General features: G+C 68.0%; 51 protein-coding genes and 14 pseudogenes (1 of these 65 only partly in view). 35 read left to right on the top strand and 30 right to left on the bottom strand.

The genetic code is table 11. The features are described 5' to 3' along the window. The 3 genes and pseudogenes from gspF to ACFJI0_RS02035 form a co-directional block, all read left to right on the top strand. A pseudogene (gene gspF, locus ACFJI0_RS02045) lies at positions 1–756 on the top strand (type II secretion system inner membrane protein GspF) (it extends 475 nt beyond the left edge of the window). A 2-nt stretch (positions 757–758) separates the two neighbouring features. Then, entirely contained in the window at positions 759–1658 is a 900-nt protein-coding gene (locus tag ACFJI0_RS02040) for a 5'-nucleotidase (RefSeq protein WP_382323263.1), read from the top strand. Positions 1659–1745: 87 nt separating this feature from the next. Continuing rightward, a complete protein-coding gene (locus ACFJI0_RS02035; RefSeq protein WP_382323262.1) occupies positions 1746–3554 on the top strand; it encodes an ABC transporter ATP-binding protein/permease in 1809 nt (602 codons plus the stop codon). Here ACFJI0_RS02035 and queC read toward each other — a convergent pair whose 3' ends face one another. The 14 genes and pseudogenes from queC to flgB form a co-directional block, all read right to left on the bottom strand. Further along, complete coding sequence (queC, locus tag ACFJI0_RS02030; RefSeq protein ID WP_382323261.1) at positions 3555–4310, bottom strand: 7-cyano-7-deazaguanine synthase QueC; 756 nt, start codon at positions 4308–4310, stop codon at positions 3555–3557. It abuts the gene before it with no gap. 34 nt (positions 4311–4344) lie between these two features. Next, positions 4345–5544, bottom strand: a complete 1200-nt coding sequence (locus ACFJI0_RS02025) for an HDOD domain-containing protein (RefSeq protein ID WP_382161675.1) — start codon at positions 5542–5544, stop codon at positions 4345–4347. A gap of 19 nt (positions 5545–5563) precedes the next feature. Continuing rightward, positions 5564–6412 carry a hypothetical protein gene (locus tag ACFJI0_RS02020; protein ID WP_382323260.1) on the bottom strand — a complete coding sequence of 283 codons (849 nt, stop codon included), beginning with the start codon at positions 6410–6412 and terminating at the stop codon, positions 5564–5566. 52 nt (positions 6413–6464) lie between these two features. Then, positions 6465–6782: pseudogene (locus ACFJI0_RS02015) on the bottom strand (flagellin); the annotation flags it as partial. Between the two features lie 157 nt (positions 6783–6939). After that, positions 6940–8853 carry a flagellar hook-associated protein FlgK gene (gene flgK / locus ACFJI0_RS02010; RefSeq protein WP_382161680.1) on the bottom strand — a complete coding sequence of 638 codons (1914 nt, stop codon included), beginning with the start codon at positions 8851–8853 and terminating at the stop codon, positions 6940–6942. Between the two features lie 13 nt (positions 8854–8866). After that, positions 8867–9733 carry a flagellar assembly peptidoglycan hydrolase FlgJ gene (gene flgJ, locus ACFJI0_RS02005; protein ID WP_382323259.1) on the bottom strand — a complete coding sequence of 289 codons (867 nt, stop codon included), beginning with the start codon at positions 9731–9733 and terminating at the stop codon, positions 8867–8869. Further along, positions 9734–10823, bottom strand: a pseudogene (locus ACFJI0_RS02000) (flagellar basal body P-ring protein FlgI). Positions 10824–10905: 82 nt separating this feature from the next. Next, the gene (locus ACFJI0_RS01995; RefSeq protein ID WP_382323258.1) at positions 10906–11601 is read right to left on the bottom strand and encodes a flagellar basal body L-ring protein FlgH; all 696 of its coding nucleotides are present in this window, start codon (positions 11599–11601) and stop codon (positions 10906–10908) included. A gap of 9 nt (positions 11602–11610) precedes the next feature. After that, the gene (gene flgG, locus ACFJI0_RS01990) at positions 11611–12393 is read right to left on the bottom strand and encodes a flagellar basal-body rod protein FlgG (RefSeq protein WP_382323257.1); all 783 of its coding nucleotides are present in this window, start codon (positions 12391–12393) and stop codon (positions 11611–11613) included. A gap of 25 nt (positions 12394–12418) precedes the next feature. Further along, positions 12419–13157: pseudogene (flgF, locus tag ACFJI0_RS01985) on the bottom strand (flagellar basal-body rod protein FlgF). Between the two features lie 37 nt (positions 13158–13194). Then, complete coding sequence (gene flgE / locus ACFJI0_RS01980) at positions 13195–14409, bottom strand: flagellar hook protein FlgE (protein ID WP_382161698.1); 1215 nt, start codon at positions 14407–14409, stop codon at positions 13195–13197. 50 nt (positions 14410–14459) lie between these two features. Further along, entirely contained in the window at positions 14460–15122 is a 663-nt protein-coding gene (locus ACFJI0_RS01975) for a flagellar hook assembly protein FlgD (RefSeq protein WP_382323256.1), read from the bottom strand. Between the two features lie 26 nt (positions 15123–15148). Then, on the bottom strand, positions 15149–15553 hold the full coding sequence (gene flgC, locus ACFJI0_RS01970; protein WP_291112611.1) for a flagellar basal body rod protein FlgC: 405 nt from the start codon (positions 15551–15553) through the stop codon (positions 15149–15151). A gap of 17 nt (positions 15554–15570) precedes the next feature. Beyond that, a complete protein-coding gene (flgB, locus tag ACFJI0_RS01965; RefSeq protein ID WP_382323255.1) occupies positions 15571–15984 on the bottom strand; it encodes a flagellar basal body rod protein FlgB in 414 nt (137 codons plus the stop codon). A gap of 194 nt (positions 15985–16178) precedes the next feature. Between flgB and flgA the strand changes: the two genes are divergently transcribed. From flgA to ACFJI0_RS01930, 7 genes are all read left to right on the top strand, one after another. After that, entirely contained in the window at positions 16179–16910 is a 732-nt protein-coding gene (gene flgA, locus ACFJI0_RS01960; protein WP_382323254.1) for a flagellar basal body P-ring formation chaperone FlgA, read from the top strand. Between the two features lie 131 nt (positions 16911–17041). Next, on the top strand, positions 17042–17359 hold the full coding sequence (gene flgM, locus ACFJI0_RS01955; protein ID WP_382161714.1) for a flagellar biosynthesis anti-sigma factor FlgM: 318 nt from the start codon (positions 17042–17044) through the stop codon (positions 17357–17359). Positions 17360–17385: 26 nt separating this feature from the next. Then, positions 17386–17766 (top strand): hypothetical protein, encoded by a 381-nt coding sequence (locus tag ACFJI0_RS01950; protein ID WP_382161717.1) that lies wholly within the window; start codon positions 17386–17388, stop codon positions 17764–17766. Positions 17767–17944: 178 nt separating this feature from the next. Next, on the top strand, positions 17945–18139 hold the full coding sequence (locus tag ACFJI0_RS01945; RefSeq protein WP_382323253.1) for a hypothetical protein: 195 nt from the start codon (positions 17945–17947) through the stop codon (positions 18137–18139). Positions 18140–18167: 28 nt separating this feature from the next. Further along, positions 18168–18362 (top strand): hypothetical protein, encoded by a 195-nt coding sequence (locus tag ACFJI0_RS01940; protein WP_382323252.1) that lies wholly within the window; start codon positions 18168–18170, stop codon positions 18360–18362. A gap of 57 nt (positions 18363–18419) precedes the next feature. Then, the gene (locus ACFJI0_RS01935) at positions 18420–18818 is read left to right on the top strand and encodes a hypothetical protein (protein ID WP_382323251.1); all 399 of its coding nucleotides are present in this window, start codon (positions 18420–18422) and stop codon (positions 18816–18818) included. A 33-nt stretch (positions 18819–18851) separates the two neighbouring features. Further along, entirely contained in the window at positions 18852–19247 is a 396-nt protein-coding gene (locus ACFJI0_RS01930; protein WP_382323250.1) for a VOC family protein, read from the top strand. A gap of 16 nt (positions 19248–19263) precedes the next feature. On the opposite strand, the gene ACFJI0_RS01925 is transcribed toward ACFJI0_RS01930, so the two are convergent. The 3 genes from ACFJI0_RS01925 to ACFJI0_RS01915 are packed head-to-tail and all read right to left on the bottom strand — an operon-like array spanning position 19264 to position 20631. Next, on the bottom strand, positions 19264–19551 hold the full coding sequence (locus ACFJI0_RS01925; protein WP_382323249.1) for a putative quinol monooxygenase: 288 nt from the start codon (positions 19549–19551) through the stop codon (positions 19264–19266). A gap of 9 nt (positions 19552–19560) precedes the next feature. Further along, positions 19561–20199 (bottom strand): LysE family translocator, encoded by a 639-nt coding sequence (locus tag ACFJI0_RS01920; protein ID WP_291112628.1) that lies wholly within the window; start codon positions 20197–20199, stop codon positions 19561–19563. 60 nt (positions 20200–20259) lie between these two features. Then, on the bottom strand, positions 20260–20631 hold the full coding sequence (locus tag ACFJI0_RS01915) for an ankyrin repeat domain-containing protein (RefSeq protein ID WP_382161725.1): 372 nt from the start codon (positions 20629–20631) through the stop codon (positions 20260–20262). A gap of 111 nt (positions 20632–20742) precedes the next feature. Between ACFJI0_RS01915 and ACFJI0_RS01910 the strand changes: the two genes are divergently transcribed. Together ACFJI0_RS01910 and ACFJI0_RS01905 are read left to right on the top strand one after the other, a co-directional pair. Beyond that, on the top strand, positions 20743–21243 hold the full coding sequence (locus tag ACFJI0_RS01910; protein WP_382323248.1) for a DUF2059 domain-containing protein: 501 nt from the start codon (positions 20743–20745) through the stop codon (positions 21241–21243). 8 nt (positions 21244–21251) lie between these two features. Beyond that, positions 21252–21824, top strand: a complete 573-nt coding sequence (locus ACFJI0_RS01905; RefSeq protein WP_382323247.1) for a putative glycolipid-binding domain-containing protein — start codon at positions 21252–21254, stop codon at positions 21822–21824. A gap of 144 nt (positions 21825–21968) precedes the next feature. Here ACFJI0_RS01905 and ACFJI0_RS01900 read toward each other — a convergent pair whose 3' ends face one another. The 11 genes and pseudogenes from ACFJI0_RS01900 to flhD form a co-directional block, all read right to left on the bottom strand. Continuing rightward, on the bottom strand, positions 21969–22685 hold the full coding sequence (locus ACFJI0_RS01900) for an RNA polymerase sigma factor FliA (protein ID WP_291112634.1): 717 nt from the start codon (positions 22683–22685) through the stop codon (positions 21969–21971). A gap of 2 nt (positions 22686–22687) precedes the next feature. Further along, on the bottom strand, positions 22688–23485 hold the full coding sequence (locus ACFJI0_RS01895; protein WP_382323246.1) for a hypothetical protein: 798 nt from the start codon (positions 23483–23485) through the stop codon (positions 22688–22690). After that, positions 23478–25007, bottom strand: coding sequence for a flagellar biosynthesis protein FlhF (gene flhF / locus ACFJI0_RS01890; protein WP_382323245.1), 1530 nt, complete (start codon positions 25005–25007; stop codon positions 23478–23480). The genes ACFJI0_RS01895 and flhF overlap by 8 nt, the downstream gene beginning before the upstream one ends. Then, a pseudogene (gene flhA, locus ACFJI0_RS01885) lies at positions 25004–27080 on the bottom strand (flagellar biosynthesis protein FlhA). Before flhA ends, flhF begins: the two are co-directional and overlap by 4 nt. After that, a pseudogene (locus tag ACFJI0_RS01880) lies at positions 27077–28235 on the bottom strand (flagellar biosynthesis protein FlhB). The pseudogenes flhA and ACFJI0_RS01880 overlap by 4 nt, the downstream one beginning before the upstream one ends. A gap of 311 nt (positions 28236–28546) precedes the next feature. Continuing rightward, on the bottom strand, positions 28547–29173 hold the full coding sequence (locus tag ACFJI0_RS01875) for a protein phosphatase CheZ (protein ID WP_382161746.1): 627 nt from the start codon (positions 29171–29173) through the stop codon (positions 28547–28549). Between the two features lie 12 nt (positions 29174–29185). Continuing rightward, positions 29186–29572, bottom strand: coding sequence for a chemotaxis response regulator CheY (gene cheY / locus ACFJI0_RS01870; RefSeq protein WP_382161749.1), 387 nt, complete (start codon positions 29570–29572; stop codon positions 29186–29188). A gap of 47 nt (positions 29573–29619) precedes the next feature. Beyond that, complete coding sequence (motB, locus tag ACFJI0_RS01865) at positions 29620–30714, bottom strand: flagellar motor protein MotB (RefSeq protein WP_382323244.1); 1095 nt, start codon at positions 30712–30714, stop codon at positions 29620–29622. A 20-nt stretch (positions 30715–30734) separates the two neighbouring features. Next, positions 30735–31592 (bottom strand): flagellar motor stator protein MotA, encoded by an 858-nt coding sequence (motA, locus tag ACFJI0_RS01860; protein WP_382323243.1) that lies wholly within the window; start codon positions 31590–31592, stop codon positions 30735–30737. Between the two features lie 159 nt (positions 31593–31751). Beyond that, a pseudogene (flhC, locus tag ACFJI0_RS01855) lies at positions 31752–32289 on the bottom strand (flagellar transcriptional regulator FlhC). Between the two features lie 65 nt (positions 32290–32354). After that, positions 32355–32690, bottom strand: a complete 336-nt coding sequence (gene flhD, locus ACFJI0_RS01850) for a flagellar transcriptional regulator FlhD (RefSeq protein WP_297403347.1) — start codon at positions 32688–32690, stop codon at positions 32355–32357. Between the two features lie 546 nt (positions 32691–33236). Between flhD and ACFJI0_RS01845 the strand changes: the two genes are divergently transcribed. From ACFJI0_RS01845 to ACFJI0_RS01805, 9 genes and pseudogenes are all read left to right on the top strand, one after another. After that, positions 33237–34424, top strand: coding sequence for a flagellin (locus tag ACFJI0_RS01845; protein ID WP_382323242.1), 1188 nt, complete (start codon positions 33237–33239; stop codon positions 34422–34424). 46 nt (positions 34425–34470) lie between these two features. Next, a pseudogene (locus tag ACFJI0_RS01840) lies at positions 34471–35079 on the top strand (flagellar cap protein FliD N-terminal domain-containing protein); the annotation flags it as partial. A gap of 118 nt (positions 35080–35197) precedes the next feature. Continuing rightward, positions 35198–35998, top strand: a complete 801-nt coding sequence (fliD, locus tag ACFJI0_RS01835; RefSeq protein ID WP_382323241.1) for a flagellar filament capping protein FliD — start codon at positions 35198–35200, stop codon at positions 35996–35998. 203 nt (positions 35999–36201) lie between these two features. Then, positions 36202–37351: pseudogene (locus ACFJI0_RS01830) on the top strand (flagellin). A gap of 40 nt (positions 37352–37391) precedes the next feature. After that, a pseudogene (locus tag ACFJI0_RS01825) lies at positions 37392–38538 on the top strand (flagellin). A 228-nt stretch (positions 38539–38766) separates the two neighbouring features. After that, positions 38767–39939 (top strand): annotated as a pseudogene (locus ACFJI0_RS01820) (flagellin). Between the two features lie 80 nt (positions 39940–40019). Beyond that, positions 40020–41222 carry a flagellin gene (locus tag ACFJI0_RS01815; protein WP_382323240.1) on the top strand — a complete coding sequence of 401 codons (1203 nt, stop codon included), beginning with the start codon at positions 40020–40022 and terminating at the stop codon, positions 41220–41222. 131 nt (positions 41223–41353) lie between these two features. Beyond that, positions 41354–41764, top strand: coding sequence for a flagellar export chaperone FliS (gene fliS, locus ACFJI0_RS01810; protein ID WP_382161776.1), 411 nt, complete (start codon positions 41354–41356; stop codon positions 41762–41764). Between the two features lies 1 nt (position 41765). Continuing rightward, positions 41766–42068, top strand: a complete 303-nt coding sequence (locus ACFJI0_RS01805; RefSeq protein WP_382161778.1) for a flagellar protein FliT — start codon at positions 41766–41768, stop codon at positions 42066–42068. A 125-nt stretch (positions 42069–42193) separates the two neighbouring features. Here the strand turns inward: ACFJI0_RS01805 and fliE are convergent, their stop codons facing one another. Next, positions 42194–42508, bottom strand: a complete 315-nt coding sequence (gene fliE / locus ACFJI0_RS01800; protein ID WP_382161780.1) for a flagellar hook-basal body complex protein FliE — start codon at positions 42506–42508, stop codon at positions 42194–42196. A 183-nt stretch (positions 42509–42691) separates the two neighbouring features. Between fliE and fliF the strand changes: the two genes are divergently transcribed. The 6 genes from fliF to ACFJI0_RS01770 all read left to right on the top strand — a co-directional run bounded on the left by fliF (position 42692) and on the right by ACFJI0_RS01770 (position 49524). Continuing rightward, on the top strand, positions 42692–44392 hold the full coding sequence (gene fliF / locus ACFJI0_RS01795) for a flagellar basal-body MS-ring/collar protein FliF (protein WP_382161783.1): 1701 nt from the start codon (positions 42692–42694) through the stop codon (positions 44390–44392). Positions 44393–44553: 161 nt separating this feature from the next. Then, positions 44554–45552 carry a flagellar motor switch protein FliG gene (fliG, locus tag ACFJI0_RS01790; protein ID WP_291113495.1) on the top strand — a complete coding sequence of 333 codons (999 nt, stop codon included), beginning with the start codon at positions 44554–44556 and terminating at the stop codon, positions 45550–45552. 13 nt (positions 45553–45565) lie between these two features. After that, a complete protein-coding gene (locus ACFJI0_RS01785) occupies positions 45566–46270 on the top strand; it encodes a FliH/SctL family protein (RefSeq protein WP_382323239.1) in 705 nt (234 codons plus the stop codon). Then, positions 46263–47741 carry a flagellar protein export ATPase FliI gene (fliI, locus tag ACFJI0_RS01780; protein WP_382323238.1) on the top strand — a complete coding sequence of 493 codons (1479 nt, stop codon included), beginning with the start codon at positions 46263–46265 and terminating at the stop codon, positions 47739–47741. Before ACFJI0_RS01785 ends, fliI begins: the two co-directional genes overlap by 8 nt. Next, positions 47738–48202, top strand: coding sequence for a flagellar export protein FliJ (fliJ, locus tag ACFJI0_RS01775; RefSeq protein WP_382323237.1), 465 nt, complete (start codon positions 47738–47740; stop codon positions 48200–48202). Before fliI ends, fliJ begins: the two co-directional genes overlap by 4 nt. Positions 48203–49164: 962 nt before the next feature. Continuing rightward, the gene (locus ACFJI0_RS01770) at positions 49165–49524 is read left to right on the top strand and encodes a flagellar hook-length control protein FliK (RefSeq protein ID WP_382325881.1); all 360 of its coding nucleotides are present in this window, start codon (positions 49165–49167) and stop codon (positions 49522–49524) included. Between the two features lie 195 nt (positions 49525–49719). On the opposite strand, the gene ACFJI0_RS01765 is transcribed toward ACFJI0_RS01770, so the two are convergent. Next, positions 49720–49941, bottom strand: coding sequence for a hypothetical protein (locus ACFJI0_RS01765; RefSeq protein ID WP_382325921.1), 222 nt, complete (start codon positions 49939–49941; stop codon positions 49720–49722). Positions 49942–50004: 63 nt separating this feature from the next. Between ACFJI0_RS01765 and fliL the strand changes: the two are divergent. The 8 genes and pseudogenes from fliL to ACFJI0_RS01725 all read left to right on the top strand — a co-directional run. Next, positions 50005–50130: pseudogene (gene fliL / locus ACFJI0_RS01760) on the top strand (flagellar basal body-associated protein FliL); the annotation flags it as partial. 221 nt (positions 50131–50351) lie between these two features. Further along, on the top strand, positions 50352–51356 hold the full coding sequence (gene fliM, locus ACFJI0_RS01755; protein ID WP_382161801.1) for a flagellar motor switch protein FliM: 1005 nt from the start codon (positions 50352–50354) through the stop codon (positions 51354–51356). After that, positions 51346–51766: pseudogene (gene fliN / locus ACFJI0_RS01750) on the top strand (flagellar motor switch protein FliN). Before fliM ends, fliN begins: the two are co-directional and overlap by 11 nt. A gap of 145 nt (positions 51767–51911) precedes the next feature. Then, the gene (locus ACFJI0_RS01745) at positions 51912–52262 is read left to right on the top strand and encodes a FliO/MopB family protein (protein ID WP_382323236.1); all 351 of its coding nucleotides are present in this window, start codon (positions 51912–51914) and stop codon (positions 52260–52262) included. Next, positions 52249–53025, top strand: coding sequence for a flagellar type III secretion system pore protein FliP (gene fliP, locus ACFJI0_RS01740; protein WP_382323235.1), 777 nt, complete (start codon positions 52249–52251; stop codon positions 53023–53025). Before ACFJI0_RS01745 ends, fliP begins: the two co-directional genes overlap by 14 nt. 9 nt (positions 53026–53034) lie before the next feature. Further along, on the top strand, positions 53035–53304 hold the full coding sequence (fliQ, locus tag ACFJI0_RS01735; RefSeq protein ID WP_382323234.1) for a flagellar biosynthesis protein FliQ: 270 nt from the start codon (positions 53035–53037) through the stop codon (positions 53302–53304). A 19-nt stretch (positions 53305–53323) separates the two neighbouring features. Next, complete coding sequence (gene fliR / locus ACFJI0_RS01730) at positions 53324–54091, top strand: flagellar biosynthetic protein FliR (RefSeq protein ID WP_291113517.1); 768 nt, start codon at positions 53324–53326, stop codon at positions 54089–54091. A gap of 135 nt (positions 54092–54226) precedes the next feature. After that, a pseudogene (locus ACFJI0_RS01725) lies at positions 54227–55408 on the top strand (methyl-accepting chemotaxis protein); the annotation flags it as partial. Positions 55409–55447: the final 39 nt, after the last annotated feature.

Raw genomic sequence — 55447 nt, 5'->3', positions numbered from 1 at the left:
ACGACCTGGAGGCGCGCGAAGCCCTCAAGAACAAGATCGTCGCGGCCTCGCTCTACCCGGCCATCGTCACGCTGGTGGCGATCGTGATCGTGGTGTTCCTCGTCTCCTACGTGGTGCCGCAGGTTGCGCAACGTGTTCGCCGGCAGCAAGCGCGCCCTGCCCTTCCTCACCGTGGTCATGCTCGGCCTGAGCGACTTCGTGCGTTCCTACGGCTGGTTCATGCTGGCCCTGCTGGCGCTGGGCATCGGTGGTGTCGTGTTCGCGCGCCGCAACGAAGCCATCCGCCTGCGCATGGACGCCGCCTGGCTGCGCCTGCCGCTGGTGGGCCGCCTGGCGCGCGGCTACAACGCGGCCCGCTTCTCGGCCACGCTGGCCATGCTGGCGGCGGCCGGCGTGCCCATCCTGCGCGCCCTGCAGACCGCCGCCGAAACCCTCTCCAACCAGGCCATGCGCGCCGACGCGCTCGACACCGTGGTGCTGGTGCGCGAAGGCGCGCCCCTGGCCTCGGCCCTGGGCAGCAAGAAGCGCTTTCCGCCGCTGGTGTCCATGTTCGCCCGGCTGGGCGAGCAGACCGGCCAGCTGCCCGCCATGCTGGACCGCGCCGCCAAACAGCTCGGCGACGAGGTGCAGCGCCGCGCCATGCACATCGCCACCATCCTGGAGCCCCTGCTGATCGTGGGCATGGGCCTGGTCGTGATGCTGATCGTGCTCGCGGTGCTGATGCCGATCATCCAGCTCAACCAACTCGTCACCTGACCATGGGCGTTTCCCTCGAAGGCAAGCTCGTCGTTGCCATCTCTTCCCGCGCCCTGTTCGACTTCGAGGAAGAAAACCGCCTCTTCGAAACCGGCGACGACCGCGCCTACATGAAGCTGCAGCTCGACCGGCTGGACCAGCCGGCCGCACCCGGCGTGGCCTTCTCGCTGGTGCACAAGCTGCTCGCCTTCAACGACGCGCAGGCGCAGCGGGTGGAGGTGGTGATCCTCTCGCGCAACGACCCGGTCTCGGGCATGCGCGTGTTCCGCTCCGCCCAACACTACGGCCTGCCGATCCAGCGCGGTAGCTTCACGCGCGGCCAGCCGCCCTGGCGCTACCTGCGCCCGCTGCGCGCCAACCTGTTCCTCTCCACCCACCTGGCCGACGTGCGCGCCGCGCTCGAGGCCGGCGTGCCCGCCGCGCAGGTCTACCCCCAGTCGGTGCACGCCAGCAGCGAGCACCCGAACGAGGTGCGCATCGCCTTCGACGGCGACGCCGTGCTGTTCTCCGACGAGGCCGAGCGCGTCTACCAGGCGCAAGGGCTCTCGGCCTTCCAGGAACACGAGGCCAGCAAGGCCGCGCTGCCGCTGGCCGGCGGCCCCTTCAAGCCGCTGCTCGAAGCCCTGCACCGCCTGCAGAGCGAGGGCACGCCGATGATGCGCGTGCGCACCGCGCTGGTCACCGCGCGCAGCGCCCCGGCGCACGAGCGCGCGATCCGCACTCTGATGAACTGGAACATCGAGGTCGATGAAGCCATGTTCCTCGGCGGCCTGCCCAAGGGCGAGTTCCTGCGCGAGTTCGAGCCCGATTTCTTCTTCGACGACCAGACCGGCCACATCGAGTCGGCCGCGCTGCACGTGCCTGCCGGGCATGTGGCCAGCGGGGTCAGCAACGGCGCCTAAGCCCCGCCTCAGCGAGCGGGCCGGCCGACCCGCTACGATGCGCCATCACCGGGCGCCGTCCGCGCCCGACCAGCCCAGGGCCCACCCATGACGACATCCGCCGCCCCCGCCGCCCGCCGACCGCCCTCGCTGTGGCCCACGCTCAAAGGCATTGGCGCCTTTGCCATGCCGTACTTCAAGTCCGAGGAAAAATGGCGCGCGCGCGGCCTGCTGCTGGCCGTGGTGATGCTCAACCTCGGCACGGTCTACATGCTGGTGCAGATCAACGAGTGGTACCGCGTCTTCTATGACGCCCTGCAGGCCAAGGACCAGCCTGTGTTCTGGCAGCAGATCGGGCGCTTCGGCTGGCTGGCGCTGATCTACATCGTGCTCGCGGTCTACAAGTTCTACCTCACGCAGATCCTGCAGCTGCGCTGGCGCGTCTGGCTCACCGACCACTACATGGGCCGCTGGCTGGCCAACAAGGCCTTCTACCGCATGGAGCTGGCGCGCTTCACCGCCGACGAGCACGGCAACCCCGACAACCCGGACCAGCGCATCCAGGAAGACCTCAACCTCTTCACCAGCTACACCGTCACGCTGTCCATGGGCATGTTCAACGCCCTCATCACCCTGGTGAGCTTCGTCGGCATCCTCTGGACGCTCAGCGGCTCCATCAACGTCCCGCTGCCCGGCTTCCTGGGCGGCGGCGAACTGGAAATCGTCGGCTACATGGTGTGGGCCGCCGTGCTGTACTGCGCGGTGGGCAGCGCCATCGCGCACTGGATCGGCCGGCCGCAGGTGCGGCTGAACTTCCAGCAGCAGATGCTGGAAGCCAACTTCCGCCACCACATGGTGCGCGTGCGCGAGTACAGCGAATCCATCGCACTCGACGGCGGCGAGCAGGTGGAGCGCCGCCACCTGGATGTGCGCTTCCGCGACGTGATGGGCAACTACTTCGCCCTCATCCGCAACCAGAAACAGCTCACCTGGTTCAGCAGCTTCTTCTCTCAGGCCGCCATCATCTTTCCCATGATCGTCGCCGCGCCGCGCTATTTCAGCGGCGCCATCCAGCTCGGCCAGCTGATGCAGATCAACTCCGCCTTCGGCCGCGTGCAGGACTCGCTGTCCTGGCTGGTCGATAACTACATGGCCCTGGCGGTCTGGAAAGCCACCACCGACCGCCTGGTGGGCTTCGAGGCCAGCCTGTCGCACCAGTCGCAGACGCGCGACGACCTTTCGCTCAACGAGTCGGCCGACGGCATCCACGCGCAAGACCTCACCGTGGCCCTGCCCGGCGGCAGCACGCTGCTCGCCGGCGTGGACCTGGACGTGAAGCCCGGTGACACCGTGCTGCTGCACGGCCCCTCGGGCAGCGGCAAGTCCAGCCTGTTCCGCGCCCTCGCCGGCATCTGGCCGCACGCGCTGGGCCGCGTGGGCCTGCCCAAGGACACCATGTTCATCCCGCAGCGGCCCTACTTCCCCGACGGCCGCCTGCGCGACGCCCTGGCCTACCCTGACCCGGCGGAGAACTACACCGACGAAGCCCTGCGCGATGTCCTGAACGAGGCCCTGCTGCCGGCGCTGACCGACCAGCTCGACCGCGAAGACGCCTGGAGCCAGAAACTCTCGGGCGGCGAACGGCAGCGCCTGGCGATCGCGCGCGTGATGCTCAAGAAACCGGCCTGGGTGCTGGCCGACGAAGCCACCAGCGCGCTCGACGAAGAAGCCGAAGCGACCATCTACCAGCGCCTGGTGGAACGGGTGAAGCAGGCGCACGGCGCCATCGTCTCCATCGCCCACCGCTCCACCCTGGCCGCGCACCACCGGCAGCGCTGGGCGCTGCGGGCCAACGAGCAGGCGGCGGCGGGCGGGGCGCGTTACCGGCTGGACATCAGCCGCGCCGACGGCGCCTGATCAAGCCACCGGCGCGGCGTAGGCCGCCCACCCCTTCGCGCGCAACTCACACGCCGGGCACCCGCCACACCCGTACCCCCAGGGCTGGCGGTGTTCGCGGTCGCCGAGGTAGCAGGTGTGGGTGTGTTCGACGATCAGGTCCACCAGCGAGTTGCCGCCGCCCACCAGCAGCGCGTTTTCACCCAGCTCGTGTGCCAGGCGCCAGGTGGCGGCCTTGTCGATCCACATGAGTGGGGTGTCGATCAGGAAGCGGTGGTCCATGCCGAGCGAGAGCGCGACCTGCAGCGCCTTCATGGTGTCGTCGCGGCAGTCGGGGTAGCCCGAGAAGTCGGTTTCGCACACGCCGGTGACGATGACCTGGATGCCGCGCCGGTAGGCCAGGGCGGCGGCCAGCGTGAGGAACAGCAGGTTGCGCCCGGGCACGAAGGTGTTGGGCAGGCCGTTTTCTTCCATGCGAAAGGCCATGTCGCGCGTGAGCGAGGTTTCGCTGACCTTGCCGAGCACGCCGAGGTCGAGCACGTGGTCTTCACCGAGCCGCTGCGACCACGCGGGGAAGCGTTGCCGCAGCTCGCGCAGCACGTTGAGGCGCGCGGTCATTTCCACGCTGTGGCGCTGGCCGTAATCGAAACCGATGGTTTCCACGCGCGGGTAGCGCGAGAGCGCGTGCGCCAGGCAGGTGGTGGAGTCTTGTCCACCGGAGAACAGCACGAGCGCGCTGGTGTGGTGGGGGGTGGAGGCGGGGGGCGCGGAGGTCATGATGGTCTCCATCGTAGCGCGCCGCCCGAGCCCGCTAGGTCAGTCGCTCGGACCTCGGGCTGGCGTGGTCGCGGCTGGTGGCCAGCATGCGGATGAGCGCGCGGTTGGCGTGCTCCAGGCTGATGTCGTGGCGCTGGCACACCGCCGGCAGGCGGTGCAGCTGGGCGGGTTCGCCCAGGGCGCGCGCCACGTCGAGCAGCGGGTGGTAGGGGCCGTCGTGGCGCAGCACGGCGTCGAACACCCGGCCCGACAGGGGCAGTCGGTTGAGCAGTTCGCCCAGCGGCTGGTGCAGCAGGCGGTCGAGTTGCGAGAGCAAGGCGGTGGTGTAGACCTCGCCGCGCAGGTTGTCTTCGGAGCCGGTGGCCAGCAGGTGCTGGGCCAGACGCGAGCGCATCACCATGGCGTAGCGCACGGGGTGCAGGTCGCGGTCGGCTTCGCTGCTGGGCAGTTGCTCGGCCAGCCAGCGGCCCAGCTCGCGAAAGCCCAGCATCATCAAGGCGTGGCGCAGCGAGCCGATTTCGTGGCGCCCGCCGAAGGCGGCGGAGTTGACCATCAGCAGGATGCGGTAGACCAGCACCGGGTCTTGCCGCACCAGGCGCTCCAGGTGTTCGATGGAGCAGTCTTCGTCGCCGATGGCCATGAGGATCTGCTTGACCACGGCACCGTCGTAGTTCAGCGGCTGGTGGCGGTGCGCGTGCAGCACGTCGCTGTCGGGCCAGCCGAGCACGCCCCAGGCGCCGGCGTCGTCCAGGCACTGGCGCGCCAGGGTTTGCGTGGTGACGCCTTCGACCAGTTGGCCGATCAGACCGGCCGGCACGGATTCGGCGCCGAGTTTGAGCAGGTTGCGCGCATCGGCCGGGGCCAGGCCCTCGCCGCGCACGGCGGCCAGGTCGGTGCGGCGCAGCAGCCGGTGCCCGCGCCGGGCCCCGGCCGTGAGGCGGGCCAGGGTCTCGGGCTGTTCGAACAGGGCGGCGGGCACTTCGAGCCAGGTGTTCTGCACGGGCGCGCAGGCCAGCGCCTGCTGCAGCAGCCGAGGGCTGTCCACGCTGAGGATGAGCACCGGCGCGCTGGCGGGCCAGTCGTCGCCCAGGGCCTGCATGAGGTGGGCCGCGTCGACGGATTCGGGGTGCACGGCGCGCACGCCCATGCGCACGGCGGCGAGTTCGCGCGCGCGGTTCCACACGGGCTCGTAGCCCAGTGCGATGCTGTCCAACACGGTGTGGCTGATGATCATGAGAAGAGGGGAACGCAGGTCAATTGATCACCTGGAAGAGCGACAGGCGCTGCACCTGTGCGTAGGTCTTGATGGCGGCCTCCAGGCCGAGCTGCTGGGTCTGCAGGTCGGACAGGCCCTTGATCGGGTCGAGTTCGACCAGGCGGGCGTTCTCGGTCTTGAGGGCAATCGAGCCGTCTTCCATCTGGGAGTTGAGCGAGTCGGCGCGGTTGAGCCATTCACCGGCCCGGCCCCGAGCGGCGAGCACGCGGTCGTGCCCGGCGTCCACCTCGGTCATGGCGCGCGCCATGGCCTGGGCGTGGTACGCGCTTTCGTTGGGGCCGTTGTAGCGCAGCGCGTCCACGGCGTTCTGCACGACCGAGAAGATGTCGGTGGTGGTGGTCACGGGCCGCAGTTCCACGCGGTCGCCGGCGGCGGGTTTGCCGCGCAGCTCCAGCGACATGCCGTCGAATTCGATGGTCTTGTTGGCCACGTAGGGCTGGCCGACATGGCCAGGCACCGGCGTGCCGGTGGTGGCGTTGGTCACGGTGTACTGCATCACGCCGCCGACCTCGGCGAAGGTGATGTCGTAGTCGTCGCCGGTGAGCGCCGCGGCGTTGGTGACGTTGCCCATGGTGGTGCTCACGTTGCCGGCGTTGCTGGTGGGAACGCCGAGCGTGAAGGTGCCGTTGCCCTGGGGCACGCGCATCCAAATGGCGTCGCCGTCGAGCGCCTGCGGCAGCGAGCTGTTGCCGGCGGCGGCCTGGCCGCGCTGGCCGTCGAACTGCACGCCGCTGCCGCTGGGGCCGTAGAGGTCCACGAAGGGCGTGGAAGAACCGCCCAGGCCACCATAGAGGGTGCGGCCGGCGTTGTCCTTGCGGTTGGCCACGGCGATGAGCTGCTCGCGCAGGCCTTCGAGCTGCTTCGCCAGCGTCTTCGCGTTCGGCGTCGGTGAAGGTGGCGTTGCCGGCGGTCACCAGCAGGTCGCGCACGCGCTGGATCAGGTCGCCCGATTCCTTCAGGCCGCTCTCGGCCTGTTGCAGGCTGGCGCGCGAGGCTTCCAGCGCGCGCATGTCGGCCGTGGTGCGGGCCAGGCGGTTGGCGGCGGTTTCGGCCAGCGTGGCGGCCACCGGGTCGTCGCTGGCCTTCTGCACGCGCAGGCCGGTGGACACGCGCTCCTGCTGCGCGGCCAGTTCGGCCTGGCGGCGGGTCAGGATGGCGATGGTGTTGTCGTAGCTGTGGGCGGTGGAGATTCGCATGGCAGTTCCTCAAACGTTCAGGCGTCGGCGAGCCGACGAGCTTCCAGAGGCATCGAGGGTCCGGCTCCGCCGGCCCAAGATGCCGTTCCCCCTCCAAGCGCCGAAGGCGCGCCAGAGAGGGGGGAAGCCGCGCAGCGGCGCAGGGGGGTGTTCATATCTAGCGACCCACGGTCTGCAACAGGCTGTCGAAGGTGCTCTGGGCGATCTGGAGGAATTTCGCCGAGGCCTGGTAGGCCTGCTGGTACTGCAGCAGGCGCGCGGCTTCTTCGTCGAGGTTGACGCCGGCCACGTTGGCGCGCGCGGTCTCGGCGGTGTTGGCGACGTTGGCCGAGAAGTCCGCGGCGAACTTGGCGCCCTGCACGCGTGTGCCGATGTCGGAGAACAGGCTGACGTAGCCATCGGAGAGCGGCACGCCGCCGTAGGTGGGCAGGTCGCGCAGGCCCAGCATGCCGGCGCCGTTGCCCGCGTTCTGCGAGATCGCGCCAGCGGGCGCGGCGCCGATGCTGAAGGTGTCGCCCGCGCCCGGGCTGCCGCGCATGGTGAGGCTCCAGCCGTTGAGGGTGATGGACTGGCCTGGCTTGAAGTTGTAGCTCGGCGGCGGGCCGGGGTTGTCGGGCGGCGGGTTGCCCGGGCCCAGGCCGGTGGCGGTGAAGCTGCCGTCGGCCAGGAAGGTGATGGTGACCGGGTCGGTGAGGTTGGGCGAAGCCGACGAGGCGTACAGGCTCTCCACGCTCAGGCCGCCGGAGTTGCCGGTGCCGGGCGTGACCATGACCGGGCTGGCCGCGGCCAGCTTGTCGGGCGAGCCGATCGCCACCTGCAGGTCGCGCGCGGCGGCGGCGTAGGGGCGCACCAGGAAGCGGTCGCCCGGCGAGCCGGCGCCGTTGTCGAGGTTGAAGGTGAGGCCGTCGACCACGGCGGGCAGGGACGTCACGGGGGTGGAGGTGCCGTCGGACAGGCGCACCACGCTCATGCCGCCGGTCTCGAAACGCAGCTCGTAGTCGGAGGCGACGAGCGCGGTCGGGTCGGCCACGCTGGCGCTGATTTCGGCGGTGCCGTTGTTCCCCGGCCGGGGCAGGCCCACGGCCCCAGCGGGCTGGTTGAAGAAGTTCTGGCCCGGGTTGCCCTGCAGGTCCACGCCCAGCTTGTGCTGGTTGTTCACCGTGGTGGCCGTGGCCAGCGCCATGCGGCCCAGCAGGTTCTGCACGTCGACCAGGTCTTCGTTCATGAAGCGCATCAGGCCGGCGAGTTCGCCGCCACCCAGGCTGGCGTCCGGAATCGGGGTGCTCACGCCGCCCTGCACGAACGAGAGCGCCACGCGCGCGCTGTCGGTGCTGTCCTGCCCCACGGCCAGCGCGTTGGCGCGCGTGCCCAGCACCAGCGGCTGGCTGCCGGCGATGAACACGCTCACGCTGCCGTCGGCTGCGGGCACGCTGGTGGTCTGCACGTACTTGTTGATGTCGCCCAGGATCTTGTCGCGTTGGTCGAGCAGGTCGTTGGGTGTGTGGCCGTTGCCCTGGCTCTCGGTGATGCGCGCGTTGACCTTGGCCAGGTCCTGCGCCAGGCCGTTGATGATGTTGACCGCGCCACCGACCTGCTGCTTGGTGGTGTGCTGCAGCGAGTCGATCTGGCTGGCGGTGTTGCGCAGGCGGGAGGCGAGTTCTTCGCCCTTGGCGATCACGACCACGCGCGCGGTCAGGTTGCCGGGCGAGGACGAGACATCGGTCCAGGCGTTGAGCATGTCGTTGAGCGCCGTGCCCAGGCCCGCCGAGCCGGTGGGGAAGGCGCTTTCCAGCTGCTGCAGGCGCGCATAGCGCAGCGCATCGGCGGAGGCCACGGAGCCGGCCTTCTGCGCTTCGCGCGTGAGGTACTGGTTGTGCGAACGTTCGACGGTGGCGATCTCCACGCCCATGCCGAAGTAGCCGTTGCCCATCTGCTGGTAGCCCGACGACTGCTGGATCACGTTCTGGCGCGAATAGCCAGGCGTGTTGACGTTGGCGATGTTGTTGCCGATGACCTGCAGGGCCGCGAGGTTGGCATTGAGCGCGCGGGCGCCGATGTTGAGGGCGGACATGGCGTGCTCTCTTTCAGCCCTGCGCCCGCTGCAGGCTCAGGGTGGAGTTGATCGCGCGGCTGAGTTTGGCCGCGTACTGGGGGTCGGTGGCGTAACCGGCCTTCTGCAGGCCGCTGGCAAAGCCTTGCACGGAATGCAGCTGGTCCATCACGCCTTCGTAGCGTGGGCTGTTGCCGATGAGGCGCGCGTAGTCGCGGAACGAATCGGCGTAGGAGTCGTAGGCGCGGAACTTGGCCGTCACCTTGCGCGGCTCGCCGTTGATGTACTCGGTGGTCGTGATTTCGGCGACCTTGCCCTTCCAGCTGTCCGTGGCCTTGATGCCGAACAGGTTGTGCGAGGGCGTGCCGTCGGCATGCTTGATCTCGCTGCGGCCCCAGCCGGTCTCGTGGCCGGCCTGGCCGATCATGAAGCTGGCGGGAATGCCGGACTCGCGCGCCACGGTGGCCGCGGCCTCGCTGTGCTGCTCCACGAAACCGGCCTGGCGCGGGCCCGCGTTCACTCGGCCCACGGTGCTGGTGTCGCCGGTGGCGGAGAGGGCGCCGCTGCCGCCACCCCGGGTGGCGTCGGTGTTGGTCATCTGGCGACCGAGCTGGCGCTCGATCGCTTCGGACAGCCCGCCGGGCAGGCCCGAGAGCTGCACCGAGAACTGCTGGTCGAGCAGGTCCATGCCCAGGTTGCTGCCCTCGCCGTCCATCAGGCCGGACTTCTGCGTCGCCTCGCGCATGCTCTTGATGAGTTCGCGCATGAAGAGCGATTCGAACTGCTTGGCCGCTTCTTTCAGCGCGGCCTTGTCGTCGCCCTTGCCCGAGCCGTAGCGCAGCGCGTTGAGCGCTGTCGGGTCGGCGGCCAGGCCGCTGGGCGTGAGCGGACGCGTATTCACTTAGATGACCTCCAGCTCCGCGTTCATCGCGCCGGACGCCTTGATCGCCTGGAGGATGGCGAGCAGGTCCTGCGGCGTGGCGCCGAGCGAGTTCAGGGCGCGCACCACGTCGGAGAGTTGCGGCGCGGTGTCGATCTTGACGAGCGAACCCTTGTCCTGGCGGATCTGGATGTCGGCCTTCTCGGTCACCACGGTCTGCCCGCCCACGGACAGCGGGTTGGGCTGGCTGATCACCGGGGTGGAGCTGATGCTCACCGAGAGGTTGCCGTGCGAGACGGCGCAGGCGCCGAGCGTGACGGCCTGGTTCATCACGATGGAGCCGGTGCGCGAATTGATGATGACGCGCGCCATGGGGATGGTGGCGTCCAGGCGGATGTCTTCCACCTTGGCCAGGAAGCTCACGCGCTGGCTCGGATCGGCCGGCGCGCGCAGGCGCACCACGCGGCCGTCCATGGCACTGGCCACGCCGGCGCCCATCACCTTGTTGATGGCGTCGGTCACGCGGCTGGCGGTCTGGAAGTCGTTGGAGTTCAGGCCCAGGTCGATGGTGTCGCCCAGGGCGAAGGGCGTTGCGCACCGCGCGCTCCACCTGCGCGCCGCCGGGCACGCGGCCCGCGCTCAGGTGGTTGACCTGCACCTTGCTGCCGCCGGCCGAGGCGCCCGCGCCGCCGACCAGCAGGTTGCCTTGCGCGAGCGCGTAGATCTCGCCGTCGGCGCCCTTGAGCGGTGTGGTGATGAGCGTGCCGCCGCGCAGCGACTTGGCGTTGCCAACCGAGGACACGGTCACGTCGATGGCCTGGCCGGGCTGGGCGAAGGCGGGCAGTTGCGCGGTGACCATCACGGCCGCCACGTTCTTCAACTGCATGTTCGTGCCCGGCGGCAGCGAGAGACCCAGCTGCTGCAGGTAGTTGTTCAGGCTCTGCGTGGTGTAGGGCATCTGCGTGGTCTGGTCACCCGTGCCGTCCAGCCCCACCACCAGGCCATAGCCGGTCAGCTGGTTGCTGCGCACGCCTTGCACCGCCGCGATCTCCTTGATGCGGATCGCCTGGGCGGCGGCGGGCAGGCAGAGCAGCACGCCGCACAACAGCATCAAGTTTTGGAACAGTCGGTCGATAGTCATGTCATGGTTCCCACGGAGCCCCAGCAAAGGGGTGAGCCATCATGCAACGGCATCAGAACGGGAGAACGGTCAAAAAGAACCGTGCCAACCAGCCAATTGAGAGCGCTTCGCCCTGCTGGCCGCGCCCGCGCGACTCGATGCGCACATTCGCGACCTGGGTGGAGGCGACCACGTTGCCGGGGCGGATCTGTTTCGGGTCCACCGTGCCGGAGAAACGCAGCACGTCCACGTTCTGGTTCACACCGATCTGCTTCTCGCCCACCACCAGCAGGTGGCCGTTGGGCAGCACTTCCTGCACCGTGGTGGTGATGGAGCCGGTGAAGGTGTTGGCGTTCTCGGTCTCGCCGTTGCCGGCGAACTTGTTGGACGAATTCGCGCCCACGTCGAGCTTGCCCAGCAGCGAGCTGCTGGGGCTGATGAAGGGCAGCGCGGAGACGCCGGCCGACGCGTTGGCGGTGCGGTCCACCGACGACGAGGACTTCTGCGTCGCGTTGATGCGCTCGGTGATCTGCACCGTGAGGATGTCGCCTGGCATGCGCGCGCGCGGGTCTTCGAACGCGGGCCGGTAGCTCACGGCCTGGAACAGGCTGCCGCTGGGCGCGACGGTGACGGTGGGCGCGGCCATGGGGGCCTGCTGCGCGTAGCGCACCGGCTGGGCCGGCACCAGGTCCACCTGGGGCGTGCGCTGGAGGGTTTCGCAACCGGAGGCGAGCACGGCGAGCGACAGGATGAGGGCGATGCGCAACATGGCGGGTCCTTACAGCTGGCTCAGGCGCTGCAGCATCTGGTCGGATGTCTGGATCGCCTTGGAATTCATTTCATACGCGCGCTGGGTCTGGATCATGGTCACCAGTTCCTGCACCACGTTGACGTTGGAGGTTTCGACGTAGCCCTGCATCAGCGAGCCCATGCCGGCCGAGTTGGGTGCGCCGTTGATGGGGTTGCCCGACGCCAGGCTCTCGGCGTAGAGGTTCTGGCCCATGGGCTCCAGGCCGGCCGGGTTGATGAAGCTGGCCAGCTCGATGGCGCCCACCCGCTGCGGCGCGGGGTTGCCCGGCAGCTTGACGGTGACCACGCCATCGGACGAGACGGTGATGCTCTGCGCCTCGGCCGGCACGGTGATGCCGGCGGTGAGCGGGTAGCCGCTGTTGGTGACGATGCGGCCCTGCGCGTCGGCCTTGAAGCTGCCGTCGCGCGTGTAGGCGGTGGTGCCGTCGGGCATCTCGACCTGGAAGAAGCCGTTGCCGTTGACCGCGATGTCCAGCGGGTTGTCCGACTGCTGCAGGCTGCCCTGCGAGAAGTTGCGCGAGGTGGCGACGGTGCGCACACCCAGGCCCACTTGCAGGCCCGTGGGCAGCTCGGCCTGCTCGGCCGTGTTGGCGCCCACCTGGCGCAGGTTCTGGTACATCAGGTCTTCGAACACCGCGTTGGCGCGCTTGAAGCCGTTGGTGGACACGTTGGCCAGGTTGTTCGAGATCACGTCCAGCTGCATCTGCTGCGCCTGCATGCCGGTCTTGGAAATCATCAGCGAATTGATCATGGTGTGCTCCGCAAGGGGAAAGTGATTAGCCGTTCATGCTCAGCAGCTGGCTGGCGGTCTTGTCGTTGGTTTCGCCGTTCTGCAACATGCGCATCTGCACCTCGAACTGGCGGGCCACGGCGATCATGCCGACCATGGCCTCCATGGGATTGACGTTGGAGCCTTCGAGCGCGCCGTCCTGCAGGCGGGCCACGTCGCTCGCGGGCAGCGGGTCGCCCTGCGGGCCGCGGAACAGGCCGTCCTCGCTGCGGCGCAGCGGGTTGTCGGCGTCGGGCATGACCATCTTGAGGCGGCCCACGGTCTGCGAAGGCTGGTTGCCCACGCGCGTGCTCACGGTGCCGTCGGAGGCGATGTCCACGCGCGCGCCTTCGGGCACCACGATCGGTCCGCCATCGCCCAACATGGGCAGGCCCTGGCCGCTGACCAGGGTGCCGTCCTGGTTGATTTCGAGCGCGCCCGCGCGGGTGTAGGCCTCGGTGCCGTCCAGCCCCTGGACCGCGAAATAGGCGTTGCCGCGCGCGGCCACGTCCAGGTTGCGGCCGGTGGCGGCGATCGAACCGGGCAGGTCGGAATGGCCGGGCGTGGCTTCCAGGGCGAACACGCGCGTGCTCGCGCCGTCGCCGCGCACCGGCACCGCGCGGAAGGTCGAGAGTTCGGCGCGAAAGCCCGGCGTGGACACGTTGGCCAGGTTGTTGGCGCAGCACCTGCTGCCGGTACTGCGCGGCGTTGGCGCCGGTCATCGCGGTGTAGATCATGCGGTCCATGCGGGGCTCCTTCGTTCAGCTCAGGCGCGGATCTGGATCAGCGCATGTTCAGGAGGGTGCTCAGCACCTGGTCCTGCGTCTTGATGGTCTGGGCGTTGGCCTGGTAGGTGCGCTGCGCGGTCATCATGTTGACCAGCTCGGCCGTGATGTCGACGTTGGAGTCTTCCAGCGCCCCCGAGCGCAGGGCGCCGAAGTTGCCCGTGCCGGGCTCGCCGTGCAGCGGGTCGCCCGAGGTGAAGGTGGCCGTCCAGTTGCCGCCGCCGGTGGGCTGCAGGCCTTGCGTGTTGCGGAAGTTGACCAGCGCGATCTGGCCCGCGGCGCGGGTTTCACCGTTGGAGTACTGGCCGCTGACCAGACCGTCCTCGCCGATCTTCAGACCCAGGAACTGGCCCGGGCGATAACCGTCCTGGTCCAGGTCGCTGACGGCGAAGTTGGTGCCGAACTGCGTCGCGGCACCAAAGTCGAGATCGACGTTGAAGGTCACCGTGGGGTCGTTGGGCGAGGTCAGCGTGAGCTGCGGAATCGTCGAGGCCGGATCGAGCGAACCGTCCGGCAGGAAGCTCACGACGAAGGGCGTGGACGCCGCGGGGTCGGCGCCGTTGACGCCGGTGTACACGTTCCACTGGTTGTTGCCGATTTTCTCGAAGCTCAGCGCCACCGGGATCTCCAGGCCCTGGGAGTCGTAGGCGACCAGGGACGTGCCGTAGGTGGACAGCGGCGTGGGCGGCGTCTGCGTGGAGGCCACCGGTGCGCGCGCGTCGAGGTTGAATTCGGCCAGGATATTGGTGGTCTGGCGCGCGGGGATCGGGCCGCCGGTGGGCAGGCGCAGCGGCTGCGTGTCGAAGCTCAGGCGCGTGCCATCGGGCGCGGTCGGGTAGCCCATGAGGTTGGCGCCGCCGTTGGTGATGATGTTGCCGCTGCTGTCGAGCTTGAACATGCCGGCGCGGCTGTAGGCGACCGTGCCATTGGGCATGTTGAGTTCGAAGAAGCCCGAGCCGTTGATGGCCACGTCCAGGTCGTTGCCCGTCACCGTGATGTTGCCCTGCGTGAAATGCTGCGACACGGTGGTCAGCGCCACGCCGATGCCGGAGTTCACGCCGCCGGCCGCGTTCACGGAGCTGGCGTAGAGCTCGCCGAACTCGCCGCGCGAGCTCTTCATGCCCACCGTGTTGGCGTTGGCGATGTTGTGCCCGATCACGTCGAGGTTGCGGCTGGCGCTGTTCAGGCCGGAGAGTCCTTGCTGGAATGCCATGGTGATGTCCTTAGGAGGGGAAAGCGGTGTGTGGGAAAAGGCTCAGGCGCTCACATGAACGCGAGCACGTCGTTGTAGGCGCGGGTGCTGCCGTCCTGCAGCAGCATGTAGATGGAGCCGCCGGAGAAGCTCACCGAGTCCACGGTCATGCGCTGCAGCGACACGGTGTCCACGGGTTCGCTGCCGTCGACCGCGCGCACCTTGAAGCCCTTGACCGTCGCAGGGTCCACGCCCTCGGCGTCCCAGTTGAAGCGGTGCAGGCCGCTGCCCAGCGCGCCCATCTCGACGGTCTTGATGACCTCGCCGTTGGTGCCCATGATGTCGACCTTCACGTCGGTGGCCTTGGTGTCGAGCGAGAACGCCGCCTTGGCCTGGCCGTCCTTGAAGGTGAGCTTGTCGCCCGGCAGCAGGGCCTCGCGGCCGATCAGCGAGGTGCCCTGCAGCGCGGTCTGCGAGGAGAACTGCGCGGCCATGTTGTTGAGCGTCGCGTTGAGTTCCTGGATGCCGCTGACCGTGTTGATCTGCGCCATCTGGGTCGTCATCTGCGCGTTGTCCATCGGGTTCAACGGGTCCTGGTTGTTGAGCTGCGCGACCAGCAGCTTGAGGAAGCGGTCCTGCGAGGCCTTCGGGTCCATGCTGTTCTGGGCCGAGGTGCCGGTCGTGCTGCCGGGCGTGTTGCCCAGCTTGCTGATGTCGATGGGGGTCATGAACATGGGTCAGGTCTTTCCAAAAGTCGGGCTCATTGCCCCATTTGCAGGGTCTTGAGCAACAGCGACTTGGCCGTGTTCATGACCTCGACGTTGTTCTGGTACGAGCGCGAGGCCGAGATCATGTTGACCATCTCCTCGACCGGGTTCACGTTGGCGTGCGTCACATAACCTTCGGCGTCGGCGCTGGGGTGCGTGGGGTTGTGCACGCGGCGGCCCGGGGCGTCGCTCTCCACGATGTTCTGCACCTTCACGCCCGCATTGCCCTCGCCGCCCATGGGCACGGTCTGGAACAGGATGTGGCGCGCCTTGTAGGTCTGGCCATCCGGGCCGGCCACCGCGTCGGCGTTGGCCAGGTTGGAGGCCACCACGTTGAGGCGCTGGGACTGCGCGCTGACCGCGCTGCCCGAGACACCGAAGATGGAGAACATCGACATGACAGGGTCCTTTCAGCTCATTGGCCGGTGATGGCGCTGAGCATGGTCTTCACGTGACCATTGATGAAACGCAGCGTGGACTCGTAGCGCACGCTGTTGTCCACGAAGTTGGCGCGCTCGCGGTCGAGGTCGACCGAGTTGCCGTCCTGGCTGGGCTGGGTCTGCACCGTGTAGGCCATGTCGGGCCGGGCCGGGCCCGCGCTGGTGGTGCCCAGGCGCATGTGCTGGGCGTTGGTCTGGGTCACGCCGGCGGTGGCGCCGGTCTGCATGCCCGAGACGTTCTTGAGCGCGCTGGCGAAATCGAAGTCGCGCGCGACGTAGCCGGGCGTGTCCGCGTTGGCGATGTTGCTGGCGATCACCTGCTGGCGCTGCGAGCGCAGCAGCAGGGCGTTGGCATGGAAGTCCAGCCGGCCGGTCATCTGTTCAAGCATCGTCCACTCCAGCAAGGTTGGGGGCCGGCTCGGGTCTCCAGAGGGAGGCCCAGATACCGGGGGTTGGACGAATTATGGAAATCTTGAGGGTCGCCAATGGCCGGAACAAGCGCCGCTTTGCAAGCCATTTCCCGCCTTTGTCCGGGCGGCCGCCGGCCTACAGTGCAGGCCGGACCACCCATCGGAGACCGCCCATGCGCCCCACCCTGCACCGCCTGCTCGCCGCCTGCGGCTGGGCCCTGGCCCTGCTGCTGCCGGGCCTGGGCACGGCCCACGCGAACAACCAGACCGACGAACTGGAGAAGACCGCGCGCGCGTGGCTGCAGCCCGCGCTGGAGGCCGCGATCCCGAAAGACGAGGCCCTGCCCCTGCGCACCGAGGTCGTGATGGGCGCGCTCGACACCCGCCTGCGCCTGGCGCCCTGCGCCAGGGTCGAGCCCCACCTGCCGGCCGGCTCGCGCCTGTGGGGCCGCAGCCGCATCGGCCTGCGCTGCGTCGAGGGCCCTTCGCGCTGGAACGTCTTCGTGCCGGTCACGGTCAAGGCCTTCGGCCCGGCCTGGGTGATCAAGCGCCCGGTGGACGCCGGTGCCACCCTCACTCAAGAAGACGCCGAACTGGCCGAAGTGGATTGGGCGGCCAGCCCCGCCACGGTGCTGGCCCGCCCCGAGATGTGGATCGGCCAGGAAACCGCCTTCGCCCTCACCCCGGGCCTGGCGATCCGCCAGAACATGGTGCGCCCGACCAAGGCCTTCGCCGCGGGCGACCAGGTGCGGGTCAACAGCAACGGCACCGGGTTCAGCATTTCCGTGACCGGCCTGGCGCTCACCGCCGGCCTGGTCGGGCAGTCCGCCCGCATCCGCCTGCCCGGCGGGCGGGTGGTCACCGGTCTGGTGCAGGAAGACCAGACCGTTGAGATGGCGCTTTGAGCCGGACGTCCGCAACGGCCCCGCCAACGTGACGGATTGCCCGAACCGGCTCCTCAAAAATGCCTAAAGTTCGTTCCACCCAGGTCGATAGTTCTCACACATCACCCTGACTACAGGGTTTGGAGCGTGAAATGAAAGTCGATTCGTCACCCGATTCCTATATAGGTTCCGTGGCCGGTGGTCCCCAGAAGGCCGCCGAAAAACCCGCAGCGGTCGCCGAACTGGCCGCCGCAGGCGCCCCCACGGCCAAGCCGCAGGGCGTGACCGTGACGCTGTCCCCCTCCACCGTCTCGGCCCTGGGCTCGGGCGGCAACGAGGTGTTCAACACGGAAAAAGTCGAAGCCATGAAAGCGGCGATCGCCAACGGGACCTTCCAGGTGAATCCCGAAGCCATCGCCGACAAGATGCTGGCCAACGCCGCCGAAATGCTCAACGGCAGCAAGGCCTGATTTCTCCACCCCCCACCGACCGCACCATGACCTCAGCCGCAACGACGACGCCCCACCAACCCTGGATCGACTCGTTGCAGGCCGAACTCGATGCGCTCGAAGCCGCCTTGCTGCGCGGCGATGCGCCCGGTGTGGAACAGGCCAGCGCGGCCATGCAGGCAGTGCTGCAGCAAGCCCCCCGCACGCCGGCTTTCGCCGACCCCGACAGCGCGCTGCGCCGCGACACCCAGAGCGCCGCGCAGCGTTTCGCCCAGCTGCGCCAGGCCGTGCTGCGCTCCAACGCCCAGAACGAACGCGCAGTCGCCAGCCTGCTGCCCCAGCAGTCGCTGCAGCGCCAGCCCACCTATGGCCGCATGGTCAAACCCTCACCGCTCGGCGGCGCGGGGCGCGGCTTCCTGACCGCCTGAGTCTCTTCTTCTCCCGTCAAAAACCGGCATCTGCCGGTTTTTTTACGTCTACAGAATCCATCCGTATCCAGAAGGTCCTTTGAGAGATCGCCTCTGATATCTCATTAGCCAATCTGATGGATATACCTTTTTAGCGGCAGCCCTTCTAAAATACGGGTTAACCCTTAGATTGATTGCCATGAACACCCTCATCACTTCCCTGTGGACCCGACTGGCTGGTGCCGTTCGCCAGCTTTTCCGCCGCGCCGCCGCCGGCGCTTCCGACGGGCTGGAGGAATACCTCAGCACCGCCAAGAGCCTCCACCAGCTGGAGGACATGCAACGCCGTTGGGACCAGGCCCACCGAGGCCACCACCACCATGGCGCCTTCTGACCCTCATCCCGATCCCGAGACCCACACCATGATCGAATTGCTCAAATCCTATTTCCAGACGCCCCAGTTCGCTGCCGGCGCCCGTGTCAACCGCCTTCACAAAGGCAGCCTGGACCGCGTGGACGGCCGCGTGGTCGCCCAGACCGAAGAAGGCGTGCTGGTCGAATGGCCCCGCAATGGCTCCGGCTGGGAACACCCCGGCGCGCTCTGCCAGCAGGGTTGACGCCTTTTTGCGCGGGCGCCACCATGATGGACAAGTGACCCATTTTTCGCTCCAGCCATGAACGAGAACCCCACCCCCGACAGTGTGAACAGCGCAGACACGGTGGAAGCCTGGGCCTGCATCGACCGTTTCGCCACCGCCTTCAACGCCGAAGACCTGGTCGGCATGGATGCCGAGCTGAACTTCCCGCACACCATGCTCTCCGGCTCGCACCGCCTGGAATGGTTCGCGCCGGGCCAGCTCCCGAGCGACTTTTTCACCAGCCTGCGCGCCACGGGCTGGGCGCGCACACAAACCGAGTCGATCACCCCCGTGCTGGCGAGCGCCGACAAGGTGCACTTCCTGGTGGACTACACCCGGCGCACCGCGGCGGGCGAGGTGCTCAACCGGTACCACAACCTCTGGATCGTGACCCGCTCGGCCGGCCGCTGGGGCATCGCGCTGCGCTCCTACTGAACACCGACGGCCCAGGCGCACGGCGGCATCGCGATGAACATTCAACTCGATCACCTGCTCGTGCCATCTCGCGACAAGATCGCCGCCGCGCGGCAACTCGCCGAGCTGCTCGGCGTGCCCTGGTCCGCCAGCGGCATCGGGCCGTTCGCACCGGTCTACGTCAACGATGGCCTGACCCTCGACTTCGATCAGTGGGATGGGCCCGTGCCCAACATCCACTTCGCGTTTCGCGTGAGCGAGGACGCGTTCGACGCCATCCTTGCGCGCCTTCAGGCCGCCGGCATCCCCTACCGCAGCCTGGTGCACGGGCCGGTCGACTCGAAGGTGGACACGGCCCACGGCGGGCGCATCGTCTACTGGAACCAGCCCGATCGCCACCAGTGGGAAATGTTGACCGTGAGCTACGCGCGCGCGCCGGCGGCAGGCTGAGCGCCGGGCACGGCCTTCAGGCCACCACGTCCATCAACAAAAAGGTGCCGGCCTGGCGCTGGCATTGGTCGATCTGCGGCACCAGCCGGCGGAAGTGCTCGGTCTGGCAATGCGCGTCCAGCGCGGCCCGGTCGGGCCAGGCCTCCATGAAGATGAAATGCCCCGGGTCCTTCTGGTTGACGCAGAGTTCGTAGGCCAGACACAGCGGCTCCTGCCGGGTCTTCTCCACCAGTTCGCGGTACAGCGGCTCGACCTGGGCCAGGCACTCGGGCCGGATGAAATCCTGGGCGATGACCTTGAGCATGGCCGCGCGTCAGGCCACGCGGCGCTGCTCGGCGGCCAGCCGCACCGCCAGCGCGGCCAGCACACCGCCCATCACGTAACGCTGCACCGCCAGCCAGCGGCGGTTGTGCTGGAACCAGCGCGCCAGCTTCGCCGCCGACAGGGCGATGCTCAGGTTGACGCTGAAACTGAAGACGATCTGCGTCAGCCCCAGCACCACGCTCTGCACGAACACCGAGCCATGCTCGGGCGAGACGAACTGCGGAAAGATCGCGAGGTAGAACACCGCGATCTTGGGGTTGAGCAGGTTGGTGAGAAAGCCCATGGCGAACAGCTTGCGCGGCGAGTCCTGCGGCAGGTCGCGCGCCTCGAAGGGCGAGCGCGCGCCCGGCTTGACCGCCTGCCAGGCCAGGTACAGCAGGTAGGCCGCGCCGGCCCACTTCAGGATCTCGTAGGCCAGCGGCACGGCCATGAACAGCGCCGTGAGGCCCACCGCGGCGGTGAACATGTGCACCAGAAAGCCGGCCACCACGCCGAACAGCGAGATCACGCCGGCCCGTCGGCCCTGGCAGATCGAGCGCGAGATCAGATAGACCATGTTGGGGCCGGGCGTCAGCGCCATCAGCAGGGCCGCGCCGGCAAAGAGCAGCCAGTCGTTCAGGGGAACCATGAAAAAACCTCGGTGGGGGTGGGGACCCCACATCCTAGGCCAGGCCGAACAACCCCGTGTTCACCTCGCCCACCACAGCCAGCGGCCCAGGAGGGGCGCGAGCCAGCCGCCCCGCGCCGGCTGCCGCGCGGCCGGGTCCGGCGCCCCCATGGCGCGCAGCCGCGCCTCCAGCCCGCTCAGTCCGGCCTGGCGCGCCGCCTGCACCGGTGTGAGGGCCTCGAACTCGGACAGCAGCAGCGGGTTGGCACCGTGGTCCAGCAGCAGATGGGCCACCGCCTCCTGCCGGGCCAGGATGCAGGCCACCAGCGGCGTGGACAGGTACTCGGGGTGCGCGTGGTCGAGGTTCACCCGCTCCCTCACGTGGTAGCGCACCAGCTCGATGCGGCCCTCGCAGGCCGCCTGGTACAGCTCTTTCCAGTCTCCAGCGGACATCCCTCCTCCTTTCCAAACGGCCCACGCGGCCACCCGCGCGGGGCCCGGGCGCTGTGTTTCAATCGTCCGATCACCTTCCCTGAACCTTACCCGCAGGCCGCCGCCATGACCATGAAACAAACCCTTGCCGCCCTCCTGCTCACCAGCACCCTGGCCCTGTCGGCCCACGCCGCCCCGCCTTCGGACGCCTCCATCGCCACGCTGCTGTCGGTCACGCAGTCGGACAAGATGATGGACACCCTGTACGCCAACATGGAGCAGATGATCCGCCAGGGCATGCAGGCCGCCACGAAAGGCAAGGCGCTGACGGCCCAGCAGGCGCGCGTGATGGAGCTGGCGCCGGCGCGGCTGGCCAAGGTGATGCGCGAGGAGATCACCTGGGCCAAGCTGGAGCCCATGATGGTGCAGATCTACCGCGAGAACTTCGAGCAGGCCGAGGTCGACGGCCTCATCGCCTTCTACCAGAGCCCGGTCGGCCAGGCCTTCGTGGCCAAGATGCCGGTGGTGATGCAGCGCTCCATGGAGGCCTCGCAGCAACAGCTGCAGGCCTTCATGCCCAAGCTGCAGGCCGAGATGGTGGAGGTGATGAAGGAAGCCCGGCTGGCGCAGTAGGCTTCCCCATGGCCCACACCGACACCCGCACCCTCTGCTGGCAGCCCACCTGGAACCCGACCCACGAGGGCGTGGGACTGGAGCACCTGCTGCTGTCGGACACCGAGGCCAGCGCCGTGGTGCTGGCATTCGATGAAACCAGCGGCCCGTTCCGGCTCAGCTACCGACTGGCCTGGGGACGGTCGTGGCAGTTGCGCCGGGCCGACCTGCTGGTGGACACCGCCCAGGCCTCGCGCGCGCTCAGCCTGCGCACCGACGGCCAGGGCCACTGGCACGACGGCAACAACCGCGCGCTGCGCGAGCTGGAGGGCTGCCTGGACATCGACATCTGGCCCACGCCCTTCACCAACAGTTTTCCGATCCGGCGCGAGCCGATGGCCGTGGGCGAGCGCCGCGAGTTCCGCATGGCCTGGGTAAGCGCCCCCGAACTCACGGTGCAGGCCAAGCCCCAGGCCTACACGCGCCTGGCCGAGCGGCTCTACCGTTTCGAGAGCCTGGACGGCAGTGGATTCCAGGTGGATCTGCCGGTGGACGAAGACGGCATCGTTCTCGACTACCCGGGCCTCTTCAAGCGCATCTGAGGCATTACCGGCGCGCGGCACTGGTCAGAGGCAGCGAGGGTCCGGCTCCGCCGGCCCAAGCTGCCGTCCCCCCTCGAAGCGCCGAAGGCGCGCCACGGAGGGGGGAAGCCGCGTCAGCGGCGCAGGGGGGTGTTTCTATTTCCGTCAATGCGCCCGCAGCTTGGAGCGCAGCCGCGCGATGGACTGGCTGTGCAGCTGGCAGATGCGCGACTCGGTCACGCCCAGCACGGCCGCGATCTCCTTCAGGTTCATGTCGTGCTCGTAGTACATCGACATGATCTGCTGTTCGCGCTCGGGCAGCACCTTGATGGCGGCCACCAGGGCGGTGCGCATGCGGTGGTCCTGCAGCACGGCCGAGGGGTCGGCCTCGTGGTCGCCCATGTGGCGGTCCAGGAAGCCGTCTTCGTCGTCGCTGTTGCCGCTGATGTCCTCCAGGTACACGAGCTGGGTGCCGCGCACCTTGGCCAGCAGGTGCTGGTAGTCGGCCAGGCTCATGCCCATCTCGGCGGCGATCTCGCTTTCCTTGGGCACGCGGTGCAGCTTCTGCTGCAGGCGGTGCACGGCCTGCTCGATGTCTTTCTGGCTCTTGCGCGAGCCGCGCGACATCCAGTCGCCCTCGCGCAATTCGTCGATCATCGCGCCGCGGATGCGCTGGCTGGCGAAGGTCTCGAACTGCACGCCCTGGGTGGGCTCGAAGCGCGCGATGGCTTCGGTCAGGCCGATCATGCCGACCTGGATCAGGTCGTCGAGCTCCACGCTGGGCGGCAGCTTGGCGATCATGTGGTGAGCGAGGCGGCGCACCAGCGGGCTGTATTTGCGCAACTGGTCGTCCCGGTTGAGGGTGCCTTTGGCGGTGTACATCTTCAGCTCCAGAGAGAAGGGGCGGCGGCCGTGGAGCGGCCGGTGCGCGAGGCGCCGGGCACCAGGCCGTGGTAGCCGTGCGCATGGGTCGGGCGGGGTCTCTCGATCGCGCTTTCCTGCGCGCGCAGGGCCCAGGTGCGCACGGGCCAGCTGTCCAGCGACAGGCCGAGGTGGCGCTGCGCGGTGTCGATCACCGTGTGCACCACGGTCTGCAGCGCGGCGGGCGCGCCAGAGGCCAGCGGGGCGAGCACCGGCGCCAGGCCGGCCGCGTCCAGCAGCTTGACCGCGCCGTAGGCGTCGATGCTGGACTGCGGTTGTTCGATCACGGGCACCAGCGCGCGGGCACCCAGGCCGTGCAGCAAACCGGCCAGCGAGAAGGCGGGCGCGAACAGCAGCACCACCGCGCCCGAGGCGAACGGCGTCAGCAGGCGCGAGAGCGCGACCTGGCTGCCCGCGGCCTGCGCGGTTTCCTGCAAGGCCTGCAGGCCGGCGGCGCCGGGCATCACGAGCCAGTCGGCGCCATCCAGGGGGTGTTCCAGGTGAGCGATGGAGGGGTCTTGCAGCACGCGCATCAGGCCCAGGTGGGCGCCGTCGTGGCGGTCGCGGCTGCGGGCTTCGGTGGCCGTGCCATCGACGATCACCACCGCCCGGCCTTCGGCCGTGAGCGCGGTGGCCAGCGTGCAGAGCCATTCGTAGGCGCGCGCGGGCTGCGCCGGGCTGGACACCGGCACCAGCACCGGCCCGCCCACGGGCGGTTCGCCCCGCAAACCGGCGGCCTGGTCGAAGCCGGGTTCAAACATGGGCCGCCCCCAGGTCGATGCCGCGGCCGGAGGCCTGGGCAAAGAAGAAACCCATGTCGGTGGGTTGCGGGTCGTAGGCCGACTTGCCCTGCGTGCCCATGGACAGGCGCACCAGCGCGGCGGCATCGGCGTTCTGCCAGTCTTCGGGCACGCGCTGGCCGTTCGCCACGCCGCGCAGCACCACCTGGTGGCGGATCAGCGCGTCCAGCGACGGGCCGAGCTTGACGGCTTCGTCCACCTTGGAGAGCACCACACCGTGCAGCGAGCTCGCTTTGAACGAGGTCAGCACCTCGTCCAGCGTGTCACCTTGCGAGCCGGCGTTGAGCACCAGGGTCTTCTTGACCTTGGGGATGTCGAGCACGTCCAGCATGTCCTGGATGCGCTGGTCGCGCTGGCCCAGGCCGGCGGTGTCGATGATCACCAGGCGCTTGTTGCCCAGCAGGTTGAGCAGGTCCTTGAGCGCGGCGCGGTCGTGCGCCAGGTGGGCCACGACGCCCAGCATGCGGCCGAAGGCGCGCAGCTGCTCGAAGCCGGAGACGCGGTAGGTGTCCAGCGTGATCAGGCCCACGCTGCCGGCACCGTATTGTTTGACGCACTGCGCGGCCAGCTTGGCGGCGGTGGTGGTCTTGCCCACGCCGGTGGCGCCCACCAGCGAGACCACGCCGCCTTCGTCGCACAGGCCGGCGCCGGGCGTCGCGACCTTGAGGTTGCGGGTGATCACATCCATCAGCCAGCGCACCGCTTCGGCGGCATTGGCCTCGGCCGGCACGCGCTCGAGCACGGCGCGCGACATCGCGGGCGAGTAGCCGGCGCGGATCATCTTGAGCATCAGGTTGGACTGGATCGGGTTCTGCTTGGACGAGCCGAGCCAGGCCAGGGTGTTGAAGCGCTCCTCGATCATGTCCTTGAGCGCCGAGAGCTCGACCGCCATGCGGCTGTCGTCGTGGCTGGGGAAGCGCGTGGACGGCGGCTGCGAGTCTTCCCACGCCGGCTCGCTGGAGCGGGTGCGGATCGGGGCGGGCTTGCGCGCCACGATGGGTTCGGGCTGGTTGAAGCGCTGCACCGGCACCTCGATCGGCTCGGGCCGGGTCACGATCTGCGGCGCGGCGACCGGGGCCGGCGCGCGGCGCTCGATGGCGGGCGCCGCGGTTTCGGCGGCCGCGGCGGGCGTGCCGTGCAGCGACTCGCGGCGCTTGCGCAGCATGCGTTCGCGCACATAGTCCTGGAACGACAGCGTGCTCATCGCCAGCGTCTCGGTGTCGCTCTGCACCGACTGCGGCGCGGCCAGCGAACCGGTGGTGGAGGCCTTGGGACGGGCGGGCGCGGCAGCGGCAGCGGCGGCGGCCGGCGCGGCGTTCGCGTGATCGGCCAGCGAAGCCAGGCTTTCCTCGGCGGCGGCCATCACCTCGAAACCTTCAGCGGTGTTGCGGGTGGAGAGGATCACGGCGCTGTCGCCAAAGGTCTTGCGCGCCTTGTTCATGGCTTCGCGGGACGTGGGGGCAATGAAGCGTTGGATGTTCATGCTGCAAGTTCTCCAAGGATCGGGCCGATGCGGATCAGGTGGGTTTCAGGTATTTCGCTGTGCGCCAGGACCTGCAGGCGCGGCGCGGCGCGGCGCAGCAGGCGGGACATGGCATTGCGGATGGCGTCGGGCACCAGCAGGCAGGCGGGCACGCCCTTCTCTTCCTGGCGGTTGGCGATGTCGGTGGCGGATTTGCTCAGCATCTCGGCCACGCCCGGGTCCAGCGCGCCGTTGGCGCTGCCCGAGAGGGCCTGCATCAGCAGGCGCTCCAGGCCGGGCTCGATGGCGATGACCTCGAGTTCCTTCACCGGGCCGTAGATCTGCTGCACGATGGCCGGCGAGAGCGCCATGCGCACGCGGCGGGCCAGCTCGGTCGGGTCGGTGGTGTGGGGGGCGTGCTCGGCCAGCGATTCGATGATGGTGCGGATGTCGCGCACATGCACAGACTCTTCCAGCAGCAGCTGGAGGACTTTCTGGAAGGTGGCAACCGGGACCATTTTGGGCACGACTTCTTCGATCAGTTTGGGGGCCAGGCGGGTGACGTGTTCAACCAGGTCCTGGGTCTCCGTCCGGCTCAGCAACTTGGCCGCCTGGACTTGCATCAAGTGTGAAAGATGCGTGCGCCAGCACGGTCTCGGAATCAACCACGGTAAAACCGGCCATTTGCGCGTTCTCACGCTGCTTTTCGTCGATCCAGTGCGCGGGCAGGCCAAACGCCGGGTCGGTGGTGGGCGTGCCGATCAGCGGGGTGCCGATGCCACCCGGGTCGATCGCCAGGAACATGCCCGGGAACACCTCGCCCTCGCCCACCACCACGCCGCGCAGCGTGATGCGGTAGGCGCTGGGGCGCAGCTCCAGGTTGTCGCGCATGTGCACCGCGGGCGGCAGGAAACCGACCTCCTGCGCGAACTTCTTGCGCACGCCCTTGATGCGGGTGAGCAGGTCGCCCTGGCGGGTCTTGTCCACCATGGCGATCAGGCGGTAGCCCAGTTCCAGGCCCAGCAGGTCGACCGGCTGCAGGTCGTCCCAGGTGGCTTCGCCGTCGCCCTGCACGGCCGGCGCTTCCGGTTCGGGCGCGGGCTTGGCCTGCTCGCGCGCCACCCAGTAGGCCAGGCCGCCGGCGATGGCCGCGAAGCTCAGGAACACCAGGTGCGGCATGCCCGGCACGATGCCCAGCATGAACAGCACGGCGGCGGTGATGCCCAGCACCTTGGGCGAGAGGAACATCTGCTCCATCACCTGCACGCCCAGGTCTTCGTCCTTGCCCACGCGCGAGACCACCATGGCCGCGGCCACCGAGATCAGCAGCGAGGGAATCTGCGCCACCAGCGCGTCACCGACGGCCAGCAGGATGTAGTTGTCCGCCGCCTGGCCGGCCGAGAGGCCGTGCTGCAGCACGCCGATGATGAAGCCGCCGATGATGTTGATGAACAGGATCAGGATGCCGGCGATGGCGTCGCCGCGCACGAATTTGGAGGCACCGTCCATGGAGCCGAAGAACTCGGCTTCCTCGCCCACTTCGCGGCGGCGGCGCTTGGCCTCCTTGTCGTCGATCAGGCCGGCGTTCAGGTCGGCGTCGATCGCCATCTGCTTGCCGGGCATGGCGTCCAGGGTGAAGCGGGCCGAGACCTCGGCGATGCGCTCCGAGCCCTTGGTGATCACCACGAAGTTGATCACCACCAGGATCGCGAACACGATGAAACCGACCGCGAAGTTGCCGCCGATCAGGAAGTGGCCGAAGGCCTCGATCACCGCGCCGGCCGCGCCCGGGCCGGTGTGGCCTTCGAGCAGCACCACGCGGGTGGAGGCCACGTTGAGCGAGAGGCGCAGCAGCGTGGTGAGCAGCAGCACGGTGGGAAAGACCGAGAAGTCCAGCGGCCGCTTCATGTAGGCCGCCACCATCATCACCACCAGCGCCAGCGCGATGTTGAGCGTGAAGAAGGTGTCCAGCAGCCAGGGTGGCAGCGGCAGCACCATCATCGACAGGATGGTGATGACCAGCATGGGCGCGGCCAGGCCGCCGGCCCAGCTGGCGTTGCGGTTCAACCATTGCTGCAGCGTTTGCAGGTTCATTCAGAGGCCTCTTTGGCGGGTTTCTTGAAGTGCGGATCGAGCTCGGGCGGCACCAGGGGTTCGGGCTGCGCGGCGGGCATGGCGCCCTGGCCCTTCATGGCGGCCTTGAGCTGGTACACGTAGGCCAGCACCTGGGCCACGGCGGTGTAGAGCGCCGATGGGATCTCGTCGTCGATCTCGGCGTGGGCGTAGAGCGCGCGCGCCAGCATGGGCGACTGCAGCACCGGCACCTTGTGGGCCTTGGCGACGTCGCGGATCTTCATGGCCAGCAGGTCGGCGCCCTTGGCGATCACGCGCGGCGCGTTCATGCTGGCGTCGTCGTAGCGGATGCGCCACGGCGTAGTGGGTCGGGTTCATGACCACCAGGTCGGCCTTGGGCACGGCGCCCACGCTGTTGCGCTGGGCCATCTCGCGCTGCATCGCGCGGCGCTTGGACTTGAAGTGCGGGTCGCCTTCGGCTTCCTTGTGTTCCTGCTTCACTTCCTGGTGCGACATGCGCATGCGCTGCGCGTGCAAAAATTTCTGCGCCGGGAAGTCGATCACGGCGACGAGCGCCACCACCATCAGCAGCAGGCCCACGCCGAGCATGAGCCAGTGGCCGAGCTGGCCCAGGCCCGATTCCAGCGGCTGCATGACCAGCATGGCGAAGTCCTGCACGTGGGACGAGAGGAACTGCCAGGCCACCAGCCCGACGATGGCGGAGATGGCGGCCAGCTTGGCGGTGTCGAAGAGCTGTTGTTTGGTGAAGAGGCGGCCGATGCCCTTGAGCGGGTTGATGCGGCTGAGGTCGGGCACGAGGGGCTTGGTGCTCAGGGCCCAGCTGCCGGAGCCGAAGGCGGCGAGCAGCACGATGGCGAGCACGGCCACGCCCAGCGGCAGGTAGAGCATGAGGCCTTGCGCGAAGCCGTCCACCAGGCGTTCGGTGGCGAGTTCGGGTTTGAGCAGGGTCTGGTGGTCGAAGCGCAGCTGGCCTTGCAGGGCGCTGCGCAGTTTTTCGAAGCCGACGGGGGCGAGCGCGACCAGGATGAGGGCGCCGCCACCGAGCACGGCGAGGTTGGACAGGTCCTTGGAACGCGGCACCTGGCCATCGTCGCGCGCCTTTTTCAGGCGCTGCGCGGTGGCTGGCAGGTTCTTGTCTTGGGCGGAGGAGTCCATGGGCGGTTCACACGATCGGTAAATCCGATTCTGGAAGCCGCCAGGAAAAACTAAAGGGCGATAAGACGCCCTTGAACGGCGCTTTTCTTTCCCGTCACCTCGCGGGCTCGGGGACGCCGGGCGTTCTGCTCCGCGGGTGTCCCCCGAACCGGCTTCGCCGGTCCTCCTCCTTTACCCCGCTGCGCAGAACGCCCGGCATCCCCGAGCCAGTGGCGCGCCAACGAGGGCTTTTCCAGAAATGCCGTGGAACCGGCTTTGCCGGGCCACTGGCATTGCCCCCTGAAAGGGGGTGGCGCGAAGCGCCGCGGGGGTCAAAACCCCAAACTCGCTAGCAGGTCGTCGACCTGCGCCTGGTCGCTCACCACGTCGGTGCGGCCTTCGGCGTTGACCACGGGGCCAGCCAGGGCGGGCTGGTCCACGATGGCATGGTCCTGGCCTGGCTGGCCGCCGGGGGCGGATTGCAGCAGCAGGCTGAGCAGCTGTTCTTCGATGGTGCCGGCGAGCTGGACCACGCGGCCGATCACCTGGCCGGTGAGGTCGTGGAAGTCCTGCGCCATCATGATGTCGGTCAGGCGCGCGTCGGACTTGTCGCTCAGCTCGACGATGTCTTTCGACCATTCCAGCAGCTCGGGCATGGCGCGGGCCAGGCCGGGGACGCGGGAGATGGTGTCGGCCAGCTGGCGACCGCGTTCGGCGATCTTCGCCTGCTCGGCCTTGCCTTCGTCCACGTGGTTGAGCACCTTTTCAGCCGCCTCGCCCGTCAGGCGCGCGATGTAGGACAGGCGGCTCTGCGCGTCGGGCAGCTGGTCCACCGTGCCTTTGAGCTTGTCGGTGTAGCCCAGCTCCTTGAGCGCATCGTGCAGCTGCCGCGTGATCGAACCGAGTTGGCGGAACATGTCGGGGTTGCCCGACGCCGCCTCTTCTTGTTGTTGATTCATGGTGCGGCCCTCTCAGATGCCGAGCTTCTTGAAGATGTTCGCGAGCTTTTCTTCCAGCGTGGCCTTGGTGAAGGGCTTGACGATGTAACCGGCGGCACCGTTCTGCGCCGCCATCACGATGTCTTCCTTGCGCGCCTCGGCGGTCACCATCAGCACCGGCAGGTGCTTGAGCTTCTCGTCCTGCTTGATCTGGGCCAGCAGCTCGAAGCCGTTCATGTTGGGCATGTTGATGTCCGACACCACGAAGTTGAAGCCGCCGTTGCGCAGCTTGCTCAGCGCGATCGCACCGTCTTCGGCCTCGTCGGCGTCGGCGTGCCCGATCTCCTTGAGCAGGTTGCGCACGATGCGGCGCATGGTGGAGAAGTCGTCAACGATCAGGAATTTCATCGGGGTGGACATGAAAGCCTCCGTGGGAGGAAAGGATCAAGGAAGAGGAGCCGGCCGCGTCAGCCACCGCTCTGTGAAGGAGATTTCGTCACTTGCCCGGAAATCTGAAGCGTGGGCAGCGCAATGACGGGGTCGGCGGTCTTCACAGGCACGGCGGGCACGTCCGGTGCGGCGCCGGCGGCGGCCGGCTGGGCGGCCACGCGGGGGGCGGTCTGGGGCTTGGCGGCCGCGGTGGGCAGCGGCGGCGGCATGGGTTCGAGCATGGGCATCACGGGCGTGGGCGACGAGCGGGGCAGCAGGCGGTCTTCGGCCTCCTGCGTCATCACCACGATGCTGATGCGGCGGTTGATCGGGTCGGTGGGCAGGTCTTCGCGCAGCAGGCGGCTTGACGCCAGGCCTTCCACCCGGCGCAGCTTGTCCTGCGGCAGGCCGCCGGCCACCAGTTCGCGGCGCGAGGCGTTGGCCCGGTCGGCCGAGAGTTCCCAGTTGCTGTAGCCGCGCTCGCCGCTGCCGTAGGGCGTGGCGTCGGTGTGGCCCGCCAGGGCGATGCGGTTCTCCACATCACCCAGCGCCGCGCCGATCTCGCGCAGGATGTCGCGCATGTAGGGCTTCACCAGCGCGCTGCCGGTGTCGAACATGGGCCGGTTCTGCTGGTCCACGATCTGGATGTGCAGGCCGTCGAGGGTTTTTTCCAGCTGGATCTGCGAACCGAACTCCGAGAGTTTGGGGTTCTTTTCGATCAGCGTGGTGATCTTGCGCTCCAGCGCGTCGATGCGCGCGGCGTCGCGGCGCATCGAGTCGGCGCGCGCCATCTGGGCGCCGATGAGCTTGGCCGCGCGCTCGGCCTCGCCGCTGTCCATCTGGCCGAAGGACTTGCTCAGGTCGCGCCCACCGCCGGGCAGGATGCTGCTGCTGTTGCCGGTGCCCGGGCCGCCCATGAGCGAGACCTTCACCGGCGACTGGAAGTAGCTCGCGATGCCCTGCAGCTCGCCCTTGGCCGTGGAGCCCAGCAGCCACATGAGCAGGAAGAAGGCCATCATCGCGGTCACGAAGTCGGCGTAGGCGATCTTCCACGCACCACCATGGGCGGCATCGCCACCCTTCTTGATGCGCTTGATGATGATGGGCTGAAGTTTCTTGCCGTCGCCTGCCATGGTGCTCTACCCGAAGGAAATCACTTCTTCTTCACGTGGGTTTCCAGCTCGGCGAAGGTCGGCCGCACGTCGGCGAACAGCACCTTGCGGCCGAACTCGATCGCGGTCAGCGGCGCATAACCCTGCATGCTGGAGAGCAGCGTGGTCTTGACGCACAGCAGCTCCTTGCTGCCCTCTTCCATCTTCTGGTCCAGCAGGCCGCCGAGCGGTTCGAACACGCCGTACGCCAGCAAGATGCCGAGGAAGGTCCCGACCAGGGCCGAACCGATCATGGCGCCGAGCACGGCGGGCGGCTGGCCGACCGAGCCCATGGTGTTCACCACGCCCAGCACGGCGGCCACGATGCCGAAGGCCGGCAGGCCGCCGGCCAGGCGGCCGATGGCAGCCACCGGGGCATGCGCCTCCTGGTGGTGGGTTTCGATCTCGGCGTCCATCAGCGACTCGATCTCGTGCGCGTTGAGGTTGCCCGAGACCATCATGCGCAGGTAGTCGGTGATGAACTCGACCACGTGGTGGTCGGCCGAGATGGTGGGGTATTTCTTGAACAGCGCCGACTCGTGCGGGTTCTCCACGTCCTGCTCGATCGCCATCAGGCCTTCCTTGCGGGCCTTCTGCAGGATGTCGAACAGCAGCGCGAGCAGCTCCATGTAGCGCGCCTTGGTGTAGCGGCTGCCCTTGAAGCACTGCGCCAGGCCTTTGAACGAGGCCTTGACCACCTTCATCTGGTTGTTGATGAGGAAAGCCCCCAGCGCGGCGCCCAGGATGGTCGTCAGCTCGAAGGGCAGCGCCTTGAGCACGACACCGATGTTGCCTCCGTGGAATATGAATACCCCGAAGATGCAGACCATCGAAACCACGAAACCAATGATGACGAACATGTTCTTGTGCCTGGAAGAGGACGCGGCACAGGGGCGCACGCGTGACTTGGAGGAATGTGTTTTCTATCGGCCAACTCTAGGGGGGATTGAAGGGGGCCATAAACGCGAAATGGACCCGCATCGGGGTCCATTTCAGGGTTTGAGCGAAAAGGCTCGGGCTCAATGCAACCGCAGGCCACCGTTGGCGCTGCCCTTGCCGGCGCGGGCCGGCGGCTGGCACAGGCCGCAGACGAAATGGCGGTTTTCGTAGGGTTCGGTGACGAAGTTGCGCACCGCAGCAGGAGCACTTGGTCAGCGTGAGCATGCCGTTGTCGACGAACTTCACCAGGCGCCAGGCGCGGGTGACGGAGAGCAGCGGCTCGATGGCGCTGGCCTGCATCTGTTCGCTGTAGAGGCGGAAGGCCTTGATGACCGTGTCGATCTCTTCGAGTTCGCTGGTCTTGGAGAGGTACTCGTGGATGTTGAGGAACAGCGACGAGTGGATGTTGGGCTGCCAGGTCAGGAACCAGTCGGTCGAGAAGGGCAGCTGGCCTTTGGAGGGCGACTTGCCGGCGACTTCCTTGTACAGGCGCAGCAGGCGCTCGTAGGACAGGCTGGTTTCGTACTCCAGCACCTGCAGGCGGGCGCCAAGCTGGATCAGGGCGACAGCGCGCTCGATGTCACGCGACTCGTTGAGGATGCTCTTGCCTGCGGCCATGGTGGGCTCCTGGAGATGAAACGGTGAGAGAGAAGAAGAAAGAAGGAGGGAAGCGGGAGCGCGGCTCAGTGAGCGGCCATGGACTCGGCGAAACGGCCGGCCATCAGGATGCTGGCGTGCAGCTGGGTGGTGGTGCTGTTGTCCACCTTCTTCACGTTGTGGCTGGTCAGCAGGTTCCACACCAGGTCGTCGTCGACGCGGAAGCGGCACAGCAGCATGTTGCTGGAAGCGATCTTGAGCAGTTGCGCCGTGGACAGCATGCCCAGCAGGTCGGCGGCTTCTTCGGTCAGGCCCAGGCGGTACAGGGCTTCGGCGCGGTCCTTGCGGATCAGGTTCTGCGCCAGCATGAGGTAGGTCAGGTTGGCTTCGCGGATTTCTGCCAGGAGTTGTTCGCTGTCCATGATGTTTCCTTCTTTCAGTAGGAGCCGCTGTTTGTTGGCCCGATGTATGAATTGTGTCGAGCGGTAAAAAAACTTGAATCGGGAAATGTCTGTGCGTTGCGTCAGGCGCGCAGCACCCCCTTGTCATCCAAACACCTACAACCTTGGTACTCAAAACGATCCTGCCTGTGGAGCGGCGCAGGAGAGAAGCCGCCCCCTCAAGAGGCGTCAAGGGTCCGGCTCCGCCGGCCCGAGACGCCGTCCCCCCTCGAAGCGCCGAAGGCGCGCCACAGAGGGGGGAAGCCGCAAAGCGGCGCAGGGGGGAGCCTCTTTAAGCCATGAACTGGCGCCGAACGGCCCGGTTTATCCGCCGGTTGGATTGCAGACAAACCTCAAGAATCTCCACTCATCACCGAAATTGACTCAACGAACTTCCAAATGGGTTCGTCGTCCGGCCAGCAAAGGCGGCGAGCAGCGACGGTGGAGGCCCGCAAGGGTCGACACGGCGATGGGCAGCAATGTCCATGAAGCCGGTTCACTTTCCAAGTCCATTTACAGGAGTTAGTTATGACCACCATCAACACGAACGTGATGTCGATGAATGCTCAGCGAAATCTGAGCAGCTCGGCCAGCTCGTTCGCCACTTCCATGCAGCGCCTGTCTTCGGGCCTGCGCGTGAACAGCGCGAAAGACGATGCCGCCGGCCTCGCGATTTCCGAACGCATGAACACCCAGGTGCGTGGCCTCAACGTGGCCGCGCGCAACGCCAACGACGGCATCTCGCTGGCCCAGACCGCCGAAGGCGCGCTGGGCAAGGTCGGCGACATGCTGCAGCGCATGCGCGAACTGGCCGTGCAGTCGGCCAACGCCTCGAACAACGGCAGCGACCGCACCGCGCTCAACGCCGAGGTGCAGCAGCTGCGCCAGGAAATCGACCGCGTGGCCAAGACCACCTCGTTCAACGGCACCAAGCTGCTCGACGGCTCGTTCGCCAACGCCACCTTCCAGGTCGGCGCCAACGCCGGTGAAGGCATCTCCATCGACAGCATCGTCAACTCCAACTCCGCGGCGCTGGGCCAGACCTCGGTGCACACCACCGCCAAGATCGTGCCGCCGGCCACGCCGGTCGCGCCCGCCGTGCTGGCCGCCATCCCCGCCGGTGGCGCCACGCCGCTCTCGATCGACGACGCCAACGGCAACGCGGTCAACCTCGGCCCCATCGGTGAAGCCACCACGCTGGCGCAACGCGCCGGCCAGATGGTCGATGCGATCAACGCCAAGTCCTCCGACACCGGCGTGTTCGCCCGCCCCACTTTCACCGCTGGCGTGATGGACGGCTACGAGGTGTTCTCCGACCGCGCGCTCGTGGCCGCCGACTTCGGCAACTTCGCCGCCGGCACCACCGGCGCTGGCGCGGCCACCGCCGCCGCCGCCGATTCCTTCGTCGAAGACATCAACGTCAACTCCTTCGGCGACTCGCAGCTCGCCCTGAAGGTGATCGACAACGCCATCAACTCGATCAACAGCTCGCGCGCCGACCTCGGTGCCCTGCAAAGCCGCTTCGAGAACGCCGTGGCCAACATCCAGATCACGGGCGAGAACATCTCCGCCGCGCGCGGCCGCATCGTCGACGCCGACTTCGCCAAGGAAACGTCCAACCTCTCGCGCGCCCAGATCCTGCAACAGGCCGGCACCGCCATGGTGGCGCAGGCCAACCAGATTCCCCAGGGGGTGCTCTCGCTGCTGCGTTCCTGATCGAGCGCGCACATCCGCATGCGCCGTGGCCAACGGCGATTGCGGGATGCACAGACCGCATGCCCTGGCGTGTGGTGCGTACATCCCGGAGGAAACAGAACATGAAGAACCGACCCGCTTCCACCCACACGCCGGCGCCCCGCGCCGGCGCGGAGACCTGACATGCCCATCACCTCCACCGGCATGCGCCAGCGGCGTCCCGATCGAAACCATCGTCTCGCAGCTGGTCGCACTCGAACGCGCGCCGCTGGCGGGGCTGCAGACGCAGGCCACCAAGATCCAGAGCAAGATCTCGCTCTTCGGCACGCTGACGTCGATGATGAACTCGCTGGGCGAGCTCGGCACCAAGCTGGCCGACCCCAATGCCTTCAAGGCCGTCAAGGGGAGTTCCTCGCTGGCCGCCGCCGTCGGCGTCACCGCGGCCACGGGCACCGCGCCCACCGCGATGTCGGTCGAGGTGTCGCAGCTGGCCCGGGCGCAGTCCACGGCCACGCTGGCGGTGCCCAAAGACACGGCCATGGGCGCGGGCAGCCTGAAGATCACGCTGGGCGACTGGAGCTCGGGCTCCTTCGTGGCCGGCGACAAGGCCGCCGTGGACATCGAGATCGCCGAAGGCGAAGACACGCTCACGGCGATCGCGGCCAAGATCAACGCGGCCGACGCCGGCGTGACCGCCACCGTGCTGCGCGACGCCACGGGCGAACGCCTGCTGATGCGTTCCAAGGAAACCGGCGAAGCCATGGGCTTCGAGATGCAGGTCACCGACAGCGACGGTGCTGCGCAACACCGGTCTCTCGCGCCTGGCGGTGCAGGGCGGCGTGGCCTCGGGCGTGCAGATCACGCACGGCGCCAACGCGCTGGCCACCATCAACGGCATCGCCATCGAGTCGGCCAGCAACACCTACAAGGACGGCCTGCCCGGCATCACCCTGCAGTTCTCGCAGACGACGACGGCGCCGGTGGAGATCTCGATCACCAACGACAAGGAGGCGATGACCAAGACCATCCAGTCCTTCGTCGACGCGTACAACGCGCTCAACGACATGCTCAGCAGCACCACGGGCTACAACTCGGAGACCAAGGTGGCCGGCTCGCTGCAGGGCGACAGCACGGCCGTGGGCCTGCAGAACGCGCTGCGCGGCATGATGCGCTCGTTCACGCCGGGCGGTGAGTTCACCACGCTGGCCGACATCGGCATCGACATCAAGTCGGGCGGCAAGATGACCGTCGACAGCACCAAGCTGGGCAAGGCGCTGGACAACCCCCAGGCGGTGCAGAACCTGTTCAACGCCGACCACATCGACCCCACGGCGCAGGGCTTCGGCGAAAAGCTCAAGACCTTCGCCGAAGGTTTCGCGGGCGCCAGCGGCACGCTGACCTCGCGCTCCGAATCGCTGCGCGAAGCCGCCAAGCGCAACACCAAGGAACAGGAAAAGGTGAATGAACGCGCCGTCCGCGCCGAATCGCGTTACCTCAAGCAGTACAACGCGATGGACGCGATGGTGGGCCAGCTCAACTCGCTCAACGCCTTCGTCACGCAACAGATCGCGCAGTGGAACAAGTCCACAGGCTGAGTTGAAGGGTCCGCTCCACGGATGCCCTGGCGCTTCATGCGACCAGGGCTTTTTTTTGTGCGTTTTTCCGCAACGGCGGCAGGTCGGGTTCGATTTCCTCAAGAAAACGTGGCAGGCACCGAAATAGGTTGCAACGAACTTCTCCATGGGTTCGTGGCCCGGGCAGCCGGGCAGTCAGCCCAACCACTTCACAGGAGTTAGTTATGACCACCATCAACACCAACGTCATGTCCATGACCGCCCAGCGCAACCTGGGCACCACCTCCAGCTCGCTGCGCACCTCCATGCAGCGCCTGTCTTCGGGCCTGCGCGTCAACAGCGCCAAGGACGACGCCGCCGGCCTCGCCATCTCCGAGCGCATGAACGCCCAGGTGCGTGGCCTCAACGTGGCGGCCCGCAACGCCAACGACGGCATCTCGCTGGCCCAGACCGCCGAAGGCGCCCTGGGCAAGGTCGGCGACATGCTGCAGCGCATGCGCGAACTGGCCGTGCAATCGGCCAACGCCTCGAACAACGGCAGCGACCGCACCGCCCTGCAGGCCGAAGTCACGCAGCTGCGCCAGGAAATCGACCGTGTCGCCAAGACCACCTCGTTCAACGGCACCAAGCTGCTGGACGGCTCGTTCGCCAACGCCACCTTCCAGGTCGGCGCCAACGCCGGTGAAGGCATCGCCATCGACTCCATCGTCAGCGCCAACTCCACCGCCCTGGGCAACACCTCGCTGCGCAGCCTCGACCAGCGCGATCAACGACGGCACCGCCCTGGGCGCCATCGCCGCGGGCGCGCTGACCGTGCGCGGCGTGGCCCTGGGCCCGGTCTCCGTCGCCACCACGGCCGCCGGTCGCAACACGCAGGTCGTGGACGCGATCAACGCCAAGTCGTCCGACACCGGCGTGTTCGCCCGCGTCACCTACAACGCCGGCGGCACCGCCACCGGCTTCGAGGTGTTCTCCGACACCGCCATCACGGCCGCCAGCTTCGTCGGCTTCGGTGCCACCACCACCGGCGCGGCCCCGGCCGACAGCGCCGCGGCCACGAGCCAGCTCGACGACATCAGCGTCAACAGCTTCGGTGATGCGCAAAAGGCCCTGAAGGTGATCGACACCGCGATCAACTCGATCAACAGCTCGCGCGCCGACCTCGGTGCCCTGCAGAGCCGCTTCGAGAACGCCGTGGCCAACATCCAGATCACCGGCGAGAACATCTCCGCCGCGCGCGGCCGCATCGTCGACGCCGACTTCGCCAAGGAAACGTCGAACCTGTCGCGCGCCCAGATCCTGCAACAGGCCGGCACCGCCATGGTGGCGCAAGCCAACCAGGCGCAACAGGGCGTGCTGTCCCTGCTGCGCTGATCGATCGTCCATCACCTCCATTTTTTGAACGGAAAACACCATGACCACCATCAACACGAACGTGATGTCGATGACCGCCCAGCGCAACCTGGGCACGACCTCCAGCTCGCTGCGCCACCTCCATGCAGCGCCTGTCCTCGGGCCTGCGCGTCAACAGCGCGAAAGACGACGCCGCCGGCTTGCGCGTCTCCGAGCGCATGAACGCCCAGGTGCGCGGCCTGAACGTGGCGGCCCGCAACGCCAACGACGGCATCTCGCTCGCGCAGACCGCTGAAGGCGCGCTGGGCAAGGTCGGCGACATGCTGCAGCGCATGCGCGAACTGGCTGTGCAGTCGGCCAACGCCTCCAACAACGGCAGCGACCGCACCGCCCTGCAGGCCGAAGTGACCCAGCTGCGTTCGGAAATCGACCGCGTCGCCAAGACCACCTCGTTCAACGGCACCAAGCTGCTCGACGGCACGTTCGCCAACGCCACCTTCCAGGTCGGCGCCAACGCCGGTGAAGGCATCGCCATCGACTCCATCGTCAGCGCCAACTCCACCTCGCTGGGCAACACCTCGCTGGTCACCGGCGCGGGCACGATCACCACCACGGCCGGCGCCAACGCCGCCATCGCCGCCGGTGCGCTGACCGTCAAGGGCGTGGCCCTGGGCCCGATCTCCGCCGCCACCTCGGCGGCCGAGCGCACCACGCAGGTGGTGGACGCGATCAACGCCAAGTCGTCCGACACCGGCGTGTTCGCCCGCGCCACCTACACGGCCGGCGTCGCGACGGGCTTCGAGACCTTCTCCGAAGGCGCCATCGCCGTGGCCGATTTCGGTGGTTTCACCGCCGCCGCCACCGGCACGGTGGCCGTCGGTGCCGCCGCCGCCAGCCAGCTCGACGACATCAGCGTCAACAGCTTCGGCGACGCGCAAAAGGCCCTGAAGGTGATCGACAACGCGATCAACTCGATCAACAGCTCGCGCGCCGACCTCGGTGCCCTGCAAAGCCGCTTCGAAAACGCCGTGGCCAACATCCAGATCACCGGCGAGAACATCTCCGCCGCGCGTGGCCGCATCGTGGACGCCGACTTCGCCAAGGAAACGTCCAACCTGTCGCGCGCCCAGATCCTGCAGCAGGCCGGCACCGCGATGGTCGCCCAAGCCAACCAGGCACAACAAGGCGTGCTGTCCCTGCTGCGTTGATTCCGGCAGGCATCGCCCCCAGGGCGGTTGCGCGGCGAAAGCCGGGCAACCGCCCTTTTTCTTGACCGGTCGACGGCACCCGATGAACGGGGCTTGACACGACACACGGTGGTCACAAGGGACTAAAGATTCCTCAGGCACCACCGAAATTAGATTCAACGAACTTCTCCATGGGTTCGTGGCCCGGGCAGCCGGGCAGTCAGCCCAACCACTTCACAGGAGTTAGTTATGACCACCATCAACACCAACGTCATGTCCATGACCGCCCAGCGCAACCTGGGCACGACCTCCAGCTCGCTGCGCCACCTCCATGCAGCGCCTCTCGTCGGGCCTGCGCGTCAACAGCGCCAAGGACGATGCCGCTGGCCTGGCATCTCCGAGCGCATGAACGCCCAGGTGCGCGGCCTGAACGTGGCGGCCCGCAATGCCAACGACGGCATCTCGCTGGCCCAGACCGCCGAAGGCGCGCTGGGCAAGGTGGGCGACATGCTGCAGCGCATGCGCGAACTGGCTGTGCAATCGGCCAACGCCTCCAACAACGGCAGCGACCGCACCGCCCTGCAGGCCGAAGTCACGCAGCTGCGCCAGGAAATCGACCGTGTCGCCAAGACCACCTCGTTCAACGGCACCAAGCTGCTCGACGGTTCGTTCGCCAACGCCACCTTCCAGGTCGGCGCCAACGCCGGTGAAGGCATCGCCATCGACAGCATCGTCTCGGCCAACTCCACCGCCCTGGGCCAGCTGAGCGCCACTGAACACTTCGTGGCAGCCGTCGCCGCGCCCTCCACCGCCGCCAACGCCGCCATCCCGGCAGGCACGACCGGCTGGAGCATCAAGAACGCCGCCGGCGTGGACGTGGCCCTGGGTGGCATCGCCGCCTCGACGACCGCCGCCCAGCGCACCACGCAGGTGGTGGACGCGATCAACGCCAAGTCGGCCGACACCGGCGTGTTCGCCCGCGAAACCGGCGCTGGCGCCTATGAAATCTTCTCGAGCCGCGACCTGACCGCCGCCACCGACTTCGGCGCCGCCTTCACCGCCGCCGCCACCGGCGCGCCTGGCGACACCGCCCCTCCCGGCACCCTGACCACGCTGTCGGCGATCAACGTCAACAGCTTCGGCGACGCGCAAAAGGCGCTGCAGGTGATCGACAAGGCGATCAACTCGATCAACAGCTCGCGCGCCGACCTCGGTGCCCTGCAAAGCCGCTTCGAGAACGCCGTGGCCAACATCCAGATCACCGGCGAGAACATCTCCGCCGCGCGCGGCCGCATCGTGGACGCCGACTTCGCCAAGGAAACGTCCAACCTCTCGCGCGCCCAGATCCTGCAACAGGCCGGCACCGCCATGGTGGCGCAGGCCAACCAGGCCCAGCAAGGCGTGCTGTCCCTGCTGCGCTGATCTCGCCAGGGCATCGCCCCCAGGGCGGTTGCATGGCGAAAGCCTGCAACCGCTTTTTTTTCGTCTGACCGGAGCACTTCATGACCACCATCAACACGAACGTGATGTCGATGACCGCCCAGCGCAACCTGGGCACGACCTCCAGCTCGCTGCGCACCTCCATGCAGCGCCTCTCCTCGGGCCTGCGCGTCAACAGCGCCAAGGACGATGCCGCCGGCCTCGCCATCTCCGAGCGCATGAACGCCCAGGTGCGCGGCCTGAACGTCGCCGTGCGCAACGCCAACGACGGCATCTCGCTGGCGCAGACCGCCGAAGGCGCGCTGGGCAAGGTCGGCGACATGCTGCAGCGCATGCGCGAACTGGCCGTGCAGTCGGCCAACGCCTCCAACAACGGCAGCGACCGCACCGCCCTGCAGGCCGAAGTCACGCAGTTGAGCCAGGAAATCGACCGCGTCGCCAAGACCACGGCCTTCAACGGCACCAAGCTGCTCGATGGCTCGTTCGCCAACGCCACCTTCCAGGTCGGCGCCAACGCCGGCGAGGGCATCTCCATCGACTCCATCGTGTCGGTCAAGCTGGACTCGATGAGCTCCCCCAGCGCGATGGGCTACACCACGATCCAGGTCTCCACGGAGATGGCACTGGGCTCGCTCACGGACCTGACGGCGGTCGCCGCCGGTGCGCTGACCATCAACGCCATCCCGGGCGACAACACCTCCGCGGTGTCGCTGGGCGCCATCAAGGCCGCCGCCAATGCCACCGAACGCGCGGGCCAGATCGTGGACGCGGTGAACGCCCGGTCCGCCGACACCGGCGTGTTCGCCAAGCTGTCGTACAACGCGGCTGGCACGCTGACGGGTTACCACCTGTTCTCGGAAAAAACCGCCTTCAGCGCGGCCGCGGACCTCGCGGGCTTCAACACGGCGGCCACCGGCAACCTGCAGGGCGGCGCGATGTTTGCCGGCGCCTACGACATGCGGGGCATCTCCGTCGCCTCCGCGGGCGGTGCCCAGCTCTCGCTCAAGATCATCGACAAGGCCATCAACGACGTGAACAGCTCGCGCGCCACCCTGGGCGCCCTGCAAAGCCGCTTCGAGAACGCCGTGGCCAACATCCAGATCACCGGCGAGAACATCTCCGCCGCGCGCGGCCGCATCGTGGATGCCGACTTCGCCAAGGAAACCTCCAGCCTCTCGCGCGCCCAGATCCTGCAGCAGGCCGGCACCGCCATGGTGGCGCAGGCCAACCAGGCGCAACAGGGCGTGCTCTCGCTGCTGCGCTGATGGAGCCCACGGGCGACTGTTACTAAAGGATGTAAAGCATGAACTTGACCCCTCAAATGGCGCCGTTCATGCCTACAGTCAGCCCGCCCGGTGCCGATACAGAAAGGTATCAGACATCAGGAACCCAAGCCATGTTCACCTCTGTCAACACCCGCGCAGCCTCCACCTACAAACGCGTCGCCGTCGACACCGGCGTGCAGACGGCCGACCCGCACCAGCTGGTCAGCCTGCTGTTCGACGCGCTGATTCAGAGCCTGAACCTGGCTCGCGGCGCGATGGAACGCCAGGACGTGGCGAGCAAGGGCGCGGCCATCGGCAAGGCGATCCGGATCGTGGAAGAAGGCCTCAAGGCCGGCCTGAACCTGCAGGAAGGCGGCGAACTGGCCGCCAACCTCAAGGGCCTGTACGAGTACAGCGTGCAGCGCCTGACCCTGGCGAACCTGCGCAACGACGCGGCCCCGATCCACGAGGTGCTGAACCTCATCGAACCCCTGGCCGACTCCTGGAAACAGATTCGCGCTGGCGCCCTGCAGGGAGCCTGACATGGAGCACCATCTTTTGGACTACTACAAAGCCATCGAGAACACCAGCCGCCAGATGCTGGAAGCCGCGCAGACGGAGAACTGGGACCAGGTGGTACGCCTCGAAGGCGCCTGCGCGGTGCTGATCGCCCAGCTGCGCCACAAGTCGGCCACCGACCAGCTAGGCCCCGACGAGCGCAAGGAAAAGACGAAGATCATGCAGCGCATCCTGCGCATCGACGCCGAGATCCGCTGCCTGGCGGAGCCCTGGCTGAACGACTTGGCGCAGATGATCGACCGGAGCAGCCCCGCCCCGATGCATTGAACGGGTCCGGAGCGAAGTAAATGAATCCAGAGATACCGCGGAACCGGCTTTGCCGGGCCGCTGGTATCGCCCCTGGAAGGGGGATGCGGCTACACGCAGTGAGCAAGCAACGGGGTGGAACCGTTCTAGACGCTCATGTTCATGATGTCGGAATAGGCCTGGACCATCCTGTTGCGCACATGCAAGGTGGCCTGGAAACCGACCTGGGCCTTCTGCATCGCGAGCATGGTCTCTTCCAGGCTCACCTTGGGGTTGCCCAGCTGGACCTGGGTCTGCAGCTTGGAAGCGGCCTCCTGAGACGCGCTGACTTCCTTGAGCGCCGACTTGAAGTTGGCGGCAAAGCCAGACTCCACGCCACCGGCCGCGCCGGGGCGTTTCAGGGCGGATGAGCCGATGCCGTTCAAGGCCTGGCTGCTCAGGGGGGCGATGCGCATGTCCATGGCGGACTCCTTCGACGTGGTATGAGCCCAGATGCTAGAGGGCGCCCCGCCCGCACGGGACGGGAATAAGGGCACAAACCCCCGCCTTTTCATGGCTATGGCGGGGGCACCGGGACCGAATAATCGACCGCAACAGGGTGTATCTCCCTCTGCCATCGACCATCTACCCGAGCCCCGAAAGCCATGAGCACCACCGCCGTTGCCGAACTGGATGTCACACCGACCGCCGCGAAGGAGCGCAGCGCATTCGGTGACGGCTTCGCGCGCATGGACCAGGCCCAGAAAATCAAGCTCGGCCTGGGCGCCCTGGCCCTGCTGGCGATCGCCCTGGCCTTCTTCTTCATGGGCCGCCAGCCGGAATGGCGCGTGCTCTACGCCAACCTGGGCGACAAGGACGGCGGCGCGATCGTGGCCCAGCTGTCCCAGATGAACGTGCCCTACAAGCACGCCGAGGGCGGCCAGGCCATCATGGTGCCGGCCGACAAGGTGCACGACACCCGCCTGCGCCTGGCCTCGCAAGGCCTGCCCAAGGGCTCGGTCACCGGTTTCGAGCTGATGGAGGCCAACCGCTTCGGCATGACCCAGTTCCAGGAACGGCTGACCTTCCAGCGCGGTCTGGAAGGCGAACTCACCCGCTCCATCCAGTCGCTCTCCTCCGTGCAGAGCGCGCGCATCCACCTGGCCCTGCCGAACCAGAACGGCTTCTTCCGCGAACAGCAGAAACCCAGCGCCTCGGTGCTGCTCACCCTGCACCCCGGCCGCACGCTGGACCGCGCGCAGGTCGCCGGCATCGTGCACCTGGTGGCCTCCAGCGTGCCCGAGATGAACCCCAAGGCGGTCAGCATCGTGGACGACGCGGGCAACCTGCTCTCCAGCCCGCCCGATGGCCAGGCCCAGGGCGCCGACACCCAGAAGCTGCAGTACGTGCAGCAGCTCGAACAGCTCTACACACGCCGCATCATGGAGATGCTGGAGCCGCTGGTGGGCCGCAACAACGTCAAGGCCCAGGTCAGCGCCGAGGTCGATTTCTCGCAGGTCGAATCCACCAGCGAACAGCACCGCCCCAACCAGGGCCCCGAGGCCGCCGCCACGGTGCGCAGCCAGCAGACCGTGGAAGACGGCAGCGGCCCGCGCGCCCAGCCCTCGGGCGTGCCCGGCGCGGTGAGCAACCAGCCCCCGGCCACCGGCACGGCCCCCATCAACGGCGCCGCCGCCCCCGTGGGCGTCGCCAGCGCCCAGGGCGCCGGCGGCCAGGGCGGCAACTCGCGCCGCGAGTCGGTCGTGAACTACGAGGTGGACAAGACGGTGAAGGTGGTGCGCGAGTCCAGCGGCCAGGTGCGCCGCCTCAGCGCGGCGGTGGTGATCAACCACCGCACCTCGGTGGACAAGGCCGGCAAGGAAACCAGCACCCCGATCCCGCCTCAGCAGCTCGAACAGATGACCGCCCTGGTGCGTGAAACCATCGGCTTCAACAAGGACCGCGGCGACTCGGTCAACGTGGTCAACGCGGCCTTCAACGTCGAGAAGACCAGCGAGGTGGATGCCGGCGCCTGGTGGCAGCAGTCGGACAACCAGGAACTGCTGCGCAGCCTGGCCTGGCCTCTGGGCATGGTGGGCCTGGGCCTGCTGGTGCTCATGGGCATGGTCCGCCCCGGCCTGAAGCTGATGAAGACGCCGGCCGCGCGCCGCCTGGACACCACCCCGGTGCAACCGCTCAACGCGGTGCTCAACGAATCGCCCGAGCGCCCCGGCCTGCCCATGCCGAGCAACGAAGTTACCGCCGAGGCGCAGCGCCTGGCCGATGCCAAGCGCCTGGCGCTGGAGAACCCGGCCGCCGTGGCCAACATCGTCAAGGGCTGGGTGAATGGCGAGGCCCCTGCATGAGCAGGAGCCACCCCCTGCGCCGCTTCGCGGCTTCCCCCTCTCTCGCCTGCGGCGGGAGGAGGACGGCACCTGGGGCCGGCGAAGCCGGACCCGCGGTGCCCCTGGTCAGAGGCTTCGGCACTCGACCGTATTGTGCGAATCGGGCTAAAGGAATCTGAATCATGGAAGACCAGGGAATCCAGGACGCCGCCATCTTTCTCATGTCGCTGGGCGAAGAGGAAGCGGCCGAGGTGTTCAAGCACCTCAGCCCCAAGGAAGTGCAGAAACTGGGCGAAACCATCGCCAAGACGCGCGCGGTCTCGCACGACCGCGTGGACCAGGTGATGCAGAAATTCACCAGCGCGGCCTCGTCGCAGAGCCTGCTGGTGTCCGACACCGACAACTACGTGCGCGCCGTGCTCAAGCGCGCGCTGGGCGACGACAAGGCCTCGCTGCTGATCGACCGCATCCTGCAGGGCGGCGATGTCTCGGGCATCGAAAGCCTGAAGTGGATGGACCCGCTGTCCATCGCCGAACTGCTGCGCAACGAACACCCCCAGATCGTGGCCGCCATCCTGGTGCACCTCGAATCGGACCAGACCGCCGGCGTGCTCAAGAACTTCACCGAGCGCACCCGCAACGAGGTGATGCTGCGCATCGCCACGCTCGAAGGCATCCAGCCGACCGCGCTGAAAGACCTCAACGAGGTGCTCTACAAGGTGCTGGCCGGCGGCGACAAGATCCGCAAGACCTCCATGGGTGGCGTGAAGACCGCCGCCGAGATCATCAACATGATGGGCACCCAGATCGAAACCTCGGTGATCGAATCGATCCGCGAGTTCGACGCCGACCTGGCGCAGAAGATCATGGACAAGATGTTCACCTTCGAGGACCTGCTCAAGCTCGACGGCAAGTCGGTGCAGATGGTGCTCAAGGAAGTGGCGACCGATTCGCTGGTGATCGCGCTCAAGGGCGCCACCAACGAACTGCGCGAGCTGGTGCTGGGCAACATGTCCAGCCGCGCGGCCGAGGCGCTGCGCGAAGACCTGGAGTCGCGCGGCCCGGTGCGCCTGTCGGAAGTGGAAGCGCAGCAGAAGGAAATCCTCAAGGTCGTGCGCCGGCTCTCCGACGAGGGCCAGATCGTGATCATGGGCGGCGGCGAAGACGAGGCGTTCGTCTGAGGAACAGAACACCATGGCGTCTTCCAAACCCAACCCCCATTCCCGTTTCATCCCGCGCGAGGAGATCGACGGCGTCGCCGCCTGGCACTTCTCCGCCGTGGACGGCAGCGACGACCTGCCCAAGGCCGGCCCGGCCGACGGCACCGCCAGCGAGGGCGTGACCTCCGAGGTGCTGCAGGAAGCGCGCCAGCAGGCCTATGCCGAAGGCTTTTCGCGCGGCCACGATGCCGGCGGCCAGGAAGTGCGCGACGCGCTCGAAGCCACGGTGCGCAAGACCGCCGAGGAAACCGCGGTGCGCATGGCCCAGCTGCTGCACAACACGCGCGACCACCTCAAGAAGAGCGAAGACCAGATCTCGCGCCACATCCTGGAACTGGCCTGCGACCTGGCCCGCCAGGTGGTGCGCCAGGAGCTCAAGAGCGACCCCGCCCACCTGCGGCCGGTGATCACCGAGGCCCTGGGCCAGCTGGTGGACGACGGCCAGCCCGCCACCGTGCGCCTGAACCCGGGCGACCTGGCCATGATGAAGGGCGCGCTGCAGGAAAACATGGGCAACCACCCCGCCGAGTTCGTGGCCGATGCGGCCATCAGCCCGGGCGGCTGCCTGATCGAGTCGGCCACCATGACGGTGGACGCCACCATCGAGAAACGCTGGTCGCGCGCCGTGGGCAACCTCGGCATGGAAGCGGCCTGGAACCCGGGGAACGCCGATGTCTGACAGCATTTTCGGCACTGAGAGCCGCTGGGACAACTTCATGGAAGACGTGCGCGCGAACGCCGCCGTCAAGACACCGCTGGAGGTGCGCGGCACCCTCACCCGCCTGGCCGGCCTGGTGCTCGAAGCCGTGGGCCTGAAGGTGCCTGTGGGCTCGCAGTGCCTGATCGACAACGGCCATAAGGACCCGGTGCTGGCCGAGGTGGTGGGCTTCTCCAACGACAAGGCCTACCTGATGCCGGCCGGCGACACGCATGGCCTGTCCAGCGGCGCGAGCGTGACGCCGCTCGCCCCCTTCCGCACCGTGCCGCGCGTGGGCAAGGCCAACAAGCCGCCCTCGCCCGACGATCGGGGCACGCTGCGCCTGCCGCTGGGTGCCGGCCTGCTCGGCCGCGTGGTCGATTCGCACGGCAACCCGCTGGACCACCAGGGTCCTATCACCAACGTGGACGTCGAGCCGATGGACCGCGCTCCGCTCAACGCCATGGACCGCGACCCGGTGCGCCAGCCGCTGGACACCGGCGTGCGCGCGATCAACGCCCTGCTCACCGTGGGCCGTGGCCAGCGCATCGGCCTGTTCGCCGGCTCCGGCGTGGGCAAGAGCGTGCTGCTGGGCATGATGGCGCGCTACACCAAGGCCGATGTGATCGTGGTCGGCCTGATCGGCGAACGCGGCCGCGAGGTCAAGGAATTCATCGAGGACATCCTCGGCGCCGAAGGCCGCCAGCGCTCGGTGGTGGTGGCCGCCCCGGCCGACGCGCCGCCGCTGGTGCGCATGCAGGGCGCCGCCTACGCCACCGCGATCGCCGAACGCTTCCGCGACGACGGCCTGGACGTGCTGCTGCTCATGGACTCGCTCACCCGCTACGCCATGGCGCAGCGCGAGATCGCGCTGGCCATCGGCGAGCCGCCCGCCACCAAGGGCTACCCGCCATCGTGTTTCGCCAAGCTGCCGCAGCTGGTGGAGCGCAGCGGCAACGGCCTCAACGGCAAGGGCTCGATCACCGCCTTCTACACCGTGCTCTCCGAGGGCGACGACCAGCAGGACCCGATCGCCGACGCGGCGCGCGCCATCCTGGACGGCCACATCGTGCTCTCGCGCGCGCTCGCCGAATCCGGCCATTTCCCCGCCATCGACGTGGAGGCCTCGGCCTCGCGCGTGATGCACAACGTGGCCGGCGCGGTGCACCTGGAGCTGGCGCGCCGCTTCCGCAGCCTGTATTCGCGTTACCAGAAGAGCCGCGACCTGATCCAGCTCGGCGCCTACGTGGCCGGCAGCGACCCCGAGACCGACCGCGCCATCGTGCTCTACCCCGCCCTGCAGCGCTTCCTGATGCAGGACATGCACGAGGCCGCCACGCTGCCCGAGAGCCTGCGCCAGATGCAGGCCGCGCTGCAGGACGAGAAGGACAAGCCTTCGTCCCAGCGCCAGACCCGCCCCCACCACAACCCCTATGAAGGAAACGCCGGATGACCGCGCTGAACACCCTGAACAAAGTGGTGGAACTCGCCGAGAAACGCCGGGACGAGGCCCTGGGCGTGGTGGCCCAGATGCAGCGTGAGCTGAAGGTGGCCCAGGACCAGATGGACCAGCTGCAGGCCTACGCCCTCGAGGCCGAGGCCCGCTGGGTGACCCGCAGCGCCACCGGCGTGGACCCCGCGCTGCTCATGCACCACCGCGAATTCATGCACAAGATCTACCACGCCGTGGAATTCCAGCGCGGCGTGCTGGCCGACCGCCAGCGCCTGATCGACACCGCGCAGGAGCAGGTGCACGTCACCGAGCGCGACCTCGCCGGCCTGCGCAAGTTCACCGACCGCAAGGTGCAGGCCATCGCCCACAAGGCCCAGCGCCAGGAACAGAAGCAGACCGACGAAATGGCGCTGTCCATCCACCTGCGCCAAAGCCTGGCCCAGGCCCAGGCCCGCAACTGAAGCCCCCGACGACCCCCAGCCCGACGCCGACACCATGACCACCACGCACGCCAGCATCCAAGCGCCCAAGCCCGCCGAAGCCGCGTCCAAGCCGGCCCAGCCGGGTGGCAACGCGCGCGCCAACGCCGACAAGCCGGCCGAGGACCTGTTCGCCAGCCTGCTGAGCCTGGTGAGCGACACGCACCAGACCGCGGCCAGCAACACCCTGCCCGACGGCGAAGCCGCCAACGACGCGCAGGCCGAGGCCGACGACCCGACCGACGACAACCCCCTGGCCGCCCTGCTCGCCTGGGGCCTGCCCGGCAACACCGCGTCCACCACCGGCACCGGCGCGGCCGCCGCATCCACCTCCGGCAAGGCCGAAGGCGCCGCCCGCGAGGGTGGCATCGACGTCAGCGGCATGACCCGCGTGGACGAAGCCGCGCCCACCCTGCCCAACGCGGCCGCGCAAGCGCGCGCCGCCGCCGCCTCGCGCCCGGCCTTCAGCCCGTTGAACCCCAACGCCGCAGCCCCCGCCACCGCCGCCGCCCAGCGCGCCGGGGACAGCACCATCCAGCCAGGCGGCGCTCCCGCCATGGTCTGGCAGCGCGGCGCGGTCTCCAGCACCGAAGCCCTGCAACAACAGCAGAGCGCCCAGTTCGCGCAAGTGCGCGCCACCGTCGCCCTCAACGAGCGCCTGGGCGTGGCCTCGGCCGGCACGGACGTGGGCGCCGGCCCCACCAACCCGCGCGAATTCGCCCTGAGCGGCAGCCCCGCCGCCGGCGCCACGGCCACCGGCCCGGCGCTGGACGGCAGCCTGACCGCCGCGAGCGGCACCGCCCCCCGGCGACAGCAGCGGCGGCGGCAACAGCGACGCTTCCTCCCAGTCCTTCACCGACCAGGGCAACGGCGACGGCCGCAACCCGGCCGACGCCCGCGCCGACGCCGAAGCCCCGACCGTGAGCCACTGGGGCACCCAGCACATGCGCCACGCCAGCCTGCGCGTGGGCGGCGAAGGCGCCGACGCCATCGACATCCAGCTCGCCGTGAAGGGCCAGGAGGTGCAGGTCGCCTTCCAGACCGACAACGCCGAGGCGCGCGCCACCCTGCGCGAAAGCGCCGGCGAATCGCTGGCCGACCTGCTGCAGCGCAGCGGCATCCAGCTCGGCGGCGTGTCCGTGGGCTCGCAGGGCCAGGCGCAGGGCGATGGTTCGTACCAGCCCCGCCCGGCCGGCCTGAGCACCGAGGCCCTGGGCCGCGCCAGCCAGGCGGCCGAACCGGCCGCGCGGCCGGTGCTGGCCCCCCGCACCGACGGCAGCCGTCCCCTGGACGTGTTCGCCTGATTCGGAAGCACCCCTGCGCCGCCTGCGGCGTCTCCCCCTCAAGGGGGCGCACCTGGCGGCCCGGCAAAGCCGGTTCCGCGGGTGCCCTGGCGGCGTTTGTGCAATGCGGCACACCTTGCCACCTAGCGACTGAATAACCCCCTTTTCCGGCGCTTATCTGGCGAACGGCGGAGGGAGTGGCGCCCAATAATTCTTTCAACCCCACCCGGTATGGCCGGTGGGCCACATTGAAGGAAGAACATGTCCGCTGCCGCCGCCACCGCCACCGCTGCCGCCCCCGAAGCGCCCAAGAAGAAGAGCAAGAAACTGCTGTTCATCGTGCTCGGCGTGGTCGTGCTCGCGCTGATCGGCGCCGCCGCCGCGCTGTTCATCCTCAAGAAGAACACCGCCGAAGACGATTACGAGGACGATGGGCACGCCCCCGTCGAACAGGCCGCCAAGAACCCCAAGACCGCGCCGGTCTTCCTGCCGCTGGAGAACATGGTCATCAACCTGGCCGACCCCGGCGGCAACCGCTTCATCCAGCTCGGCCTGACGCTGCAGCTGCAGGACGCCGCCACCGAGACCGCCGTCAAGGCCTACCTGCCCAGCATCCGCAGCCAGGTGCTGGTGCTGATCTCGCAGCGCACCGCCGACGAGATGCTGGCGCTCAAGGGCAAGGAAAAGCCGCCAGCGACATCATCGCGACGATCTCGAAGGAGATGGGCTACGCCGTGTCCACCGAGGGCGAAGAGGCGACGCGCAAGAAGAAATCGAAGGCCGCCGCCAACCCCGTGCAGGCCGTGCTGTTCTCCAGCTTCATCGTTCAATAAGCAGGACGACACGCCATGGCCGATTCGTTTCTGTCCCAGGAAGAGATCGACGCCCTTCTCGAAGGCGTCACCGGCGAGAGCCAGAAACTCGCGAAAGAGGAAGTGCCCACCGGCGGTGTGCGCGACTACAGCCTCTCGAGCCAGGAGCGCATCGTGCGTGGGCGCATGCCCACCATGGAAATCGTCAACGAGCGCTTCTCGCGCAACCTGCGTCTGGGCCTGTTCAACTTCATCCGCCGCAGCCCCGAGATTTCGGTGGGCGCGGTGCAGGTGCAGAAGTACAGCGCCTTCCTGCGGGAACTGGTGGTGCCGACCAACTTCAACATCATGGCCATCCGCCCGCTGCGCGGCAACGGCCTGGTGGTCTGCGAGCCCACGCTGCTGTTCGGCGTGATCGACAGCCTGTTCGGCGGCAATGGCAAGTTCCACACCCGCATCGAGGGCCGCGACTTCTCGCCCACCGAGCAGCGCGTGATCAACCGCCTGGTGGAGGTGGTGGCCGAGGAATACAAGAAGGCCTGGCGCGGCGTGTACCCGATCGAACTGGCCTACCAGCGCTCGGAGATGCAGCCCCAGTTCGCCACCATCGCCACCCCGAGCGAAATCGTGGTCTCCACCAGCTTCACGCTGGAGATCGGCGACATCGCGGGTTCGCTGCACATCTGCATTCCCTACGCCACGCTGGAGCCGATCCGCGACGTGCTGTATTCCAGCGTGCAGGGCGATGCCATCGAGGTCGACCGCCGCTGGGTCAAGCTGCTGAGCCACGAGATCCAGGCCGCCGAGGTGACCATGGTCGCCGAGCTGGCCCAGACCGACGCCACGGTGGAACAGCTGCTGGCCATGCAGATCGGCGACTTCATCGAACTCGATCGCCACCCTTCGATCAAGGCCCACGTGGACGGCGTGCCCGTCTTTGAATGCCAGTACGGCACCCACAAGGGCAAGTACGCCCTGCGCGTCGAGCGCAACCTGCGTGGCACCGATTTGCACTGGTTGGGAGATTCCTATGTCAACTGAGAGCACCAACACCATGAACGACGCTGTTGCCGACGAATGGGCTCAGGCCCTGGAAGAACAGGCCGCCACCACCGAAACGGTCGCCGACGGCGCGCCCGAGTTCGAGGCCAGCACCGCCCCCCGTGGCCTCGGGCACGAGCCCGATGCAGGACATCCAGATGGTGCTGGACATCCCCGTCCAGCTGTCGGTGGAACTGGGCCGCACCCGGGTGCCGATCAAGTACATCCTGCAGCTCGCGCAGGGCTCCATCGTCGAACTCGACGCATTGGCCGGCGAACCCATGGACGTGCTGATCAACGGCTACCTGATCGCCCAGGGCGAGGTGGTGGTGGTGAACGACAAGTTCGGCATCCGCCTGACCGACATCGTGACGCCGTCCGAACGCATGCGCAGGGTGAGCAGGACATGACCATGGGTCATGTCACCCCCCGCGTCGCCTTCGGCGCCACCCCCCTGGCAGGGAGGCGACGCCAGAGGCCCGGCAAAGCCGGTTCCTCGGCATCCCTGGACTAAAAACCTCTTCTCCGATCGAGCCCCTCATGCTGCAAAACGCGATGCCCGCGCTGCTTCTGCTCGCCCTCATGGTGGGCCTGGCCTTCGCCCTGAAGTGGGCGCGCCGCCGCCTGCCCGGCGCCGTGGGCCACAGCGGCCCGCCCATGCAGGTGCTCTCCACCCTCTCGCTGGGCCCGCAGCAGCGCGTGGTGACGGTGCAGATCGGCCAGGGCGAAGACCGCGTGTGCCTGGTGCTCGGCGTGTCCGCCGGCAGCGTGAACGCCCTGCACCAGATGGCCCTGCCGGCCGATCTGGTGGACCCCGCCGGCCCCATCGTCACGCCCGCTTCCGGCTTCGCCGCGCGCCTGGCCCAACTGACCCAACCCCTCAAAGGCCCCCATGCGCCGCGTTGAACCCTTGCGCACCGGCCTGCTGCTGGCCGCGCTCGCCCTCTTCGCCACCGGCGCGGCCTGGGCCCAGGGCGCGCCCGCCGCACCCGCCGGCCCCACGCTGCCGCTGATGATCGGCCAGGGCGCGGGCGGCACCAGCTACTCGGTGCCGATCCAGACCCTGCTGTTCTTCACCGCGCTGTCCTTTCTGCCGGCCGTGCTGCTGCTCATGACGGGCTTCACCCGCATCGTGATCGTGCTCTCGCTGCTGCGCCAGGCCCTGGGCACGCAGTCGGCCCCGCCCAACCAGGTGATCGTCGGCCTCTCGCTGTTCCTCACGCTGTTCGTGATGGGCCCCACGCTGGACCGCGTGTACGCCGACGCCTACGAACCCTATTCGCGCAACGCCATCACCTTCGACCAGGCGCTCGAACGCGGCCAGGCCCCCATGCGCGAGTTCATGCTCAAGCAGACGCGCCAGTCCGACTTCGAACTCTTCGCCAAGCTGGCCAAGCTGCCCAACGACGTGACCGCGCAGAACGCCCCCTTCCGCGTGCTGGTGCCGGCCTTCGTCACCAGCGAGCTCAAGACCGCGTTCCAGATCGGCTTCATGATCTTCATCCCCTTCCTGGTGATCGACATGGTCGTCGCCAGCGTGCTGATGTCGCTGGGCATGATGATGCTCTCGCCCGTGCTGGTGGCGTTGCCGTTCAAGCTCATGCTGTTCGTGCTGGCCGATGGCTGGAACCTGCTGCTCGGCTCCCTCGCCGCCTCGTTCTCCACCTAGAGGAACACCATGGATCCCCAAGCCGCCCTCACGATGGGGCAGAACGCCCTCTTCATGCTGCTCATGGTCGCCGCGCCGGTGCTCGCCACGGTGCTCGGGGTGGGCCTGCTGGTCAGCCTGTTCCAGGCCATCACGCAGATCAACGAAGCCACGCTCGCCTTCGTGCCCAAGCTGATCGCGGCCATCGCGGTGTTCGCCATCGCGGGCCCGTGGATGATGACCACCATGGTCGAGTTCATCCGCAGCACGATCCTGTCGATCCCCAACTTCGCCATCTGATCTCGCGATCGGCCGTCGCATGCCCACGTTCACCGAAGCGCAGATCATGGCGCTGGTCTCGCCGGTGTTCTGGCCCTTCCTGCGCATCCTGGCCGTCTTCTCCAGCGCGCCCATCTTCTCCTCGCGCTCGGTGCCCATGCGCACCCGCGTGGGCCTGGCCTTCCTGGTGGCGGTGTGCGCCCAGGCCGGCCTGCCCGAGCAACCCGTGATCGGCCTCACCGACGCAGGCGCCTTCGCCGTCGTGATGCAGCAGGTGATCGTGGGCATCGCCATCGGTCTGGCGGTGCGCATCGTGTTCGCCTCCGTCGAGCTCGCCGGTGAACTCATCGGCCTGCAGATGGGCCTGAACTTCGCCGGCTTTTTCGATCCGTCCACCAACTCGCAGTCCAGCGCCGTGGGCCGCTTCTTCGGCAACACCACCATGCTGCTGTTTGTGGTGATGGGCGGCCACCTCATGCTGCTGCAGGCCGTCGTGGCCAGCTTCAACACCTTTCCGCTCAGCGGCAGCGCCTTCGAATCGATCAACCGCATGCAGTTGCACGAGCTGGGTTCGGTGGTGTTCCGCTACGGCCTGTGGATCGCCCTGCCCATGATCGGCATGCTGCTGTTCATCAACATCGTGCTCGGCTTCATCTCGCGCATCGCGCCGCAGATGAACGCCTTCGCCATCGGTTTCCCGCTCACCCTCTCGGCCGGCCTGGTGGGCATCGCCTTCACCCTGCCCATGCTGGACACGCCGGTGGCCGCGCTCATGAAGCTGGCCACCGAAATCTTCACCGGCGGTTGAGGCGGCGGCGGTGCTTGGTTCCACCACGCCAACCGCCTGTCCGGCCGCGCTACACAAGCGCGGGGGCGCGTCGAAACAGGCCTCAGGGGTCAGCGGCACCTTCGCCGCGCCATCCGCATCTCTTCCGGAGACTTCATGAAACTTCGCACCCAGATCCTCTGTCTTGGCCTGGCCGGCGCCGCGTTGGTGTCTGCCGCGGGCGGCATCGGCCTGCTCGCCGTCTCATCCATGGCCGCCAAGGTCGAGGCCTCCGCACTCTCCAGCCAGGCCCTGCAGGCCTCCCTGAGCGCGGACATGATGCACGACGCCCTGCGTGGCGACGCGCAGCGCGCGCTGCTGGCGGTGATGAAGAACGACACGGCCACCGTGACCGCCGCGCGCAAGGATCTCGATGACCACGTCGCGACACTGGACGAGGCCCTGAAGAAAATCGCCGCCTCCGGCATCGACCCCGAAGCCCGCAAGGCGCTGGACGCCACCCTGCCCGTGGTGCGGCAATACACCCAGGCCGCGCAGGCCGTCATCGGCGGCGCCGCCCAGGGCGCGGCCCAGGCCGAAGCCCAGTTGCCGGCGCTGAACCAGGCCTTCGCCCAACTCGAAGACCAGCTGGAGAAACTCTCGGGGATGATCGAGGAGGACGGTGCCACGATTTCCGAGGCCGCTGCGGCCAGCGTCGCGCAATCGCTCTGGACCATCGCCATCGCGGTGCTGGTGCGCACCGTGCTGCTGGTGCTGGGCGCGCTCTGGGTCGCCCGCCTCATGGCCATCGCCATGGACCAGGCCGTGGCCGCCGCCGGCCACCTGGCCGAAGGCGACCTCACCCGCCCGATCGCGCTGGTGGGCAACGACGACACCCGCCAGCTGCTGGGCGCCATGCGAACCATGCAGAAGCGCATCAGCGACACCGTGAGCCACGTGCAGGACAACGCCGCGCTGGTGTCGGATGCGAGCGTGCAGATCGCCCAGGGCAACACCGACCTCTCCACCCGCACCGAAGAGCAGGCCGCCGCGCTGGAAGAAACCGCTGCGTCAATGGAGGAACTGGGCACCACCGTGCGCCAGACCGCCGACCACGCCGGCAAGGCCAACGAACTGGCGAAAACCGCCTCTCAGGTCGCGGCCGAAGGCGGCGACGTGGTGGGCAAGGTCGTGGAAACCATGCGAGGCATCAACGACAGCTCCAGGCGCATCGCCGACATCATCGGCGTGATCGACGGCATCGCGTTCCAGACCAACATCCTGGCGCTGAACGCGGCGGTGGAAGCCGCGCGGGCCGGGGAACAGGGCCGTGGCTTTGCGGTGGTGGCCGGTGAAGTGCGCAACCTCGCGCAGCGCAGCGCCCAGGCGGCCAAGGAG

The organism is Hydrogenophaga sp. UC242_53 (assembly GCF_042696965.1).
In the GTDB taxonomy this organism is placed as follows: domain Bacteria; phylum Pseudomonadota; class Gammaproteobacteria; order Burkholderiales; family Burkholderiaceae_C; genus Hydrogenophaga.
Note: the sequence above shows the minus strand (reverse complement) of the source record. Positions and strands in the feature narration are given on the sequence as shown.

Excerpts from the sequence above, each read along its gene's own strand:
- ACFJI0_RS02025 (WP_382161675.1), bottom strand. The coding sequence starts at position 5,544 with ATGATCATCAGCCACACCGTGTTGGACAGCATCGCACTGGGCTACGAG.
- ACFJI0_RS01895 (WP_382323246.1), bottom strand. The coding sequence starts at position 23,485 with ATGTTTGAACCCGGCTTCGACCAGGCCGCCGGTTTGCGGGGCGAACCG.
- queC (WP_382323261.1), bottom strand. The coding sequence starts at position 4,310 with ATGACCTCCGCGCCCCCCGCCTCCACCCCCCACCACACCAGCGCGCTC.
- ACFJI0_RS01950 (WP_382161717.1), top strand. The coding sequence starts at position 17,386 with ATGACCTCAGCCGCAACGACGACGCCCCACCAACCCTGGATCGACTCG.
- fliS (WP_382161776.1), top strand. The coding sequence starts at position 41,354 with ATGTTCACCTCTGTCAACACCCGCGCAGCCTCCACCTACAAACGCGTC.
- ACFJI0_RS01915 (WP_382161725.1), bottom strand. The coding sequence starts at position 20,631 with ATGTCCGCTGGAGACTGGAAAGAGCTGTACCAGGCGGCCTGCGAGGGC.
- motA (WP_382323243.1), bottom strand. The coding sequence starts at position 31,592 with ATGTTCGTCATCATTGGTTTCGTGGTTTCGATGGTCTGCATCTTCGGG.
- flgK (WP_382161680.1), bottom strand. The coding sequence starts at position 8,853 with ATGTCCGCCCTCAACATCGGCGCCCGCGCGCTCAATGCCAACCTCGCG.
- ACFJI0_RS01910 (WP_382323248.1), top strand. The coding sequence starts at position 20,743 with ATGAAACAAACCCTTGCCGCCCTCCTGCTCACCAGCACCCTGGCCCTG.
- ACFJI0_RS01845 (WP_382323242.1), top strand. The coding sequence starts at position 33,237 with ATGACCACCATCAACACGAACGTGATGTCGATGAATGCTCAGCGAAAT.
- ACFJI0_RS01745 (WP_382323236.1), top strand. The coding sequence starts at position 51,912 with ATGCCCGCGCTGCTTCTGCTCGCCCTCATGGTGGGCCTGGCCTTCGCC.
- ACFJI0_RS01940 (WP_382323252.1), top strand. The coding sequence starts at position 18,168 with ATGATCGAATTGCTCAAATCCTATTTCCAGACGCCCCAGTTCGCTGCC.
- flgG (WP_382323257.1), bottom strand. The coding sequence starts at position 12,393 with ATGATCAATTCGCTGATGATTTCCAAGACCGGCATGCAGGCGCAGCAG.
- flgM (WP_382161714.1), top strand. The coding sequence starts at position 17,042 with ATGAAAGTCGATTCGTCACCCGATTCCTATATAGGTTCCGTGGCCGGT.
- ACFJI0_RS01900 (WP_291112634.1), bottom strand. The coding sequence starts at position 22,685 with ATGTACACCGCCAAAGGCACCCTCAACCGGGACGACCAGTTGCGCAAA.
- flhF (WP_382323245.1), bottom strand. The coding sequence starts at position 25,007 with ATGAACATCCAACGCTTCATTGCCCCCACGTCCCGCGAAGCCATGAAC.
- ACFJI0_RS01805 (WP_382161778.1), top strand. The coding sequence starts at position 41,766 with ATGGAGCACCATCTTTTGGACTACTACAAAGCCATCGAGAACACCAGC.
- flgB (WP_382323255.1), bottom strand. The coding sequence starts at position 15,984 with ATGCTTGAACAGATGACCGGCCGGCTGGACTTCCATGCCAACGCCCTG.
- ACFJI0_RS02035 (WP_382323262.1), top strand. The coding sequence starts at position 1,746 with ATGACGACATCCGCCGCCCCCGCCGCCCGCCGACCGCCCTCGCTGTGG.
- ACFJI0_RS01925 (WP_382323249.1), bottom strand. The coding sequence starts at position 19,551 with ATGCTCAAGGTCATCGCCCAGGATTTCATCCGGCCCGAGTGCCTGGCC.
- fliR (WP_291113517.1), top strand. The coding sequence starts at position 53,324 with ATGCCCACGTTCACCGAAGCGCAGATCATGGCGCTGGTCTCGCCGGTG.
- fliQ (WP_382323234.1), top strand. The coding sequence starts at position 53,035 with ATGGATCCCCAAGCCGCCCTCACGATGGGGCAGAACGCCCTCTTCATG.
- fliM (WP_382161801.1), top strand. The coding sequence starts at position 50,352 with ATGGCCGATTCGTTTCTGTCCCAGGAAGAGATCGACGCCCTTCTCGAA.
- fliJ (WP_382323237.1), top strand. The coding sequence starts at position 47,738 with ATGACCGCGCTGAACACCCTGAACAAAGTGGTGGAACTCGCCGAGAAA.
- motB (WP_382323244.1), bottom strand. The coding sequence starts at position 30,714 with ATGGCAGGCGACGGCAAGAAACTTCAGCCCATCATCATCAAGCGCATC.
- ACFJI0_RS02040 (WP_382323263.1), top strand. The coding sequence starts at position 759 with ATGGGCGTTTCCCTCGAAGGCAAGCTCGTCGTTGCCATCTCTTCCCGC.
- fliF (WP_382161783.1), top strand. The coding sequence starts at position 42,692 with ATGAGCACCACCGCCGTTGCCGAACTGGATGTCACACCGACCGCCGCG.
- flgA (WP_382323254.1), top strand. The coding sequence starts at position 16,179 with ATGCGCCCCACCCTGCACCGCCTGCTCGCCGCCTGCGGCTGGGCCCTG.
- ACFJI0_RS01905 (WP_382323247.1), top strand. The coding sequence starts at position 21,252 with ATGGCCCACACCGACACCCGCACCCTCTGCTGGCAGCCCACCTGGAAC.
- fliE (WP_382161780.1), bottom strand. The coding sequence starts at position 42,508 with ATGGACATGCGCATCGCCCCCCTGAGCAGCCAGGCCTTGAACGGCATC.
- flgE (WP_382161698.1), bottom strand. The coding sequence starts at position 14,409 with ATGGCATTCCAGCAAGGACTCTCCGGCCTGAACAGCGCCAGCCGCAAC.
- ACFJI0_RS01935 (WP_382323251.1), top strand. The coding sequence starts at position 18,420 with ATGAACGAGAACCCCACCCCCGACAGTGTGAACAGCGCAGACACGGTG.
- ACFJI0_RS01930 (WP_382323250.1), top strand. The coding sequence starts at position 18,852 with ATGAACATTCAACTCGATCACCTGCTCGTGCCATCTCGCGACAAGATC.
- ACFJI0_RS01875 (WP_382161746.1), bottom strand. The coding sequence starts at position 29,173 with ATGAATCAACAACAAGAAGAGGCGGCGTCGGGCAACCCCGACATGTTC.
- ACFJI0_RS01975 (WP_382323256.1), bottom strand. The coding sequence starts at position 15,122 with ATGTTCATGACCCCCATCGACATCAGCAAGCTGGGCAACACGCCCGGC.
- fliG (WP_291113495.1), top strand. The coding sequence starts at position 44,554 with ATGGAAGACCAGGGAATCCAGGACGCCGCCATCTTTCTCATGTCGCTG.
- ACFJI0_RS01920 (WP_291112628.1), bottom strand. The coding sequence starts at position 20,199 with ATGGTTCCCCTGAACGACTGGCTGCTCTTTGCCGGCGCGGCCCTGCTG.
- flhD (WP_297403347.1), bottom strand. The coding sequence starts at position 32,690 with ATGGACAGCGAACAACTCCTGGCAGAAATCCGCGAAGCCAACCTGACC.
- flgC (WP_291112611.1), bottom strand. The coding sequence starts at position 15,553 with ATGTCGATGTTCTCCATCTTCGGTGTCTCGGGCAGCGCGGTCAGCGCG.
- ACFJI0_RS01815 (WP_382323240.1), top strand. The coding sequence starts at position 40,020 with ATGACCACCATCAACACGAACGTGATGTCGATGACCGCCCAGCGCAAC.
- cheY (WP_382161749.1), bottom strand. The coding sequence starts at position 29,572 with ATGTCCACCCCGATGAAATTCCTGATCGTTGACGACTTCTCCACCATG.
- ACFJI0_RS01770 (WP_382325881.1), top strand. The coding sequence starts at position 49,165 with ATGCGCCACGCCAGCCTGCGCGTGGGCGGCGAAGGCGCCGACGCCATC.
- ACFJI0_RS01945 (WP_382323253.1), top strand. The coding sequence starts at position 17,945 with ATGAACACCCTCATCACTTCCCTGTGGACCCGACTGGCTGGTGCCGTT.
- fliP (WP_382323235.1), top strand. The coding sequence starts at position 52,249 with ATGCGCCGCGTTGAACCCTTGCGCACCGGCCTGCTGCTGGCCGCGCTC.
- ACFJI0_RS01785 (WP_382323239.1), top strand. The coding sequence starts at position 45,566 with ATGGCGTCTTCCAAACCCAACCCCCATTCCCGTTTCATCCCGCGCGAG.
- ACFJI0_RS01995 (WP_382323258.1), bottom strand. The coding sequence starts at position 11,601 with ATGTTGCGCATCGCCCTCATCCTGTCGCTCGCCGTGCTCGCCTCCGGT.
- fliI (WP_382323238.1), top strand. The coding sequence starts at position 46,263 with ATGTCTGACAGCATTTTCGGCACTGAGAGCCGCTGGGACAACTTCATG.